Below are 54221 nucleotides of genomic sequence, written 5' to 3'. Positions count from 1 at the left end.
GGAACCTGATCTATAGATCTCCATTTGATGGAAAATTCTCATAAAACTATAAAATGAAAGCAGTTGAATGACTATGATTAAGAAAATCTTCAATATGGATTTAGAACTCGCACACAATATCCTTTCAATCCAACGCCCCTCTTATCAAATCGAAGCTGACCTCATCGGATTCCAAGGGATTCCTGCTCTTTCTGAAACGGTCGATGACATCATGGACAGTAAAGAAACTTTCATCGGTTATTACGAAGATGATCAACTTCTCGGGGTTCTTTCTTATGAAGAAAATGAAGACTTCGTGGATATTTGCCGGTTGGTTGTGTCTCCCGCTTCTTTTCGTAAAGGGATTGGACGTCAATTGGTGAGTTACATAGTGGAAGAGATACGGGGTTCGCGTGACGTGATTGTCTCAACGGGCCTGAAGAATACTCCTGCAGTTACGCTTTATGAAAAGTTGGGTTTCCAGCAGGAGCGGACGATGGAAATTGCACCTGGAGTTCATATTGTGAATATGCGATACCATCACATTCAATAAACAGAATACGATCGGAATTGTCTTCGGTCATTTATTTTTACAGAACCCCTTCTCATTGCTCAAAACTATTAATAACTTTTGTAAATTATTGGACAATTTTAGTTATAATAGATTTACAACTAGTTATTTTTTCCATAATTTATTAGGAGGGGTAAAATTTGTCGCTTTTAAGAAAAATGGTTAATAAATTAATGGACCATGAAGATTTAAAAGGTCCTGTTATATTACAAGATAGACTTGAAGAATCTAACCTAATAAGAGAATTAGAGAAACTTCATAACTCTACAAATCCAGAATTAGATAAATTGCTTATCGATGATCATCTTAAGCTTGCCAAGATTGGACTATCTGGAGAAAAAAATGTCATGTTTGAACTGAAACATTCGTTTCTCCCCATGATTGTTCTACATGATGTTGAAATAAGTATCGAAGACTACCATGCACAATATGATTTCATTATCCTTACTCACCAATTTATTTTCGTTTTAGAAGTGAAGAAATTTATAGGAAACATCGTCGTTTCTGAAAGTGGCGATTTCTCACGTGTTGTTAAGAAAGGCACTCGGACAATTTTTAGAGAAGGTGTTTACAGCCCGTTAAGACAGGCTAAAAGGCAAAGAGATATTTTAAATAAGTTTTTGAGAGCACACAACCTTATTAATAAAACCGAAATTATTAGCGGTGTTACATTTGCTAATGAAAGAAATGAAATCGATTTAACTCGTGCTCCTAAGGAAGTAAAATCGATGATTTGTAAGATTGACGGTCTCGTTCCATTATTAGAAAAAGAACAAAAGAGATTAATAGATCGTAATGTTTTACCTGCAAATTTATTTAAGACGGCCAATTTCATTTTAAATAACCAAACTCGTAAGCCTTTTAGTCAGCAAAGATATTTAGTAAAAACAGAGCCTCAAAACACTGTGGTCGAGAAAATAGTGGTTAGTAACGATTTGCTCGAACAAAAGCTACGAGATTTTAGAAAAAAGCTTGCATCAGAAAAAGGCTATAAAGCATTTTATATATTTAGTGATGCCACATTAAATGAATTTCTTACAAAGCGACCTTCAAATACGGAAGAATTAATGAAGATAAAAGGAATGGGAAATCAGAAAGTAAATGAATTCGGCAATGAACTGTTAGCTTTAATTAATAACTAGCCCTTAGCCTTCAACCACTTACATAATTACGCTTAAAACGACCGAAATTATTCTTCGGTCGTTTTCTTTATTGAATATAGGTAGTAAAAGTTAGTTGCCAAAAGTAGCAGTTTTTCGTCTTAATTAAACCAGAGAACTATCATTTGAAGAGTTATTAGTAGAAGAAGTGTACGAAGATTCTTTTGATGAATTGCTATTATTTCGCGGTAAATGACCTCTTTAGTTGAATGGCTAAAGAGGTTTTTTGCTCTTTAAGAATTAGGCCAGAACAAAGACGCCGACGAGTTCGTCGAGTGGCAGTTGGTGGATGCCGTAAGGGTCTTCGTATCGCAGGTATTGGTTGTTGGCTTCTTTGATGATGCCGCGGTGGTAGTGGATTTTGCCACTCTTCCATGAAGTGAGGCGTGTTTCCATTCGACTGATTAATGCCCGCTCGATTTCTTCCTGCATCGTGTCGTAATCGAATGCGTCGAGTTCCGGTTTTTTAACGAGTTCGTGTTCTTCTTGCCATTCGCGAAGTTGCGCGACGTGCTCTGGTAGCATCATAGCTGTCCATTTGATTTTGCCGCGATCTTTGAGGTCGCCTTGCATTTTTAATCCGCGGTTGATTTTCATCAGATAACGTCCTCCCTTTCTTTTCGAATGACGGGGACGGCTGCTAAGACATTGTCAAAGTAAAATGTGCGCTTCGCTTGCTTCGTAAAACAGTACGCCTGAAACGTGTCATTGTAGGCTTTGATGACTTTCACACGACGTTTGGTGATGTTTCCATCCTTCGCTAAATAGACCATTTCCAAAATATCGTGCCGCTTCATAAATTTCACGATGTTGTCTTTCATTCAAGCCGCCTCCTTTTTTATTATTATATGCGAACGTTTGTTCTTTTATCAACAAAATTTAGTTGGTAATTAGAGGAGTTTTTACATAAAACGGTCCAATCATCTTAAAAAGTATGTGCCAGCGCAATAAAAATAACCCTTCAACTTAAGTCGAAGGGTCATCGTCATTTTTTATTCGCCTACATAAAACAGCTTGAATAATATTTCTCGTTGCGGCACTTGAAGACGTTCGAATTTCTCCAAAAATGCTTCTTTATCATAAATAGCTTGATGAATGCTGACGCTCGCATCCGAAGCCGTGAAGTCGATGACTGCGTAAGGAGCCGTGCCCCCTTTTGATACACCGAGTGCGCCTGGATTCACATAGGTTTTACCGTTGGCCTGGAAGAAATGCTCCGGATGGTTATGACCAAAGCAAATGATCTCGGCCGGGTAATCACCGAACATCGTTTCCATGTTTTCAAGCGTCGGTTCGAGAATCGTATAAAATGGTTCGTCCTGAATGTGAGCTTGTCTTTTGTCTTCAGCAATATGGTAGTGAATGCCAAGGATTCGCGTGCCGTTTACTTCTTTTTCAAGAACGCGGGGCAATTGATTGAGTTTGGCTACATACTCAGGAAGTAAACGATTCGCGATCCAATCATGGTGTTCGCGTGTATGTTTATAGCTTTCAGGATGCCCTTCCCCTGCAATGAGGGATAAAATGGCTTCGTCATGATTGCCGGTGATCATGTGCACATCTTGTCGTGCAAATAAAATCTCCAGCACTTCGTTCGAATCGGGTCCCATGGCAATCATGTCACCAAGACACCAGATTTCCTTAATATCTCCGCGTGCATCCAATTTCTCGAGAACAGCACGCAATGCGGGTTCGTTTCCATGAATGTCGGTAATGATTGCTAATTTCATATGTATCCGTCCTTTGTTTGTTCATCTTTACCTTTTAGTTTACCTCTTTTTCAGTCATTTCGTGGTTCCTGTGTTTATCCGCACAGGTGAAATACATTTTTCGTGTACAATGGAGGCAGTTAGGCGATGATGATAGAGAAGCTGATTTGCCATTTAAAGAAAGTGAGTGTGGAATATGAAGAAACAGATTCTTATGGTGGGGCTAGTGAGTGTCATGCTAGCAGCCTGTTCATCAAATGAAAAAACCGAACACAATGAACACAAAGTAGATAAAGCAACTCAAGAAAACCCTTCCTCTCCCTCTAAAGATTTTTATAAAGAAACAACGGACGTACAAGTCTCTCATATACATGGGCTTGGCTACCCGAGTTCTGGTGATGCATTAATGCTCGCTACTCACCGTGGGCCAGTTACGTATGAGAATGGGGTCTGGAAAGAAACCACCGGTGAAAAGCATGATTATATGGGCTTCCAAGCCGTGGCTGATGGCTTTGTTTCGAGTGGTCACCCAGAGCCTGGTTCCGATTATAAAAATCCGCTCGGCTTACTAAAAAGTACAAATGCAGGCGAAACGTTTGAGCAATATGCTTTTGAAGGTGAAATCGACTTTCACTATTTAGCTGCCGGTTACAATACGGATCGGATTTACGTTTTTAATGAAATGCCTACTAAAAAGTTAGGTAACGGTTTTTATTATTCGGATGATTTAGGCCAGGCCTGGACGGCTATGGAGATGGGTGGATTTGAAGCGAATATGATGTCCAATATCACCGCGCATCCAGATGAACCTGAAACAATTGCGATTGGGACGGACCGAGGTCTTTACGTATCTAAAGATGCCGGAAAAACGTTTTCCCTAGCCACTAAAGGGAAGATGATTACTTATGCCTTGTTAGGAAAACAACATGCATATGTAGCAGAATTAGTTGATGATCAAGTCCAATTAAATCAAATTAACCTATCTTCAAAAGAAGAAAAAACAATGGCCACGCCAAAGTTGAAGAAAGATAATGCGATTATTTATATCGCTGTTCATCCAACTGATGACAAAGAAATATCCATTGCTACGTTGCAAAATGATGTGTACCAATCAACGGATGGCGGAGCTACATGGACACAGATTTTAGCTGCGGGGACTGTTTCTAACTAATAGAATTTCACCGTTAAAACTCTTTCACTTACCACTAATTGACTGAATTACGTTTATTCTGGTGCCTGTAGGGAACGATATGTATAACTACTGGATGAAAGTGAGGAGAAAAAACGTGAAATCTACTTATGAAGAATGTCTTCAAGCCTGCAGAGAGTGCTTGGAAGCTTGTAACGTTTGTTTTGATTCCTGTCTGAAAGAAGACGATGTGAAAATGATGGTGGACTGTATTCGTCTCGACCGGGAATGCGCTGATGCTTGTGGTTATGCAATTCAGGCGATGACACGAAACAGCCCGTTTGTGAAAGAGATTTGCGAAATTTGTGCGACGATTTGTGAACGTTGTGCAGATGAGTGTGGCAAACACGACCATGACCATTGTAAGCGTTGCGCAGAAGCATGTCGCAAATGTGCAGAAGCATGCCGTAACATGGTTGCTTAAAAATGTGAGAAAGCCAAGCCGGACGAACTTCGACCTGCTTGGCTTTTTTACTGTTCAATTTTTCAGTTGATGTCTAACATCCAGAAAGACTTTCATGCTACGATTGCAACAGCTATATCTATATAGAAGAAATCCTGAATCTCTGTCATGTCGAATGGAGAAACACTCATCAGGAATACTATGCAAGGAGCTTACAATCCATGGAGTCTATATCAACTTATTTACATATGGTCCCCCTTCCCGTGGCTGTCTTATTGAGTATTTTCCTCAATGTATTGATCGCCATTTCAGGTGTACTCCCGAGTGCGTTCCTGACCGCAGCGAACGTTGCGATTTTTGGGTTTTGGGGAGGTTTTACAGTCTCATTGGTTGGGGAAATCGTAGGAAGTCTAATTGCTTTCGGATTGTATCGGAAAGGATTTAGAAACGTAATCACCGATAAGACCAAGCACGCCCCTCGCTTACAAAAGTTGCTTCATGCTTCACCTAGGGAGGCATTTTTGTTTGTCATCGGTCTGCGGATGATGCCCTTTGTACCGTCTGGGTTAGTCACTCTTTACGCAGCGGTGGGCACCATGAGTTTTGGGTCTTTTGCCATCGCCAGCAGTTTAGGGAAGTTGCCCGCACTCCTATTGGAAACTTCCACTACATACGCATTGGTAGAGTGGACGCAAGCTGGGCAATACCTTGTCTTCCTAGTGGCGATTGGTTTACTTTGGGGCGTATGGAAAAATTTTAAAAATTCTCAAAGGAAATTGTAAAAATTGCATATACTGAACGTAAATAATTCAAACTTTTAAGGATCTTGCTTTAAACAACGACATTAGCGTTTCCCCTGGGCTTGGTCTCTTGTTGGAAACATTGACTTATTATCTAAACGATAGAACCCATGACATTACCCCATGTACAGGACGTTGTATTGCGTATAATACAACATCCTCATTATGAAAGGTGGTGTTAGCTATGGGTTATGGAAACAACAACGGATCTTCTTTCGCTTTGCTTGTGGTTCTTTTCATTTTGTTGATTATTGTCGGAGCGGCTTTTCTCTACTAATTAAAATAATCACCAGGAAAAGAAAACCACTCCCGCAAGCACTCCGAGAGCGCTTTGAAGGCGCTCTTTTATCCTACTTGAAAAACCTTTCAACTTTTTTGGACAAGCCCTGGTTCTAAAGAAAATCCGTTTACGTAACCCATAGCTATGCGTTTCAATAAAGTTCACGAGGGAACATGATGAATAGAGGTGATTTGATGGGAACTTTTAAGAGTAATGGCATGATGTTAACTTATGACGAATACGGTTCTGGTGAACCTCTTGTGTTACTGCATGGATTGACCGGCAATCGTCATATGTTTGATGCGGAAATAAAAGTATTCAAGAAATACTTTCGGACAATCGTCCTGGATGCGCGGGGCCACGGGGAATCAGACAAACCGACTTCGTATACGTTAGATGATCACGTCGGCGATGTCCTACGCTTGCTTGAACATTTAGAGATTGAAGAAACATATTTGCTTGGCGTCTCCATGGGCAGTTATATTGCGCAAGGCGTAGCAATTGCTTCTCCGGAGCGTGTGAAGAAACTGATTTTAGTGGCAACGAAGTCGCAAGGAAAAACATCTTCAATGGAAGCGTTATTTGACAAACATGCAGACGAATTGGAAGGAATGGACTTTTCGGAGAAAGTAGTCAAAGTCTCTCCTTACATTTTTCATGACTTAAAGGCTGTCGGTAAGTGGAGTCATGATGCGGCCAAAAAAGGTTCACCTATGACGAGTAAAGAGATTGAAGCAGCGAATGATGCATTGGATGGTTTTGATTTCCGTGAAGATTTATACCGTGTCACAGCAGAAACATTGGTCATCAGTGGCGATCACGATGGTTTGAATCCACCAGAAGTAGGACGAGAAACCGCAAAATTAATTCCAAATGCCACGTTCGTAGAGTTCAATAAATCTGGACATGCCCCGAATGTGGAACAACCGCTGCTATTCTTGGATTTCGTTTTAGAGTTTTTAGAAATAAAATAAAACCCAGCTCGCTTTTTGCGAACTGGGTTTTGACTTTAGTTAGATAGCTTACGTTTTTTCCGAACAAGTTTAAACAAGTAGTATAACAAGATTACGCTTACTAAAATGACCCAGATCAACGTTTCATTTACTTTCTCTGAAACCAGACCTGCCGGAATTAGTGCCAGGATGAAAAAATAAATGAAATTCCCAATAGTTGTAGCAAGGATGAATGGCCAAAACCGAACCGTGCTCAAACCTGCCAATATATTAACCAAACTGGTTGGTACTAAAGGGAATATCCGCGCTTGAAATACATAGGCAAACCCATTCGCTTCGATTTGCTCAAGCAATTCTGGTTTGAATTTTTCAATCAGCCTTTCTTGAAACAAGTAGCGAACGGCATAAAAGACGAAAATGGCAGCAATCACACTTGAAACCCAGCTCCATAAAAAACCATCAATAAACCCAAATAGCGTGATGTTGATGGTAATCACCAGTAGTAATGGAAACACTGTAAATGAATTTTGAAGAATCATGATGACCAGCATAAACATATATGCATACAGCAAATTATCATCCAAAAAATCTTGAATAGCTTCTACGTCGCGATTGACGAGAAGCGTAATGATCTGACGATTTAACACTAAAAAAATGAGCAGCAACAACAAGCCACCCCAAACCAACCAATTCTTATGCGTGATTTTGTTGATGGCTTCTTTCATTCGTCACCCGCTCGTATCTTCCAATGGAATTGTTTTTTCGTGAAATTTTCTTCTATCATATCATGTTTCTTAAAATAAATAGGAATATTAAGTGTTCAATTCCAATCGATTCCATAAAATAAATTCCTAATTACGTCTCAATGGCTATCTCCAAAACGAAAAACAAATGCGTCCTGTGTTATGATGAAAAAAATTCTTCAGTAGAGGTGATATTTTGAAAGCGTATCAATTTCTCGTCACGCTTAAACATGTAAAACCGCAAGTGTGGCGCCGCTTTGTCGTACCGGCATCTCTCGATTTTTATGATTTGCATTCGGTCATTCAAACATCTGTGGGATGGACAAACAGTCATTTGTTTAACTTCTCAATAGAGGACTCCAAAAGCAATAAAACGATTCAATTGGTCGGTGATGAAGAGTCCGTTTCAGAGAATTTCGGCATGGCTCAACACTATATGAAGAACCCGCCAAAAGAAGGGTCTTATGAATTTAGCATGTATCAACGATTTATCCGTACTCAATTATTACTCGCAAGAGATGTGGACTTAAGTCAATATGTCACAGAGAATCCAGAGTTTCGCTACATCTATGACTTTGGAGACAGCTGGGATCACGAAGTAGTTCTGGAACATGTAGTGGATGATTATGCGTATGATTATCCGCAATTACTTGAAGGCAAAGGTACTTGCCCACCAGAAGATGTGGGAGGTCCGCCTGGTTATGACGAATTCAAGCGCGTCATGAAGAATACAGATGATCCTGAACATGATCAGATGAAAGCATGGGCAAAAGGTCAAGGGTATCAAAAATTCAACTTAAGGAAAGTAAATGCATTCCTGAAAGATGAGTGGGTTTAGCCAAAAAATAAAGTGAAGGAATGAAGAATTCTGTGAAAGAACCGTGCCTTTTTCCCGAGTCTGCGCCAAAGGTGAGCATATGCTAAAGCATCCTTCCTAAAAAGGTGGTGTTAAGCATGGGATACGAATGCTGCAATAATAATAGCGGTTCTACGTTCACGTTAATCGTTGTTCTCTTCATCTTACTAATTATTGTCGGTGCAAGTTTTCTATACTAATTTATAGAAATTAGCCCTCAAATCCGACTATGACGCACGCCCCTTTCTTCCCCAAGGCGTGCGGTATAAGTACAAAAAACCTGACTCCTTACTGGATGTCAGGTTTTCTTGATGTGTCTGTATTTTTGATTTGTCCTTGCCCATCCGAATGGACAGAAAGAATTCAACCGACGATTAAGCGACTGTTTCTTTCTCGTAAATCGGTACCCAGCCTTCTGTTGTAACAAAAATGCGCACTGCTACCACTTTACGGTCTTCCATCAGTGTAAAGTAGTGGCGAACGTTTTCAGGAACAGAGATTAAGTCACCTGGTTGCAGCTCGACATCAAAGAATTCCCCGTCAGTCGATTGAATGACGAAAATACCATGACCGCTGACAATGAAACGCACTTCATCGTCTTCGTGGTGATGTTCCTGTTGGAAGTTTTTCAACAGTTGTTCCAGGTTCGGCGTGGATTCAGAAAGTGAAATCACATCTGCTTGCTGATAATTGCGTCGCTCAGAAATGTCGGCAATTTCGATGCCGAATGCAGATAGAATCTGTTGTTTTTCTTCATCCGTTAAATTGAATTTTTCTCGAAGTTCAGTAGGAAGCTTCTCGATATCCCATTTTTCATAAATGACTTCATTGCTATTTAAGAAATCAATAACTGCTTGCTCTTCTTCAATGCGTTCGTTACTTGCGTGTTTACGAATGTATGCCATCGTTAAAAACTCCCCACTACATGTTTTATCGTTGCTAATTTCACTTGATACGAGAATAAAAATTCCCATGCTTCCAAATATTTTTTCGCTTCAAAAGCGTCTTTGCCCCATACAGTGATGCCGTGATTTTGAATCAGGATGGCTCCTGAGTCCCCGATTACATAACGATCAAATTGTTCAGCCAGTGTTGGGATATGTGCGACATTCGGAATGATCGGAATGCTGACCTTGGCGTCTTGTTCCCATGAACCGAGTGCTTTAATAATTTCATTTCCGGTGAAATCAATATGTGTATCATGTTTATACAGTTCCGTGATGACATTGTTGTCAATCGTGTGGACATGAAGGACACACCCCGCATTGGTTTTGTTATAAATCTTTGCGTGGAGCAACGTTTCGGCTGACGGCTTTGACGACGTCTCCTCCAATTTTTCACCGGCTGCATCCACCAGTAAAAAGTCATGATCCGTGAATTTTCGTTTGTCCTTACCAGATGCAGTAACGAGGAATGTAACCGGTTCATTCGAAACCTTAATGGATAAATTGCCGCTCGTGCCGTAGAACCAATCGCGGTCTGCGAGTTCCTTTTTTATGGCCGCAAGCTCGTTCCAACGGGAAAAGTAGTTGCTCATGTGTGTACCTCCAATTGCTTTAAAATGTGAATCACGTCTGTAAATGTTTCAAATGGCTCATAAGGAATGTCGAGTTCCTCACACTTTTCGATGAGGAAGTCCCGCGCGATCACTTTGTCTGCCAGTTTTGCCGCTTGTAAATCGGTAATGGAATCACCGATGACGATTTTGTAAGTGTTGTCGTCACTCAGTTTGCGAAGTATGGAAGGTTTACAGCAACCGCAACCATTCGAGCAATGTTCATCGCATGTATGAGGCCAATTAATCGTAATGGTTTCTCCAGAAAAATCTGCCTCGTTGCAGTAAATACGCTCGTCTTCTATATGGTCCTTCACGAGTGGCTTAACAAAGAAATCAATGCCTCCAGATACGATGAAGAGTGGAATTTGTTGTGCTTTCGTATAAGCGACAAAGTCCTCAAATCCTTCTCGAATTTGTGCTTGATTCAGTACGAACTGTGTAATTTCATCTTTTTGGTCGGTTGATAACAGATTGAAAAGTTGGGTTACGCCTTGCTGAATGGATATTTCCTGGCCGAGAATCTGGTCTTTTATCGGCTCCCATTCAGGTGGTGCGAACTTCTTCATGATGGCCATGATGTTATCTTTCGTGGTGATGGTGCCATCAAAATCACAAAATATGACGGGTTGTGTCATCGTACTTTGTCACCCCACAATTCCAGGGCTTGTTGCAGTTCAGTATTCGTTTGCGCTGCTTCAGATAAGGTCTTCCTGGAAAGCGTTGCATCAACGGCTTGTCTGAATGCCTTGCCTCCAGCGGCAGAACCTGCTGGATGACCGTGCACCCCGCCTCCTGCATTGATAACGGAATTAATTCCGAAGTCTTCAATCAATTGCGGAACCATGCCTGGATGAATACCCGCTGAAGGGACTGGCAAAGTAGTCTTTAACAAACCAGGCGCTTGAAGTGCATCGGCAATTTGAAGTGTTTCCCCTTTTTCCAAGGCTACGCTTCCATACGGCGAAGGGAACAACGAGAAATCTGCCCCCGCAAGTCGCAATAACTTACCTAGTGCAAGCTGGTTGGACAGACCGTACTTTCTGGATGGCGTGAATGCGCCAGAAACAGCGGGATGAGCCATAATGGTAATCGCAATTTCCGGATCTTCTGCTAAACTTTGAAGCGTGTCCAGTCCGTATGCATACACATTAAACAGCAACATATCAGCACCTAATTCCGTTGCGCGTCTTGCTTTGTCTCTTAAGTCAAATGTTCGCCCAGTCAAATTCACCGCGTAACGTGTTCGGTGACCTGTCTCTGAGAAAACATGCTCGAGCACTTCACGCCCTCTCACAATTCGCTGTTCAAAAGGCGTCAACACGTTCTCGAATAAAATCTCATCATCTTTGACAAAATCCACACCACCACGTGCTTGGTGTTCGAGCTGTGTCAGTAAAAAGTTTAAATCTTTTCCTAGAATGCCTTTAAAAATGCTCATGACAAATGGTCGTCCTTGCACACCGGTTAGTTGGCGAATCCCTTCTGTTCCGAACTTCGGCCCTGAAAAGTGTGCCGTTAATTCTGGACTAAATTCCAAATCGACTAACTTGATTTCTCCGTCCAGTGATAACTTGCCAAAAGCTGTTGTTAATATGGCTGGCAGGTCTGGGCTGTAATTGGCTGCCGGGTAAGCTATACGGATGATTCCTTTCATGCGGCTACCTGAACTACCGACATTTTCGATAGATACAACGCGCCCTTTATGCTTCTTCAATTGCTGTTGCTCCAGTTGTGGCAAGTCGGTCCAAGATCCCACGGTCAAGCCAAGTGCGATGCCCTCTGCTTTTTTTTCGAAATTATCATCTATGCTATGTACTAAATACGTCGCGATTACTTCAGTCAATTTGTTCACCTCTTCAGGAAAAATAAAAAACCTCTTCACAAATAAGAAGAGGTTAGTAGTTGAACTAACATCCTCTTATCTGTCAGCTACTGCTGCAAGAATTAGCACCGTGCTTACTCGTGTAAGTCGGTTGCCGGGTTTCATAGGGCTAGTCCCTCCACCTGCTCTTGATAAGAAAAATGTAGATATGATATTTTTTAAAATCTAAATTGGATTATGACAGGGTGTAAAATACTTGTCAACACAATTTTCTAATAAATTGAAATATACAGCTATTTCCCATTGTACAAAACTATGCTATGTTTGCTTTTAGAAAGACATGACATGTTTTAAGAAATAAATTTCAAGCCAACAGCCGCTCCCAACACCATTGCAATAAACAGTATGCGCAACCATGTCTTTGGCTCCCCGTACAAAATCATACCCAGAATCGCCCCTCCAGAAGCACCAATGCCTGTCCACACTGCGTAAGCCGTTCCCATCGGAAGAGTTTCCATAGCAAGTGCAAGGAACAGGAAACTTGCGGTGAAACTGATGAACAATCCCGATATGGATTTCCAATTACGATTTTTATGCACTTGACTGATCATCGCGACTCCTGTCATTTCAAATAATCCGGCAATGATTAAGAATATCCATGCCATTATGACGACACCTCTTCCTGTTCTTTCGTGACCAGCTTAAGCCCGACAACCCCTATTAAAAGAAGCGCTATCAAACCAATTTTCGGGAGATTAAATGACTCTCCGAAAAAGAGAATGTCTGCAATGACTGTACCAGCTGTACCTAGACCAACAAACACTGCGTACACAGTACCTACAGGTAATGTTTTCCCTGCCATGATCATTAAATAAAAACTGACCGCAATCGCAATTAACGTGCCAATCCATGCCCACACATCATCCGCATGCTTCAGTCCAATCACCCAAAACACTTCAAACACAGCAGCTATCAACACTTTCATCCATTCTTTATTCATGAAACCCAACTCCTTTTCCAATAAAAATAAGCCCGAGAGATGAACGTATAAACGTTATCTCCCAGGCTTTTATCCTTCCGTGTGGCTCTGCCATTTGGCAAAGTGTTTTCTCTCGGACCAGGCCAAACCGGTTGTTTGCGGAACCCTAGAAAACTTGTTCGCCATCTTGAAAATGGCGCTTTATGAAATTATTTTGTGCAAGGTTAGAATAAACCATCCTGAACAATGAGTCAAACAACGAGCTCGTATTGAAACAACTGGTTGAACATATTGGAAATAAATGTAACACTTAAATTAGCTTTATTCCGCTTACAGAAAGGAGAATCCCTTTGAAATCCCTCACAAATAAAGTGATTATATTGGTCATGTCCATCGTCATTTTCATTATTTATTATCAGTTACTTGGATTTTTTGCAGGGAACCTTCTTCCGATTTCTCCACTTGGAACAATGATTGGCTTAATCACTCTTTTTCTTCTCATCCCCATTTCATATTTATCAGCTCACGTAGTGGTGAAAGTCATTAAAGACATGTAAAAAACACGCCTAATTATGAAGGCGTGTTGAAGATTTTTGTATTTAAAATGTCTCGAAAAGCTTGAAGTAAAGAGTCGAAGCGGATATCATTGATTTCTTCTTTTGAGACCCAGACATATTCCGAATGCTCATCATTCAATCGGAAATTGGCTAGTTGCGCTTCTGTCACATCAGCAATATATGTATAAATCAGCCGGTAAATGGGTTCGCTGGCTGAGTGTCCCTCGAAAGTCCGGATATGGATTTCTGTAAGACTAGGTACTGCCATACTCGTTTCTTCCTGCACTTCACGGAGTGCCGCTTCTAGAGGAATTTCATGAAATTTCACCTTACCTGCTGGAACATTCCAGACCCCAGGCGCAACGCTTGCCAGTTCTGAACGCTTTGTAAGTAGGATTTTATTTTGATTTTTTAAGATGATTTCAACTGATACGCGGTAATTTGGATGATTAGTCATGGGCACTTTCTCCGATTCTATAGATTGCCGAGCTCAGCAAATTGATTTCCTGTAAAAAATTTACTAGTAAATCGCTCGATTGGCAAGAACCGGAGTGAAACCAGACAATTAAGTTTGCAACAAAACAATTACCTAGCCTTGATAGGAATGCCCTGACGTTTCGGAACTGGATACGCAGCGATCGCTCCTGCAACTCCGCTGAAAGCTAGAAGTGAAAGAACGGCTATCGGGAATGCTTTCTTCTTCAGATTGGTTTGTGTCATATGATACCTCCTTGGTTATGAACTTTCACATTTAGTGTAATTGATGTATATGTAGAAAATATGAATATCATGTTAAGAGATTCTCAGGAAATGCTCATTTCATCTATCCCCTTACATCGTCAGCCTCCCATGTTAGCTTTACCTCATTTCGTGGTAAACTACTACTAGCATTTACCTTGTGAAACGAGGTTTTACTTATGATTCGAACATTTGGCGTAACAGCTGATAGTCAATTGGAAATGGACTTTCCACTAGAAGATTTACATAAAAAATCATTTGATTGGTATTGGATCGATTTTGATAAACCTTCTGCTAGTGAATGGGCGTTGCTTGATTCGTTCTTTCATTTCCATCCACTGGCGATTGAAGATTGCCTCCATCGGTTGCAGCGACCGAAAGTCGATTATTACGATGGCTATCATTTCTTCGTCGTCCATACCATGAACGAAGAGACACTTGAAGCAGAAGAACTGGATTTATTCGTTGGGAAAAATTTTGTTGTGACGTTCCACCATACTGCCGTTCAGGAATTAGATTTGGTTCGCGAAAAACTGCAACGAGATGCTTCCTTTTGGGAACGTGGTGCGATTTACGCGACGTATCAAATTCTCGACAAAGTGGTCGATTCCTACTTCCCGCTCGTTTACAAAATTGAGGATCATCTGAACGAAATTGAAGATCAGATGACGTTTGATATGAAGCATTTTTCGATGGATACCGTTTTTGAAATGCGTAGTGACTTACTATGGTTGCGCCGAACGATATTGCCAATGCGCGATTTAATGTATCGTGTATTAAACTCAAGTCGCTTCAATCTTCAACAGCATGAACAGGCTTATTTTGCAGATATATCCGACCATCTCGTGAAGCTGACTGAAATTGTGGAATCCAATCGCGAACTTACGGCAGATATTCGCGACAGCTACATGGCGATGAACTCAAACCGGATGAACCGCATTATGATGATCTTGACGATTGTCTCATCCATTTTCATCCCTTTAACATTTATCGCCGGACTATACGGGATGAACTTTGAATATATGCCCGAACTCACAATGAAATACGGATACTTCTTCGCACTTGGAGCCATGACCTTGATTGGTGTATCCATGTTTGCCTGGTTTAAATACAAAGGCTGGCTGAATTTATTTAAATCATAATAAAAACCATCTCCTGTGAAAATAAGGAGATGGTTTTTTTGCAGGAATCCAAACAGGATTTCACCATTGTCGTATAGAAAACAGAATAGAAATATTAACATGTTTAGGAGGCTAATAAAGTGAACGAAAAATTAATAAGAGTAGGAACTACTTATTTACCTGTCACCAATGTTGAGCTATCTGCCGAATGGTACGTTAACAAACTAGGTGCAGAATTGAACTATAAAGACAACGATAAAGCTATTCTTAATTTAGCCAGCCAAAGTATATTCCTTGTTAAGTCCAGAGAAAATCAAAACTCAAATTTCTATGATTTTTATGGAAATGAACAATTCTCTATAACCTTTGAAGTGAACGGATTAGATGCATTAGAAAGTATACACAAGGATTTCATTGAAAAAGAAATAAAAAGTGGGGATATTGAAAACAGAGGACACGCAGGAAAGAACTTTGTTTTTTATGATATTGACGGAAATAAATTTGACGTTTGGAGTGAATTGAGTCCCATTTTTAAAGAAAAATTTATTCTGGGGTAGTGGCTTAACACCATTACTTTTTTATTTTTCCGCAACAAAAAAGGAGCTTTAGGCTCCTTATGTTTGCTTAATTATTCTTCGCCCTCTTCTTCAGGGTTTTTGTTTTCCTCATCTACATCGTCCATCTCTTCGCCATCGTCAACACCGTTATCTTGGTCTACTCCATCACCACAACCTGCTAAACCACCAAGAACGATTCCGCCTACTAAACCACTTGCTAATAATGTCTTTTTCCAATCTGCCATGTCTGTTTCCTCCTCAAGTTTTGTTAAATTTTGTTTGCTACTGTTCTAATTCAAATTTACCCCACTAAAAAAGAAATAAACCTCACCCGAAAATATTAATCTGTATATTTAATCTTCAAGGAATAGGAAAAAAGTGCTTAAGTGAATACTGGCAGGTCATTAAACAGCAAAAAGCTCAGTAGAATCTACTGAGCTTTTTATCCCTTACCATCTGTCAGAAAGGGTTCATACATCGTGATCGCATGGTTTTCGGTAATGAACCCTTTTTTAATTAGTGATATTTTCAGCAAGCCAATACTTACGATATGATGGGAATAAAATGAGCTGAGGAGGATGCAACGCATGCAGGCATGCAAAGAGATATTGGCTATATGGAGTAAATTTGATGACAAGCCGATGGATACGTTAATGAAAGTGTGGTGGGCAAAACAAGTCGGTGGTGGTTCACAACGCCCGGTTTCTCTAATTAAGCAACATTTTGAACAATATGGCGTTGCTGGGAACTGTGTAGACTTGTCGTTATGGTTAATAGAAGAATTTCGCACTGCAGGAATTGAGGCCTACGGAATTACGGATGATATCAATGCCGAACGCTCACACATTGCTGTAATTGCAATAGATAGTAAAGGACATCGCTATTTGTGTGATCTTGGAGATCAGTGGATTCAGCCAATCGCTATTGATGCAGAATTGATTAACCATCAAGGTTCGGTCTAAGGATTTTTCCCAGCTGCTAAAGTGAAGTTACAAACAGAAGGTTATGAGACCAAGATTTCATATCATAGGCCGAACGGAAAAGTCTCGAATGCCAAATATGATACAACACCTCTAGATGATGAATTGTTGTGGGCTCTTTCCGAACGAGTGCAACACGTATTCAGAAAAACACCGCTCGTCGAAATCAGAATCTCGTTGGACGGCGAGACAGCCCACTGGGAATTTGATAACTGGAAAAGTTTTTTGAGTACTTCACAGAAATTACATGCGGAAGATTCCGATTTAAATATGGATGAATGGATTCATCGAATTAACTCACGAACAGGCATGAAAGAAGATTTTTTAAGGGATGCTTTGAGGTATTACAAAGAAATGGCGGGAGATCATTGAAATCTTACTTATATGGAACCATTAATCTCAGCAAGTCAACTTGCCTCTGAGACCTATTTGAGCGATAAATGTGTCTGTATGAACGATAAATTCGTTTTTTGAGCGATAAATGGTCCAATTTGAGCGATAAATAGTGAGTTTTGAGCGTTAAATTTTTCACAAACTTTCACGCCACCCTATTCAACAAAAAAAGCTCACTCTCAATTTGAGAGCGAGCTTCCATTCATTAAAATTCTATGGTTTCAGGTGGTTTTCCGCTTTTGTTCATAAGACGGATGGATTCTGGTTTCACAACTAATATCAATAAGTTTGGATCTTCTGGACCTTCGAACCAATTTTTCATATGGTCATTCCAAATTTTTTCTTTCAGGCTTTCGTCTGTGCTTTCACTTACTTTTCCTTCAATCTCCAGAAATGCATCTCCAAAACCTTCTCCGTCGTAGCCAATCAAAATATGCGTATACGGATTTGCTTCAATTTCTTCGACTTTATGTGTATTTTTATTCGTCGGGGTATAGAGCGTAAATTCTTCATTGAAGAAAGTCATATACCTAGAATGTGGTTTATTGTTTTTCACCGTTGCCATTGTGCCGGTGCGGCTTTCTTTTAAAATGTCTAATGCTTGTTGTTTACTCACTCTTAATCAGCTCCTTTCTGAAAGTATTCCTTCCAGTTCCGCCAATTAAACATGATAATGTGCTGTTACTCAGCTAAATATTGGTATAGTTTATCATCATTAGCATTTGCTGTTCCTCTGCCATCTCGATTGTTAGAGACGAAGTACAAATCTTCGCCATTCGAATACACATCTCTTATTCGACCAAAGCCCGTAATCGTGTCTTCTAATTCACCCGACTCGGGATTGATAACAAGAATGCCTTCCCCACGTAAAGCTGCTACATACAATTTCCCTTTATGAAACGTCATGCCTGAAGGTGCCCAGGTGACATTTGCTCCCGAATGAAGCAAAGGTGTGATATATCCTTCTCGTTCTTCACTGCCTTCAATTAATGGCCATCCGTAGTTGCTGCCTGGTTCAATTTTATTTATTTCATCTTTGGCAGATTGTCCATGTTCGGAAGCAAATAATACACCATCTTCAGACCAGGCGAGTCCTTGTGGATTACGATGTCCGAGACTCACGGTTTCCCATTGATTGTTTGCATTCAAACGGAGGATTTTTCCGTTTTTCGAATTCGGATCTTGTGCTAGTTGTGGATTGGCCGCATCTCCAATCGTTGCGTATAACAGCTGATCCGGACCGATTTCAAGACGACCTCCATGATGGACATTGCCAGTTGAGATTTCATCTAAATGGATTGCTACTTCTTTCCAGACGTTTCCTTCCAATTTCAATGTCACGATTCGATTGAATGGACCATTACCCGCATCATAATTGTAGTAGGCAAATGCTGTTTTCGTTTCTTCGAATGTCGGTTTTAGGACAAACCCTAGCAAACCCGCTTCTGAAACGGTCGCTAATGGCGTTGAAAACTCCACTTTTTGATGTTCGACTGTTCCGTCAGCTTCTATATAAGCAATCGTCCCAACACGTTCTGATACGTAAAATTCGTCCCCTACTTGATTGATTGACCAGGGAATTTCAAGATTTGTGGCAACTTCTTTAATCGACTCCGGCTCTGCAGATTGACTGCGCTCAAGAATTCCACACCCACTCAACAGAAGAAGGCTTAAGGTGAAGATTACTAATCTCTTCATATAAGATCACCTCTTCTATTCTTTCTTTTTATTATACAGAAAATTCCGTCTAATAATCTATAGATTCGTTACCACTATTTGAATAATCAAAGCGATCGTGACAATACGCAATAAAGGTTTCACATATTCTTTTTTCAATTTACGGGCTAGATGCACACCGATTTGCGCACCGCTTACTGAACCTATCAATAACGCAATGGTGACTGCCCACATGATTTTGCCGGTAGCAATATATGTGATGGACGCGCCGAAACAACTCGAAAAAATCGCGATGCGGGCAAGCCCAACTGCCCGAATATAAGAAATGCCAAGATGTGAAAGGATGTACATCATTAACGTGCCGGACCCCGGTCCAAAAACCCCGTCATATAATCCAATGCCAAACAGACCAACCCCACTTTTCTTGTTTACGACCAGTGGACGATTTCCTTCAAAATCACTCGACCCCATAAAGGAAGTGAGTAACGCAAAGCTTAATAATACGATAGCGATGATGGTCAACGTACTCTCTGTGAGAAAGGACGCAATTAAACCTCCTGCTATTCCACCACCCAGACAAAGTGGAACGATAATGAGAGCTTCTCTTACGGTAACTTCTTTGTATTTATAAATGACGATAAAACTGGATAATGAACTGACTGTATTGGAGACCTTATTTGCCCCAATGGCAGAGTGAACCGGTATCCCCATTAACAGCATAGCCGGTAAACTGATTAAGCCACCACCTCCAGCCAATATGCCCAGCACATTCGCGATTAATCCTATTAAAAATAACCAAGTATAATCCATGAGCTTCCCCTTTTTCTAGTTAGTATGTTTATGTGAGTGGGACGAGGGTATTTCATATAGTATCGAACAAGCAGTAAATAACCTATTAGGAGGAAAGCACATGACAAAAGATAATGGATTTTCTGACAAACTTAAAGGTGGAGTAAACAAAGCCAAAGGTGAATTTAAAGATCAAGTCGGAAACGCGACTGATAATTCGTCACTTCAAGCTGAAGGCAAGTTCGACAAAGCGAAAGGTGCCGTGCAAGAAAAAATTGGTGAAGTAAAAGACCGTAGCACGGACGATAAATACTAATCCTATAAAATTTCATGTAGTATAACAAAACAGTTGCTCTCATCTTTGAGGGCAACTGTTTTTATGTCAATAATGAAATGGCTTCTTTAAGTGTAGTTAAATAAGTCGCGGTTTTACTATGGTTATTTTTCATAAAACTTGTATGATGAGGTTTTAACCCTACGATGTACGTTTCAATCCCCATAATTTGAAGGGTTTCCACGAACGCTTTGAATGAATTAATGCCATATTCACTGATTTGGTCAATTCCATTAAAATCAAACACAACTTTTGTGATATCGTGTTCATACAATTCGATCGCCAAGCGGTCTTCACTATTGGAAATCAAATCCTGATCAAACTGCCCAAATAACGGGACCAACCCCACATGGTTTGCTACTGGAATAAGAGGTGCTGATAATTGCTTGATTTGTTTCAGATGACTTTCAGCCAGTTCTTTTTGAGAGAGCAATTCAAAATCCACATGTGCAAGACGGTTTTCATGTTTTTGGACAATTGCCATGATTTTATCAAGCTTACTGCCGATTTCGAAACACTGCAAGATTCCTATTTCTTGCTCCCACGTAATGGAAACCGCAAAAAGCTCTTGTAAATCTCTTTTCGTTTTTAATGTTAATTCGATAGGTTTGTCCAAACTTTGTGCCAACATTCTGTCGCGCTTGCTTTGACTGCCGATATTCATGAGATCTACAAAATAGTTCACATCCCCAAAAACTTGGCGAGCAGTCTGTGACATATCGAGTATTTCAAATGATCGGTCTACCACAAAGGCAGGAAAAGGAAGCGACTTAATGAAGTTCATGTATTTTCACCTCATCAAGTTCGGCCATCCATTTTTGCAGAACTTCATAATCACTGATCATCCGAGTTTTAGGTGATGCATACTTCTTCAAATCGTATGATGATAGCAGTCTGCTGCCTACAAGTAGATGCGGGTTGCTACTAATACCTTCAAGTTCTATAACGTATTGTTTTAATTGTTCCAAGTGATGAATGATGGTGAGAGAGACGCCGATGACTTGAGGTCCAAAGCGTTCTGCAGCCTCTTTTGCATAAGACAAAGGCAAATTAGCCCCCATTAATCGTACATTCCATCCAGCTTGTTCGAATAAGTAAGCCGCCATTTTCATTCCAAGCGAATGTTGTTCTTTTTCTACGCAAAAAAACATCGCTTTTTTCGAATGAGCTGTAAGCTTCGGTTTCGGAATGACACTATGAAACCTTGCTAATATGTAATCACACGTTGCTGTCGCCAAATGCTCGTCTGCTACTGTAATTTCATCTTCTTCCCACATCAAACCGATTAAACGCATTGCTTCCGTGATGTAATCCTGATAAATGGTCGCTATCGGCGTTCCTTTTTGGTACAGTGAATGAATTTGTTCAAACGCGTTATCAGAATCTCCTTCAATCAATGCAATCGCTAATTGTTTAGTCATCTCTCTCACCTCCTTCTATTTTTTATTTAATGGCGTCTATTCCGGCTTGCAATAGCTTTTGATATCCTTCTGAATCTGGTGTTGCCGTTTTGCCTAAAACATCATGGATTCGCTGGAAATTATCGATGACATGATGTTTACTCATGCCTCGCTGAGTTAGTAAATTGGTCAGCCAGACTGCGTAATTGATGAAAACTTGGGGATCGTCCAGTTTCGCAGCCGTTTCTAAATGATCGAAATGATGATGATTATCTTCAAGACAACGCATTTTCCCTGCTTCTCCAAAACGTTCGAGAATTTCAGGATAGGCTTCGTAAATTTCGGCTACTACTTCGTCTATTACTTGTGTACGTGTATGTGAATTCATCGAGCCACCACTGCGTATTTTGTCACTTTCGGAACAATGGCCGCCAGTTCTTGATCGGGATAGTTTTTTTCAAGTTCATGTACTTTTTTAAATGCGTCGCTGGTTACCCAGTTCATATAAGACGCTTTATCCAACCATTCCATATGGACGGTCAGTTCTTCAGGTCTTTTCTCATTCTGCCAAAGATGGAATACTTGAAAACCTTCAAATGTATCAACCAAACGAGATCGATTTTGATAGATGGCAATCACTTCGTCTGCTTTTCCTTTTGGAACTTGCACAGTAGAATGTACGACATACATCAGCGTTGCCTCCTTTTGACCTATTATGAATTCAGTTGTACAAGCGTAACATACTGACACCGGAAAATCTAAAATCTTCAATTAATTCAACGCTCTTTTTAACCTTAAAGACGTGTGATGACCCGCCAATTTAGAGTCATTTGCAGGCTCTTCTTTCACGAAAGCGAACCCTTTTGCTTTGTAAAATGGGATGCCTTTGTCATTTTCCTTTTCGACTGAGACCCATTGTTCCTTGGCATCATACATTTCTTGTTGTAGACGGGAATAGGCATCCAGTAATTGTGTACCAATTTTCTTATTCCGTTTTTCCGGATGCAGATAAAGGACGTAAATTTCTGCTTTTTTGGAGTTGATCATGCCTCCACCGATTGCCCCTACTATTTCCCCTTCAACCTCAGCAACATAGTAACCATTCCATTTAGTCGACAAATCCGTGATTTCTTTAAAGATTCGTTTAGGCGTATAGTATCTTTCAATGATATGTTCAATCTCCTGCTTCGTGTAAATATCACCATATGTAAACCATTGGCCTTCCGTACACACCTTGGCAATGCCATCCTCATCTCCTGGTTGTGCTTGGCGTATGATGGTCTTCGGCACATAAAGATGCAACGCATACTGCTGACCTTTTGTCCCCATGTAGCGACGTCCTTCATCTTTGAATCCCGCCTTCAAATAAACATGTCGCGCCGCTTCGTTGCGTTCATTGACCCCAAGTACCACTTCATCGAATTGTGGAAATTGCCGATGGATAAAGGTGGGAAGAGCTTGAATCGCTTTCACTGCAATTCCCTGACCCTGAGAATCTGGATGAATGGAAAATCCCCGTAGTAAGATTGAATTCGGGTTGTCAGTAAAGAAGTAGCGGTCATTTCCAGTATCCAGGACGAAGAAACCAATGATGTGATTCCCTTCTAAAATCGTGACAGGCGTTCTGGAATAATCATCATTTTTCAACAGGTCTAATGGATGTCCCGTAAACTCCAGCTGATCGGGAGGTAACGGGTAAAATTGAAATGCTTGCTGGTGATCCGGATTGTAAGGTACCAATGTAATGCTTTGTGGCATGAAAAAATCTCTCCTTCTTAAGTTGTCGTTCTATTTATTTTTATTTACTCGATTTCAACGTAACCACGACAATTTCAGGCAAATTAAACAAACGGATTGGAATGATGCTATTACCAAGGCCCCGGCTGACAATTAATGTTGACTGGCCCTCTTCATGAACGCCGGCAGTATAGGTTGGAAAGTAGCCTTGCCCAGGAGCAACAAGTCCCCCAACGAACGGAAGCCGAAACTGTCCTCCATGCGCATGGCCGGAAAACGTTGCATCGATTCCCGCATTCTTATACGTTTGAAAGTCTTCTGGACGATGGGCAAGCAGGATTGAGAAGGCATCATTCGGCACATTCGAAGCGCCAATCATTTGAGCAGCGGTCGCCCCCGTTAACGGATCTTCAATACCTGTTAAGGAAATCGACATTCCGTCACGTGTTATGTTCAACGTTTCATTAGATAACACTCGTACACCACGAGTTGTAAGTTCCTCTTTAATATGTTCCACATCATTCGTAGCCACTTCATGATTTCCTATTACATAATATACGTCCGTTAATTCCACGATTTTCTCGATGAGCGCGAGACTGTTGGGTAAATCATACCGATTACTATCAATTAAATCCCCAGTAATGACAATCATATTTGGCTTTTCCTTCTTAATTTTGTCCACTAAACGCTGTTGATTTTCACCAAACGTGGCATCATGTAAATCTGAAATTTGAACAATCCGGTACCCATCAAAAGTGGAAGGAATTTCAGGAGATGCCAAGGTATGATGAGAAACGGTGAGCCAATGGTTATTCACATATAAAAAGCCTATTAAACAAGCGACAACAATGATGATTTTCAGTAGTTTTCGAAACATGTAAAACTCCTTTTAATAAGCAAGACCCACTCGAACCTTTGTAAACTGTGGATCCAGCAATTCTTTGTAAGCGAACTCGGCTGTATCCCCTACAGATATTTCAACGCCATTTTCAGGTAAAAAGTTCATTTCAGTTCGCCACTGTCCTGTGCTCACTCCATCCGGTAAATAGGTTGGACAGACAACAGTCCAATCCAAATTGGTTGCAGCAAGTTTTTCGAATACCTTTGCATGCTGTTCTGCCGCAAATGTTAAGCGACGTTTCGATTCAGTTGACTGAAAGCGGTACAACTCAGGATTGGTTCTGCTTTGCAAAATCCCGGCTGTGCCGATTGTAATGATGCGTTTGATTTCTACTTTTTGCATCGCTTCAATAATAAGTGGAATCGCATCTGTAAGCGTGGTTGTCTTATCTGTACCAATTGCACTGACTACAGCATCCGCTCCTTGAATCGCGACATTCACCGATTGTTGTTCTCTAATATCGCCTTCTATAATCGTTAAGTTTTCATGAGGAGTTAATTTGGATGGTGTGCGTACCAGAGCCGTCACGAGATGACCATCTTCCAGCGCACTTCGTAAAATATTATTTCCTACACGTCCCGTTGCACCAAATATTGTAATGTTCATGGAGATTCCCCCAAATCTAGTTTCTATTAGAATAAAGGAATGGATTCAGTCTGGCTAATGATTCAAATACGAAAGCCACTACCACTGTATACGGATTTCCTTCTTTTTATCACATGGAAAGACGATGGAGATAGTGAGATTCAAAAAAACAATCCCTCGCCATTTTGAGCGATTGGATTGTAGAAGGAGAAGTGTATGGATATCACTGATGGTATTGAAAAGATTAGCCGAATTCTTTTTGGTGTTTCTTTTTGCGTTTTAAATAGTCCTCATCTTCACGGATTTGATCCCATTTCTTTTTGAAAATGGCAGCCGATTCAGCTTTCACAGGATCGATGTCGCGTTCTTTGACAGACCCATCCTCATTGTATTTGCGACCACCTTTGTAGTTCGTATAACGGCGTGCGCGCGTATAGCCCATTTGAATGAACTTTCTTGCCATATCCATTCCAACAAAATCGTCTTTTTTTCGATAGCCCTCAAACAGTTCCATTATTTTTTCCGAGGATTCTTTGGCAATATCCGGTGTTTTAAAACGCCAGTGTGGCAGGATTTCACTTTTATAAGGTTCAACCAGCAAGACGCCTTGTTCACCGCGTCCAACCCGGTACAATTCGGGCTTTTTCCGAAGGTCAAGGTTTTCATAATCCAAGTCATAATCAAATGCCATGGCAGAATCACTCCTTTTCCTTCTTATACCCGTTATTCTGGCGCGACAATCTCCAATTTGAGACGGTCTGGATCTTCAAAAAACACAGCGTAAGTTTGATTGCCCCCTGCATAGGGATGGCGATCTTTATATAAAATATTGACTCCACGATTGATCAATTCTTCCGTCAGTTCATCTACTTGAAGGCGGGATTGCCCGTTTGATTTCGATTTACATACTGAGCGATGGCTCAGTTGTAATTATTGACCTTCACGTAGGAAAAAATGAAGGTGACGTAGGAATTATCGGGGTTCACGTAGGAAAAATCGCCATCCACGTAGGAATTACATTAAAAATCATTCCGCATGCTTGGTATAAAGAATACCACAGCAGGAGTTTCCATCGATTCGTCGAAATGTATGAGTGATGAAATGGAGGAATACATATGAAGAATTTATCGATTGAATCCATTGGTCAAATTGCGGTCAATGTAAAAGATGTGCCTCGAGCTGTGGCTTTTTACAGAGATGTGATCGGATTGCCATTGTTATTCGAAACAAATGGACTGGCGTTTTTCCAGTGTGGGGAAACACGTTTATTATTGAGTTTGCCGGAAAAGAAAGAGTTTGATCACCCAAGCTCCGTGTTTTACTTCAAAGTGAAAGACTTGAATTCAACTGTAGCCACGATGAAAGAAGCGGGAGCTGAATTCATTGATGAACCCCACATGGTTGGGAAAATGGGTGATGTTGAAATTTGGATGGCTTTCTTTAAAGACGGAGAAGGCAATACCCACGCAGTAATGAGTGAAGTTTAAGCAGTGAACCCTTCCAAAGCTTTAACATGGAAGGGTTTTTCTTTTCAAGAGAAGGCGTAGTCCTTCTCCCATTTAAGGTTTTGTCCATTCAGCCTTGGTTTTCGCCCAGTCAGCGCGGGGCCTAAAAATTTTTCACCAGTCAAATGTACCAGTACAGAAAAAAGACATCCCAATATGAGATGTCTTTTCAACAATTAAGCTCATCACGCTTCAATCTTCATCAAATCCAACGGCGTGACTATACCAACCAATCCATCTTTGTCCGTAATCAGTAAGGCTTCGAGTCTTTTACCTTTTGCCATAGCGTCTTTAAAAAGTTCTTCCGCTTCAAAAATCGACATTTCACGTGGGACGAATAGATGATTTTCTTTCTTCTTCTCATGCTGGAGTGTGGATTCGACAGTCATTTCCCAGGAAATATCCTCATTTTCGACATGGTTTGCAAGCCAGAAGGTAATTCCCACAGCCGTTAATAGACCTACAAAAACATGATCGTCGTAGACAGGTATTTGGGTAAATTGTTTATCACGTATCATAATCAAGGCTTCCCTTAACGTGTCTTTTGCCTGGAGCGTGCTCACTTTTCTTTCGAACATTTCACCGACTGTTACTGGTTTTGCCAGCGCTTCATCAATCGTTTCGAGAGCTTGTACAATTTCATCATGAGGTTCTGCAATCGCATATTCAGTTGATGTTTGATGATGGACAATTGCATTTCGCAGCGTTGCGTATTCTTTTAAGTCCTCTTCATATCTTCGCACAATAGCATTCTTCCGTTTAGAAAGCTCCACCAATTTATAAAATGACAGATGATCATTAGTGCCAATGATTTCTTTCATAGATTGTTCGATACGATGAAAAGCCGTCAGGAAGCGATCGGAATTTCGAATCGTTTGCTCTACCTGCTGTTGATTATCCATTTTGCATTCCTCCCGTTCGCAACTCTTTCTACATAGGTTGCTTATTTTCCTGTCTTTTTATTACAATACCCATAAGAAGAGGTGATGAAATTGGAAACTCCGTTAAATTGTCCTTATTGCAACCCGCAAAAGGATCCGGAACAACGTATTGTTTTTGAAAACGAATATTGTCTGTATTTACAGCATCCCAAACATCAAACTATTTTAGAAGGTAGTGGTCTCATCGTTCCAAGAGCCCATCGTCAAACCGTTTTTGATTTAACACAGGAAGAATGGAACGCTACCTACGATTTGATGCAACAAGTAAAAACTTATGCAGATGAGAAGTACGCGCCAGACGGCTATACACTTGGTTGGAATGTTGGAGACGCTTCAAATCAATCCATTCAACATGCACATTTTCATATCCTGCCTCGTTTTGCCGACGAACCTTATGCAGGAAAAGGCATTCGTGCATGGTTCAAGTCTGAAGAAAATCGCCGACCTGGAAGATAAAACTTTTTATCCGAAATCTTTCCGACTAGACGGAATGCCTGCGTGAGTAGACGGAAAGTGACTCTGACTGGACAAAATCACTTTAAAAAATACATATTTCACTCCTGCCTGAGCAACCTAAGCTGAAATAAAAATTCAGTTTTAAACAGGAGGTTCAAGTCTATATATGAAATCTTTATTATTAGTCGTTTTGGCCATGTTTATGCTTGCGGGTTGCGGAACGGATGAAGGTACATCCATTGGTACTCAACAAGAACCAAGTAAGCAAGATGAAAATTTCGTGCCGGGAGAAACTTCTCCGAATTCTGGTGAAGACGGAATGGGCGAAGGTAATCAACCCGCTATGCCTGCCCCTGATGGTGCTGGTGACGACAACGACGAGTAAACATTCAAAAAAATCCCTCTCCATTTCAATAGGAGAGGGCTTTCTTTCACACTTTTGTTTTTGATGCGTTGCGTTTTGACATCCAAACACCAAATATCATCAATGCGATAATCGCCAGTATTGTGATTGCTATGCTCCACCAGAAATCACCTGAGTCTGGTGAACCTGTCAACCACTGCGTTGCATAAGTAGAGATTTTCCAAGGTGATATCGTCCAATAAGTTCCGAGTAATGAGTCCACAATCTGGACAATCAAAATGAGTAGCAAAGATAGCCCTGCTGCGCCACCTGTAGGTAACCACGCACTCATTGCCAAAACGATTGTCACTACAAATAAAATCCATACACTATAAGTGCCTGCAAAAGCGAAGAAATCAGAAGCTTCGACTTTCCCGAATAAAAGCCCTGTGTAATACCAGCTCGTCAGCAATCCAAGCCACACACTCATTAGCGCAATCATGCCAACGACTTTCCATTTGCTTAAAAAGTAATTTAAATAAGAAATCGGTCGTACATAAATAAGTGTCCCCGTTCCGTTTTTTCGCTCACGGGAAATGGTGCCCATGAATGCCAATACTAATACGAGCATACCGATGAATTGGTATTGGCCCATTGTCGCCATGATGACTTGAGCTGGTGTGAACTCTGGCATCGGGAAGGTGGTTCCTTCTGGCATATTCCCGACCGCGTCGAGTATTTGCGGCAAATAGTAACTTGTCAGTGGCTCGGACAATCCGAAGAAAATAAAGACAAGAGGGACCCATAAAATTTTAAAATTGCGCGTATTCTCACGCCACTCTTTTTGAAAAAGTACGACTAATTCCCTCATGCCTGCCCCGCCACCTTCATAAAGATTTCTTCCAAGTTCGCTGTCTGTCGCTCTGCTTTTCGGACATCCAGTCCACTTTCCGCCAATGACTTCAATACGTCCGCCATAGTCGGGAATCCTTGTGCCAGGTGAATGGTCCCGCACGCCCCTTCCACTTGGACGTTCCATGGAGCGCGTTCCGAATAAATGATGGCATCTTCGGCACGACCAAATTCAACGCGGTATCTTGGTTGATCATATTTTGCACGTACATCGCCAATTGAGCCTTGTTCAACTAATTGTCCTTTTCTTAAAAACAATAATTGATCCGTCATTTCTTCCGCATCATTCAAAATATGTGTCGAGTACAAAATCGTCATATCTTGCTGTAAGCTTTTTAATAGATTCATGATTTCACGTCTACCAACTGGATCCAGTGCGGACACGGGTTCATCCAGTAATAAGAGCTTTGGTTTATGAACAATGGCCTGCGCTAAGCCAAGACGTTGTTTCATGCCGCCTGAGAAGGTGCCCGTCTTTTTCCGTAGTGCATCTCCAAGTCCTACAAACTCCAATGTTTTTTGTGCTTCGAGCTTCGCAGACCGTGCGTCCATTCCACTTAATTTCGCGGCCATTTCGGTAAATTCAAGCGCAGTCAGCCACGAAAAGAACTGTGGATATTGAGGCAGAAAACCAATATGTTTTCTGACGTCAGCACGTTTTTCACCATTTAGGGAAATGGTCCCGGTGGTTGGCTCCAATAATCCGCCAAGCATGGATAAAGTCGTCGTTTTACCGGCGCCGTTTGGTCCGATTAATGCTGTCGATGTGCCTTCTCCAAGTGCAAAAGTTACTTCATTCACCGCTCGCTCTGAGCCGTATATTTTCGTTAAGTGATCCGCTTCCAAGATTATTGTCATGCTTGTTTTCTCCCGGCAATAAAGTACGCAATCGGTCCGACAATATTAATGAAAATAATGACCAGTGCCCAAACCCATTTCGGACCGTTTGTTTGATGTATTTTGGTTAAATCGATAAGTGCAACTATTACTAATATTAATTGAATGATAAAAATTGGTGCGATAATCCCCCAAGACAGTCCTTGTAATGCTTCCATTTGTCCCAAACCCCTTTTATTGTAATGTTGTGACGAGCACAATACTTCCAACTATTAATAATAAGAAAATCCAACTTGTTTTATGCCCCATATTGATGGTCCAGCCTATACCAAAACGTTTCTCCACCAGAATGCTCGGATCGTTCTTATTCACATAAAACAGTCCGAACTTCCAATGTTGATCATCGTCTGGATCTATGACACCGTCCATTCTTTCATCAAAATGAGAAACAGCCAGCCTTGTGCCGCTTTGACCTACTTTAATGGCGTAGAATAAAACCGAACCTAAAATGATGACCAAGAAAGCGATTGTGGCAGTCATCGTTACCGACGTTGACATGGTCTCTGGAAAAATAATGGAAAGCTGTAAGTACCCCATCAGTAAAGTAATTGTGATTGTTACGATAAACAACAGCCAACTTGAATATTTCCGGAAAGCGAGTTGTTGTTCACGAGAACGTTTTTTATGTCTGACTTGAATCTTCGCCCCGGATTGCTTCATCGCTCGATTGAAAAACCACAGCATCCCTTGCAGCACAAGTGTCATGAATGGCAACGAACTGACGGAAAGCCAACTCTTTTCGGTGAAAGCATCCGCTTCTCCATTCGCTCCCCAGTGCGTGGGAATTTGGTCAGGTAACGAATCATATTGGCTTAAGCCATAAATTCCTAAGCTGACGGTCAAAAGCATCGGCAAAACAAAATACATACTGGGTAACAGTTTCAGCTGCTCACGAAACTGCAGGTCTACCACTTTTCGTTCCACTTGACCTGATGTCCATTTCTCCTCTTTCTTCCAGTTAGCTAATGCAATATGATTTTTTGCATAAAGCCCCATTGAAAGAACCACTGTGCCTATTTGTGCCGCCAACCCCCAAAATACAATTTGTTGCTCAGGCGGACTGCTGATCAACACGTATCCAATGAATAGTGTCAGGACCACTAAACCAACCATGGAGACCACAGTGGTATAGCGCTTTTTCATCTTGATAATCCGCTGGTCTTTTACATGTGTATCCGGAATATAGACTCCAAAGACTTCACTTTCCTTCAGAAATTTCGGTAAAAAAGCTTGAATGGCAATGTTAAAAAATAATATAACGATAAAAATGATAGCTGCCATTACTTTACCTCCTTCAAATCCAAAATAATTTCTTTCACCAGTAACTCAATGTCTTCTTGAGACAATTGAAGACAAAGAGCTTCTGCAAGAATCGGGCGCATTTCTTTCGTCAGACGTTGACGGTCGGTTGCTGTTGCTTTACGAACGCCTTTTTCATGTATGACTACACCTTTCTTCTGTACAATCTGGATAAATTCCTTCTCTTCTAAATAGTGATACGCTTTATTTACCGTATGCATATTCATGCCAAGATCAGCGGCAAAGGAACGTACAGATGGCAAGGAATCTCCGGGCTTTAAAGTTCCTTTCGCTACTCCCTCAATAATTTGCTGGGCCAATTGTAAGTAAATCGGTACGGTCGAATCCGGTTCAATCTCAATAAACATATGCGACCTCCCTTTGTTCTATTCTTAGTAGAACAGTTTTGTTATATACAATATAGAACAGAATGAACTTTTTGGCAAGTATTGTTATTTACATTGTTTACATTCCTTTTTTCATGCGTTACAATGAAGCCGTTCTTGAACATATAAAACTGCATACGATTTTGCACTAGGGGTGCTATAGTTTGGCTGAGATGAGAGCGTTTGCTCCGATCCCTTAACACTCGATCCAGATAATACTGGCGTGAGGAAGTGCGGTGACCTTTGCCAACTTTTTTATTTTTGCGCAAAACAGCTGCATTCCACGTCGAATGCGGCTTTTTTTATGTTCAAAAAACATGTATGGGTGCCTATTACGCACCAATAAAAAGGAGGAAAAGAAATGTCACAGGAGTTAAGTTGTGGAACAAGTCCAATCGTTGGGTTACGGTTTTCCATTCACCCAATGGCGGACAACTTTATTGAGATTATTAAAGGGGCTTTACGTGAGGCGGATACTTCGAATGTATGGATGCACACCGACGATGTCAGTACGGTAATGCGGGGAAAACAAGTGCATGTATTCGATACAGCTAGAGCGATCGTATTGTATGCAGCAAAAACGGGAGCTCATGTAGCATTTAACGGGACCTTTTCGATTGGTTGCCCTGGGGATTCTGCCGGAGATGTTTTTCTAAAAAAAGACGATGTCCTGTTAAACGACCCTCAAATTCGAGAAATCAAGCAATATGTATCCTCCCAGTTTGCCTTGTATCCCATGAATAACCCGGACTATATGTCGGTCATTTACAGGGAAGTGGAGCGGGCAAAAGAATATGGAGTGTTTAATGAATCGATGCATTATGCCAGTGGACTTCATGGGGATATTCACGAGGTATTTGCATTCCTTGAAGATTCATTCACAAACGCTCGATCAGAGCAATATAAACATTTAGTTATGACTGTCAACATGAGCATCAACAGTCCTTCCCACAAAGGAGAGGCGTAATATGTTGAAATCGTGGAAGCTAAAAGAAGTTGTCTTGATGTCTGTCTTTGCCGTTGTTTTTGCCTTGGTGTATTTGCTGTTTGTGCAGGTCGGAAACATTTGGGCAGGTGTGATTGGACCGATTGCCTATGAGTGGATTTTTGGAATTTGGTTTATTGTTTCAATTATTTGCGCATACATCATTCGTAAACCTGGCGCCGCTCTTTTGTCGGAAACGATGGCTGCGATCATTGAAGTTATGATTGGCAATGCGGTTGGCCCTCGATTGATCTTATCCGGCATTGTTCAAGGGCTTGGAGCAGAAGCTGCTTTCGCTGCGACCGGTTACAAACGCTATGACTGGTGGGTACTTTGTTTAGCAGGGATCGGCTCTGCGGTCTTCAGTTTTGCCTATGGTTTCTTTGTATCTGGTTACGCGGCACTGGACCCTTCTCTGCTCGTCCTTATGTTCTCGCTTCGAGTGATGAGTGGTGCCATCATTGCCGGATTAGGTGGGAAGTATGTGTCGGATGGTCTACTGGCAACCGGAGCGCTCCGAGGCTATGCCATTTCTCGCGATACGTCCAAGAATCATCAGTTGAAGGGTGAGGCTATTGGATAATGCCTCAACTATAAGTGTCTCCTCCCCTGTTGTTGATTTCAAAGAGGTCACTTTTCAGTTTCTGGAAGATAACTCGCCGGTATTTACGAACATTTCTTTCTCCATACATGCCGGCGAACGTGTTGTCTTATATGGTCCGAGTGGGTGTGGAAAAAGCACTTTACTGTATTTAATGAACCGCTTGTACCCTGCCAATTGTGACGGCGAGCTCAGTGGATCAGTCGCCCTCTTTCATAAAGACGCTAGTAGTTATGCCGCTGGAGAAATTAACCGGCGTATCGCTACCGTTTTTCAGGATCCAGAGACGCAGTTCTGTATGCCAACAGTTGAACAGGAAATGGCTTTTACGCTAGAAAACCTGCACATCAATCGCGAGGAAATGGAACAGCGAATAACGACGACACTTGACCTTACAGGTCTTTCCGCCTTTCGTCACTCGGTGATTCAAACGCTTTCCGGCGGAATGAAACAACGACTTGCCACTGCTTGTGCCTTGTTAATAGAACCGCAAGTACTGTTGCTCGACGAACCGCTTGCCCATTTAGACCCTTTGACTGCGCATCAATATGTGGAGTGGCTAAATGCGTTGCAATTATCCTCTGATTTCACGGTAGTTGTGGTTGAACACCGTCTCGACCTATGGGGTTCATTTTTCAACCGTGCCCTTCACGTAAAGAATTCAGGGGTGTTTTCTATTGAAGCAAATCCAACGAGATCACCCATTCAGTTCCCTTCCCGCACTTCGACCGTGCAAGACGTCGTAGCGTTGGAAGCGCAAAATATCAGTGTGAACATCGATGGCAATCGTTTATTATCAAACATTTCTTTAAGCTTGCGAAAAGGTGAAATCGCCGTACTTGCTGGTCCGAATGGCAGTGGGAAATCTACTTTACTGAAGACCATATGTGGCATTTTGAAAAAAACGGATGGGCAATTCAAAAGTGGACGTACTATTCCGGGTTACGTTCCTCAATCGCCGGAACACTTATTTGTTACTAATGACGTTGGACAGGAAATTTCTTTTTCAAATCACGCGAACGCCGATGAAATATCGGATATTATGCATAGTTTACGGTTACTCGAAATTCAGGATGCACACCCTTTTGCCATCAGTCACGGCCAAAAACGACGCGTAGCAATTGGGGCAATGATTGCCGATCAACGCCCCGTCCTATTACTCGATGAACCAACATCCGGGCAAGATTCAGAGGTCCTTATCGAACTTTTTCACTTAATCGATTCGATGGCCAAAGAAGGCTTCACCGTGTTAATCGTGACACATGATATGGCGTTTGCTGCAGCCATTGCAGATACCGTTTTCTTATTAAATAACGGTGAATTAACCGGTCGTTATGAAAATGAACAATTGTGGCAGCAAACGGAGCTATTGAAGACTCATCACCTTTTGCCACCGATTGGAGCGGCTTCCTATGTCTAGTCGAACGTGGTTACATGACATGAATCCTGCTTTGAAGTTTATTTTAGTGATTGTTTCGATGTTGACTTTAGCGTGGTTCTTCAATCCATGGACGCCTTTTCTAGTATTTGTCGGTGTCATTCTTATTCAACTATCGTTCAGTCGAATAAATTGGAAAGTCTGGTCTTTGTTCATGATTCCAATTGGCTTTAGTGCCCTGGGATATTTATGGACGACAGTGCTTTTTGCAGCAGATACAAGTGGCAACGTTATTTGGGTTTGGCGTGGAATTGAAGTGACGGATCAACAATGGCATACGGCACTATCATTGGCGTTCCGTGTTTTCGCTTTCTCCTCACTGTCGTTGTTGTTTGCCTTAACAACCAATCCCGTTAAATTTGTGATGAGTTTAATGCAACAACTACGACTATCTCCGAAACTTGCTTACGGTGTCATGGTTGGGTATCAGTTTTTGCCTGTTGTGAAAGAAGAGTTCATTCAAATTCGCCATGCACATCGATTACGGGGAATTGGTCAGGAAAAATATGCGTGGCAACGCCTTCTTAGTATGAGAAGAATTTTGATTCCACTGCTTGCGAGCGCTGTTCGGCGAGCAGAACGTTCTGCCTTTGCTATGGAAGCAAGAGGCTTGACCGGTGAGCGGCGTTCCATATATTACGAACCCCTTCATATTGGTGGACGTGATTGGTTGCTAGCCATCATCCTGATTTTTGTATTAATAGCCAGTAGTGTCGCAGGATTTCTGTTGAGCTAAACCAAAAAATCGCCTTTTGACAAACGTTGTCATAAGGCGATTTTCTATTAGATATTCAATTCACTTAGTCGTGGCATAGCCGTCAACGCACCAGCTTTCGTTGCTGCAAGTGCCCCGAGATGGTTGGCAAAAGCCGTACATTCCACGAGGGAATCCATCGTTTTTGGCAAACCATTGAGGTGTACATAGCGCAAAATTCCAGCCATAAAGGCATCTCCCGCTCCGGTCGTATCAACTGGTATCACCGGTTGTACCGGTACATGCTGAAGTTCTCCATTCAGAACCGCATACGTTCCTTCTGCACCAGCAGTAATTAAAATAATCGGCACTTTCAATTCCGCAATTGCTTCAAGACCTTCTTGCATGGACGTGGTTTCGGTTAAAAACGTCAACTCTTCTTCCGTGAACTTCAACAAATCTGCATCTTTGAAAAATGATTTAATGGTTTCGCGACACTCGGATTCACTATTCCAGCGGAGCGGGCGGATATTGGCATCAAACGATAACATAGCGCCATGCTTTTTCGCGTATTCCACTGCTTTGCGGGATGTCTCCAGAGCCTTTGGTTGAAATAAAGTTCCAGAGCACAAGTTTAATACGGACGCTTCTTTAAATGCCTCTTCTTTCAAATCTTCAGCACCGACTTGAATATGTGGTGCATCGTCAATATATTGATGAAAAATCCGGTCATGATCTTCTGTTAAATGTACATACACACCACTCACTCGTTTTTCGGGTTCGAGTATGGCATATTCCATTGTAACTTCTTCCGCTTCAAGTTCACCTCGTACAAATTCAGAAGTTGCGTCGTCCCCTGTAATGGTAATAAATGCGGAAGGTACCCCTAGTCTGGCAACACCTACTGCAACATTTACAGTTGCCCCTCCCAAAAACATTGAAAAAGATGTATTCGTCGTATCGGTTGCAATATAGTCTACAAAAGCATCCCCGTAAGAGAGGACGTGCGATTTATTTGATTGAGTCATCATCCATCCTCCTTCTATTTAGTAGTACTAGATTACCATGAACCGTGTTGTAGAGGGAACCTGAAACATTTTGGTATAGTTAATAGAAGGAGTTGATTGACATGACCGTTCGTATCCGAAAAGCAAGACCTGAAGATGCAGAAATAGCTGTCCCGCTCATTATTGATGCGATTGGTGACATTGCCGAACAAATGACTGGCGAAAAGGACGCCGAGGCAGTGACAGAACAGTTAATTCACTTGTTTCAGCGAGAAGACAATCGCCATTCCTATATGAATACGGTGATTGCGGAACAAGAAGATGGCATCACAGGGGTAATGGTTCTTTATTCAGGCAACGATGCCATTGAACTCGATGCAAATTTAGTATCGTGGTTACGTAAGAAAACCGGAGAACCGATCGTCATCCCCCCAGAGGCACGGAAAGACGAATTTTATATAGATACCGTTTGTGTAAACCCTGATTTTCGTGGACACGGCATCGGCAGCACCTTGCTAGAACACGCAGAAAAAGTCGCACGACAAGAAGGTTTTTCTAAAGCAGCTCTTAATGTAGAGCTGGAAAAAGAAGCAGCCATTCGGTTATACGAAAGAATCGGCTATCACATCGCTGAACCTTGGGAAATCTATGGCGGTAATTTTCATCACATGGTTAAACAGCTTTAGATCTAATAAATTTCTAAGTGAAAAGAGCCCAACCTTAGTTGGACTCGATCAAAAAAGATTGCTCCCGGTTACTCTTCGCACCTAAGATTAGAGATGGAGAAATTTATAAAGCCACGTTGTATATGACTGTTAATTTTTGAAGAGTTAACTGATTGTAGTGGAAGGCGGCGACTCCAGCGGGAAAAGCGTGTCCAGGTGAGACCCCGCAGTCGCTTGCGACGAGGAGGCTCACGGACCGCCCGCGGAAAGCGTCCGCCTGTATCGGAGATCCATTATTATAATATGAAAACGGGGTTGCCCTTAAAAGTCTATTTAATATGACCTTTGGGACAACCCCGCATTGTTATTTTCTATAAAAGGTTCCAATACCTTTACCTTTTTCTTTAGAAGCATATAGGGCTTCATCGGCTAAATGCATGGCTTCTATCGGATGGTCGCTATCGGTTGGGTAGACGGCCGCCCCGATACTGCAACCTACTGTTACTGTATGGTCTTTTAAGGAGATCGGTTTTTGAATGAGCGCGATGATTTCATCCATGCACGCTTGGCCTTTCGCTTGAATATCCTCAGATTCCGCGTTCATTAAGAAGACAAATTCGTCTCCTCCAAGACGGGAAACAAATTGATTTTCTTTTGCAAAATGCTTCAGACGGTTAGCGACAGTAATCAGCACTTGATCGCCTGCATTATGACCATATAAATCATTAATCGCTTTGAAGCCATCTAAATCCATGAACAAGATTATCCAAGGTTCTTTAGAACCCGCAATGGTCTCTTCCATCTTTTCATACAATGCAATGCGGTTAGGCAAGCTGGTCAAAGTATCATGATGAGCAAGAGATTCCATTTGTATGAGTAGCGATTGAGTGGTGGTGATGGTTTGCACCATGTTTCGTATCGACAAGGATAAGTCTTCCACATCCCGAATACCGTGCACGACGGGCATTTCTCTTTGCGAACCTTGTCCAATTTCCTTTGCAGCAACGGTAATCGTTCGAAGCGGTTTGGCGATTTGATCGGCAATAGCCCAACCAATCAATGCAAATGCTAAGATCGAGATAATACTGATAATCCACATGAAACGTTCTAGATTATTTACTCCGTTATAGGCAATTTCTTCAGGCTGACGCACGATAACATGCCATCCGAGACCTTCATAATCTCCATAACCATCTTCCATCGCATAACCGGTAACATACCTTTTATTATTCCATTCCACCACTTCATTAGGTTCAGTAGAAGAGGCTAATTGATCCAACAAATCTTTTTCAATTTGCTGACCCACCAAACCCTCAGGACCTAACAAAACCGTCCGATCGCGATTGCTTACAATGAGCACTTCCGTCTCATCTTCACTATTTGTAGCTTTCAACAAATTTTGTTCCATTTCTTTTGCCCATTCCCAACTCAAATGAGTAGCAAAAACACCGATAAATTTACCGTTTTCATCCTTTATCGGAACACTGATATCCACAAACTGTAAAGGTTCACCAGAAGGATTAGGCAGTAATTTAGACAAAAGAATGGCGTCGTGAACATCTCCAATAAATGGTTCTTTTGTTGCTTCTAAAAATACAGGACGTTCCGCAATGGACTCCCCTAGCAAAATGTCGTCACTTGCTGCAATAACAGTGCCTTCAGCATCCGTTATGCCAATCCAAGAAAAGGACGGAAATTTGGCTTTCAATTCATCAATCAGTTGTTTTTCTCTTACGATATTCTGCTCCTTAAAGGAACGTAATCCACTGACTAACTGGACTTCTTGATAGCGATTGGACATAAATAAACTAAGTTTATCTTCCATTTGAACGGCATGCCCTGTCAAAGATTCTCCTACTTCAGTACGCACTTCCTCGCCTGCCTGTTTCGTAAAGATGGTTCCCAACAATATCGTAAGGATGGTCAGCATGATGGCAAACAATCCTGTTACAATCGTTCTTAAATGAAGCGACATGGGCAATTCCTCCCAGAAAACATTAATGACTTTATAGTAACATGTATAATAAGTAGAAACTTCGTTTTTTAGAATATTTTCCCTTTGAATAGGTACTTCACACTTAAGTGAATACTGAAACAAAACTGGTGAACTGAATTAATTCCGAGTTTTGTCACAGCTGAATGAGCTTGTTTTTGATACAATTACATCATCGAAATGAAATGAGGCGCATGATAAATGAAACGATTTTTAGCAATTGGATCAATCCTTGCCGCTCTTACTCTTAGTGCTTGTGGAACAAATGAAGAACATGATGGACATAACGCAGCTACTTCTGATGAAGTACCTGAAATGGTGGAAGTTGATTTAACTGTACCTGAAACCGTAACTGCCGGTGAAAAAGTAAAAATTACTGCTGCAGTCACACAAGGCGGAGAAATTGTGGAAGATGCGGATGAAGTAAAGATTGAGGTCTTGAATTTAACTTCTGGTGAAAAAGAAATGATTGATGCAATATTAAACGAAGATAAACAGTATGCCATTGACTATACATTTGAAACAAATGGTACTTATGATATCACATCGCATGTAACTGCTCGAGACTTGCACACAATGCCAACGAAACAAGTAACTGTGACAGGTGGCAAAGAAGCAACAAGTAAAGTGACCGAAACTTCGACTGAAGAAAAAACTCATGGAGCAGACAGCCATCATGGACACGGTGCGACTATTGATTTTGCTGACGGTTCTGCAACTGTAGGAGAAGCCGTTATGCTAGTGGCAAATGTTTCACTTGCGGATGCCCCACTTGAAGGAGCACGCGTTCAATACGAAATTTCACGCAGTGATGCTGACCACCACACTTGGCTGGAAGCACCTGCAAAAGAAGCTGGCGTTTATCAGACTGAATTCACTTTTACTGAGACTGGTACTTACGAAATTGAAGTGCATGTAACGAAAGGCGACGACATTCACGATCATTTAGTAAAAACGTATACGGTGAAATAGAGCCAACAAAAAGAGGAGTGCCAATCTGGCCTCCTCTTTCTTCTTTTTATATGTCTCGATTCCAGTGACGGTGTGCAGTCACGGCGGCTACAAACTGTTCGCCATTATCATTCGTGACTACTCCTGGACCTTCTTTACCATCTAGAATAGTGGCAAACTTGGAAGCAGCACCGATTGCTTTAAAGTGATTGAATGCTTCCGTTACGTAGCGGCCAGTTTCTTTTTTGAATTTCTTCTCGTCGTTCATGCTTGCCACATAAATGGCATCGAACAATACAGGGTCAGCTGTCAGGAATGTATGGTCAATCGGTAAATTTCCGATATTCCCCAGTTTATCACTCACAACTTCCGCTTTTAATCCCGCTTCTTTAAATCCTTGCACGGTCTTTTCAAGCTGACTAGCATCTCCGTCCCTGCTTGCAATGACCGCAACTTTACGGGTATCCGGTTTCTTCACCATGTTTTCCTGACTGAGAGCAGGCGATTGCTTAGTCACGTCTGAACCTCCACCTGTTGGCGGGTTGGCACCTACTGCATCCGCAACCTTAGTTGCTAAATCCACGTTCACATTAGCAAACATGTCGACCACTTGTTGCTGGACGTCCTTGTTTTTCACTTTCCCAACTTCAAAGCTAAAAGCATCAATAATATGTTCTTTTTCGATATCGCTCATACTGTTCCAGAACAAAGTAGCCTGTGAGAAGTGATCTCTAAAGCTATCGCTTCGATTACGGACTTTTCGGCCTTCCACTTTTTCCTGGTAATGCTCGAAACCACCCTCTTCAGGGGTTGATGTCGCGGGCGTATTATTGGCCAATGAATTTTTGTGATAGCTCACTGGACCTTTGTTGATCGTCATTCGATGGTATCCATCTCGCTGATTGTTATGGAACGGACAAACCGGTCGATTAATCGGCAGTTCATGGAAATTCGGTCCACCTAAACGAATCAATTGTGTATCGGTATAGGAGAAAAGGCGACCTTGCAGAAGTGGATCGTTCGTAAAATCGATTCCTGGAACCACGTTTCCAACATGGAAGGCTACTTGCTCTGTTTCTGCAAAGACATTGTCTACATTACGGTTCAACGTCATTTTCCCGATTAGTTTAACGGGCACATCTTCTTCTGGCCAAATTTTGGTCGGATCAAGAACGTCGAAATCGAACTTGAACTCGTCTTCTTCCGCCAATATCTGTACACCCAGTTCATATACAGGGAAATCGCCATTCTCAATCGATTCATACAAATCACGACGATGGAAGTCAGGGTCTTTCCCGCTGATTTTCTGTGCTTCATCCCAAACTAAGGAATGCGCACCTAATAGCGGCTTCCAATGGAACTTGACGAAATGCGCTACTCCTTCGGCATTCACGAAGCGGAACGTATGCACACCGAACCCTTCCATCATGCGGAAACTTCTCGGAATAGCACGGTCGGACATTGCCCACATAACCATATGCGCAGATTCCTGATTATTGGCTACAAAATCCCAAAACGTATCATGCGCACTCGCAGCTTGAGGCATTTCATTATGCGGCTCTGGTTTCACTGCATGCACAAAATCAGGGAATTTAATGGCATCCTGAATGAAAAATACCGGCATGTTGTTCCCCACTAAGTCGTAGTTACCTTCATCCGTATAAAATTTCGTCGCAAAGCCACGAACGTCACGTACCGTTTCTGCAGAACCTCTGGATCCCACAACCGTTGAAAAACGAACGAACACCGGTGTTTTTTTAGATGTATCGGTCAGAAAGTTTGCTTTTGTATACTGATTCATCGATTCGTACAACTCGAATTCCCCATGAGCTGCAAATCCTCTTGCGTGAACGACGCGTTCTGGAATGCGCTCATGATCAAAGTGCGTCATTTTTTCACGGAAATGAAAGTCTTCCATTAATGTAGGGCCTCTGACACCAGCCTTCAGTGAAAATTCGTCCTCCGTCACTTTCAGTCCTTGATTGGTCGTCAGCTTTTGGTCGCGATCATCCACACGAAATTGCTCGAGCTGTTCATCTTTGCGGTTTTTTTCCATTCTGAAGCCTCCCATAGTGAATTAAGTTATCTACCTTCATCTTTACCACTAAGGACTGAAGGGAAACATTATTTCAAAAAATTCACTAAAAAGAACGGTCATCTTTTTTGAATGGTCAATAATGCAGGTAACAACATCGGCCGTACGATAAACGTATCGATTAACACACCAAATGCCACGGTAAAACCAACCAATTGTAACTCAAGGACAGGTTGGGTAATTAACACAGCAAATGTTGCAGCTAACAATAATCCTGCAGATGAAATGACGCCACCCGTTGTGATCAACCCGCTTTTAATAGCTTCTGTAGGTTCCAAAGCTTTTGATTCCTGCCGTATTCGAGACATCAACATGATGGAATAATCTACCCCGAGGGCCACTAAAAAGACAAACGTATACAAAGGAATTCGGTAACTCACTGCATCTACATGGAACATCACATCAAATAAACAGACAGAAAACCCTAGCGAAGCACCGTACGACAGTAATATAGTTCCAATCATTAGCAGACCAGTACCCCACGATTTCGTTTGCCACCACAACATCATAAAGATGGCACCAACGATTAATAACATGACGTGCACTGTATCGCTTGTATTCAACTCTTGAATATTGGCATGTTTAGCAGTCTCTCCAGAAAGTTGTATAGAGCCTTTTTCAATTCCCGCTTGTTGAAGCAACTCTTTTTCTTCTTGTTCCAAGTTTTTTAGCGCATTAAACGTCGTTGTATCATAGGGATTACTTTTCCAAATTAGTGTTACTTTTGCTTGCGTGAGTGAATCGTCTGCAAATGGACGTCCTTCTACCCTTACTTCCTTTACCTGATCCTGTTTTTTAAGTATTTTTTCGAACTCAGTAAATTGAGACTCAGTGATTTTTTTTTCGCTTTTAAGTAGTAAAGTCGTTGGTGCTAATTCACCTTCTGAAAACGCTTGTGCAAGCTGCTCGTATCCTTTTTTTGAAGACATGTTGTCTGGAAATGATTCGAGCAAGTTGAAAGATAAAGTAGTTGTGAATGCTTGAACAATACCAATCCCTAAAATGGCTGTGATTGTAAAAACATAACGCCAAGGCTTAGATGTTACACTTGCAGCTACTTTTGACCACCAATTTATCCGAACAGGTTGATCAATGGCGATTGGCCAGAATGCTTTTCTGCCGACCAACCCAAATAAGGCTGGTAATAACGTCAATCCTGCGATGAGTAAGACAACCATCGCAACGGCAAAGACAGGAGCAAAGTTTCGGTATGGTTCATAAACGGCTGTAAACAGTAATAACACAGCGACCAATACCGTCCCACCACTAAACAGAATCGGTTCTCGAACATGTGAAACGCTTAATTTCATGGCATGTTCAATCGTTAATCCGCTTCGCAGCTCTTCGCGATACCTACTGAAAATGAGCAATGCGTAATCCGTTATGACTGCGAATAACAAGATCGTCATGATTGATAATGCTTGATTTTCAATCTTCACCCACTCCGATAAACCAAGTAATCCTAATAGCCGATTGACAATGCCATACACAATTCCCGCTCCGATTAAAGGAAGCACAGCAAATACCGGTGACTTATAAATGAGTAGCAACAATACAAACACGATGCCAATAGTCGCTAGAAGCAATACAATATCAGCCTGAGAAAATAAAGAAATCGTATCGGATACAATTCCTGCGGGTCCCGTCCATTCAACAGAGACATGCTTATCGACGTACTTCTCCACGCTTTCCTTCATTGTCACGACTTCTTCATGAATTTCTTTCGATTCTAATGATTCATTGAATAAAATGGGCATAAAAAAAGTCGACCCATCATCTGACACAAATGACTGCCTTGTTTGTGGAGGCATTTGCGTTAGAGGAATCGACGATGCTTGTTGGACTTTTGCTTGTTTTTCCACTGCAGAAGCTAAATGATCGATGTCATCATGTGAAAATGGGGCAGCTTGTTTGAATACAACGAACAACGGAATGCCTTTTTGAGATGGAAAGGCTTCTTCCAGTGCCTCTTTCGCTATGACTGAGCTCGCCGTTGCAGGGAGACCCCCATTTTCAGAAGGAGAGGTTACTTCTTTTGCAGATGGAGCCCATATCGTTAACATAGTCAAAGTGATGAGCCAAACACCAAGGACAATAGCAGCTGATTTTTTCTCTTTCCAAATGGTTTTCATCAGCTGTTCTCTACAACTTTCTTCTCTGCTTGAATGGAGAAAGTAACCGCTACAAACAAAGCAAAGCTAATAAGTAATGTAGTACCACCAACAATGTAAAAAACGAGTGAAAATGCTTCAGGTAATCCAAATGGTTGCATCGTTTGGAGCCACATCCCTACCGTTAACCCTGTGGCTCCTAAAATCGCTGACCATCCATGAACATGAACCAACTTCGGATATTTCACCTCAAACAATTTGTAGAATACACCCCAACTAAAAACGGATAACCAACCTACTACTAAAATGTGTGCATGAATCGGCCTGAATGCATACGATCCTGTCCCCGCCATATGTGAACCTAAGTAAGCTCCAAAAATACCAAAAACCGCGGCAATTCGAATTAGACGAATACTCCATTTTTCTTGCATGTGTATATCCACCTTTCCTTCTTCAAGATGGCTTCATCTTACCGCGCGAAGATGAACCCAATATGAACAAGGTATTACAGTTTTGGAAGCGTGATATGAATGAGCGTTCCTACACCAAGCTCACTTTCAATTTTCACGAAACCACGGTGACGCTTTACAATTTCACTGACAATCGCAAGTCCAAGCCCCGTTCCTTCTTTTTCACGAGTACGTGACAGATCAGCTCGGTAAAAACGGTCAAACGCTTTTTCAGATTGCTCGACTGTCATCCCGATTCCAGAATCTTTTATGGTTACGTGAAGTTCATTGTCCAGTTCATAACCAGTGATTTGAATAAATCCTCTTGGTTGATTATATTTCACCGCATTCGTTATGAGGTTCTCCCATACTTGCATCAACATTTCTGGATTACCTTGAGTTAAAAGATTAGGCATGTCCATTCGAACGTCGAGTTGAAGATCTTCGAACCGCCATTCATTCTGTCGCATCGTACGTTCAATTTGCTCTTTAATTGAGACTCTTTCAATTGTGGGTTGATACGACTCGTTATCTAGTGTTGTTAAATACAGCAGTTGTTTCGTTAAAGCGGACAGTCTCTTACTCTCCAGCTCCACAATTTCGGCATAGTGCTTTCGATCAGTTGGAGTGACTGACTCATCAGCCAGTAATTGCGAATAGCCTTGAATGTTTTGTAAGGGTGACTGGAAATCATGTGATACATGACTCATAAAGTCTTTTCTGACTTGATCATTCTCTTTTAAGCGATCCGCCATGAGTTGAAAACTTTTCGCGAGTTGACCAATTTCATCTTTAGTCGAAATAGCGATGGCCCCATCAAAACGTTCGTTGGCCATTTTTCTGGTTGCTTCTGTTAATACGGTAATCGGTTGTATCATTTTTCTTGCGACGATTAACATAGCGAGCAAACTGAAAATGAGCATAGCTGCTGCCAATCCGCCTAATAATACATGCACTTCTGTAAATAACAGTTTAATGTTTGGGCGAATAAATAAAGCGTAACGTTCATCATTGTACGTAAAAGGGACACCGACTGTATTCTTCAATTCATTCGAGAAAAAGCCGGTCACGAATGTTTCCTTTGGATAATCTCGCATGCCGTGATAGATTTCTCCATCAAGCACGGCTTTTTTTATGCTGATCGGTAATGAAGAATCTCGAAATGGACCTCCATAAAAATTGTTATCACCTTTATCATTGGTCAAAAACAATTGATAGCCTGAACTGCCATATACTTCGAGTGATTCAGCCAAAGGAACGTTTGGATTCTTCTCAATGAAAGCAACCATTTCTCGTGCAATTCCTACATTTTTAGTGTCATTTTGTTCCTTTAATTGTTGGTGATAATATGTATTAACTAATAAAAACCCGAGAGTAGCACTACCTACCATAATAGCTAACGTCACCACGACAAACTTACTGTATAAAGACTTCATGACTGAGCCTCCAGCTTATAGCCTACTCCGCGAATCGTTATTATTTGCACGTCTGAAACAAATCCTTCTAAGCGTTCTCGTAGGCGTTTAATATGAACACTCAAAGTCTGTTCATCACCCTCGTAATCGTACCCCCACACTTGTTCCATCAATGTCCTACGTTGAAATACAGTACCTGGGCTTGAGGCAAGTAGCGCGAGTAATTCAAATTCTTTTAACGGTAACCACTTTGTTTCGGCTCCATTTGAAATATCAAACTTCTTACGGTTAATCACGAGAGAGCCCACTTGCTTACGCATTTCATTAGGCTGTGCACTTCTTCTGAGCACTGCGCCAATTCGAAATAGCAGTTCCTGCGGCTCAAACGGCTTCACGACGTAGTCATCAGAACCTGCAAGAAACCCTTTTTCTTTATCTTCCAACTGACTTTTAGCCGTGACCATAATCACCGGTAAGTCAAAGTCATCTCGAATCTTTTGGGTCAAGGAGAAACCGTCCATCCCAGGCATCATCACGTCCACCACGACAACATGCGGCCACACACAAGGAATCATCTTAAGCGCACTTTCAGCATCTGGTGCTTTTTCCACACGGTAACCCGCTTTGGTTAAATGAATACTCATAAGTGTTAATATATTCGGATCATCATCTACTAGCAAAATTGTGCGCATGTAATCAGCCCCCTTTTTTAGCGTGTGGCATCCGAAGCTTCCGAACTTCTGCAATCAGTAGCCCTGACAATAAAATCACGACCGTGGTCAAGTAAAACCAAAGGACGAGTACGATAATTCCTGAGAGCTGGCCATATAGCCGTTTGTAATTGACATTCGATACGTAGTCGGCAAAAAGAAGCGATACCACTTGCCAACCGACTGCAGACAATAAAGCGCCTGGCCATACATCACGGAAAGTCTGTTTTTCATTTGGTACGATCTTGTAAAAGAGCAGGAAAAACAAGAATAAAAACACAGATCCAAGTCCCCATTTAACTGTTGGCCAAATGTAAATCCAGCCTTGCCAATCATCGATAGTTCCTGCGTTTGATACTACCCAGTGCAAGCCACTTTCAATAAAAGGCAAAAACAAGGATAACGGGACAAGTGTCATAAATAAAAAGGTCACGCCAAGATCTCTAAGTAATCCCTTCCAATACGGGAGTGTACTTTTAATTCCATTCGCTTCATTTAATGCACGGGCAAGCGCCTGTACAGCCATGGATGAAATCCAAAAAGCAGCCAGCAAACTGAGGGACAGGACGCGTCCTTTGTCGGCAGCCAGGATGTTAGCCACATTGTCTTCGATTAAACTGAACGATTCACCGGGAGCAAACGGTCTTAAGAAATTGATGATCTGTTGTGCATCTACCGGAAAGAAGCTGATTAATGACAGAATAAAAAGTAGGAAAGGAAATACGGATAATAGCAGGTAATATGCAGTTTGCGCCGCTTCATCAAAGAAACGCTCTGCAAAAAATCGAACAAAAATACGTGTAACGAGCTTCATCTATTGTTCCTCCAAGGTTGTTCTACTGTCATTGTGACGGAAACATATGGGATTGAGCAAGAAAAAACCCCATACAAGTTGTAAGGGGCAATTGGAGTTGAGTGAAATTATTTTTTTATAAGACTCCGTGACTCTAATATACGCATGACGTGTGCCACTTCAGAAGCTGTTATTTTTTCACTTCGCATGTTATGAATCGACTCTTCTTCACGTGTGGCATGCACCGCAATATCATCGATCCATGAATCAGCTATATTCAAATCTCTCAGCGAAGTAGGTAAGCCCAATTTATGATAGAACGGCAGCAATCGCTCCACTTCGCTTTCTTTTTGTTCAAGAAGCAGTTGAACCAAAATACCGTAAGCTACTTTACTTCCATGAAGCGCTTCATGCGACTCAGGTGCAATGGTCATTCCATTATGAATGGAGTGAGCGCCTGCAATGCGACCAAATTTATCGCCAAATCCACCCACCATGCCGCCGAGCATGATTATGGATTCCACTACTTTTACAAATGAAGCTGACACTCGGGCTTCTTTCGAATCTAGGATGGCACGTTCAGCATGATTGAACATTTCTTCAGCACACAGCCGAGAAGTATGATGAGCGACTTTCAGCGCAACCGGGGGATGGGTTAATCGCCGAATTTGTACGTCTGCCTCATACCACTTGGCTAGCGTGTCGCCGATGCCGGCAATCAAAAGTGGAGCGGGGGCTTCCACTAAAATGCGCGGCTCGACGAGAAGAAGGTCAACACTCATGGGGTACACATCGTAATGTGTCATGACCCCTTCATCCGAATAAATAACACTTAGTGGTGTCCACGGTGCGCAGTTTGAAGCGAGTGTTGGTATTAACACCGACTTCGTTCTACTTGCGCTAGCAGCCGCTTTCACCACGTCCAATACTTTTCCTCCACCTACTCCGATGATGGCGTCTACTCTATGGGATTGTGCCAAAACACACACTCGGTTAATTTCAGAGACGGAACACTCTCCTTCATAGAAGGTGTGGAATACTTGGATTTTTTTTAGATTTGGAAAATAATAGCGCGCTGCATTCCATGATTTCACACCTGAAACAATTAGTACTTGATGGATGCCTCTTAGCTGTAACTTATCTTCTAGTTCATCCAGTACACCACTTTTACAAACATACTCGGCTGGTGCACCCCGAACGATGATGTCTTCCACAAAAACCCTTCTTTCTTAACGGTTTTCCATCCACTCTGGTTTGCCGAATCCTTCGAATTCTGCATCGATGACTTCTTCGAATTCTGGTGCTTCTACGACTTCAATTAAATCTTTCGCTAACTGTGAATCTTTGTTTGCTGTCGTAACAGTAACCAGGTTGCGGTATCGGTCCGGCATGTTCTCAAGCAAGATTGCATCCAGGAGGTTCATTTCCGCTGCCAAAGCAAAATTACCAGGTACGGCTGCTAAGTCCGCACTGTCCACTGCACGTGGAAGCTGACCCGCTTCAATCGGTTGGAACACCAAGTTCTTCGTATTTGTCTTAATGTCTTTTTCGGACACTTTTAATGGTTCTGCATTCGGGTCTAATTCAATTAATCCATGATCTTGCAAGATTAATAATGTACGAGCTGCATTCACAGGGTCATTCGGAATCGCAATGGTTGCTCCATCCTTAATCTCTTCAACAGATTCGAACTTGTTGGAGTAAATACCCATTGGTGCTGTTGGCACTGAAATCAAGCCAGTCAATTCCATATCATTTTCTTTCGAGAAGTTTTCCAAGTAAATTGAGTGTTGGAAAAGGTTTGCGTCAATATCTCCATTGTCTAGCGCAATATTCGGTTGTATATAGTCACTGAATTCGACGATTTCCACTTTGTACCCTTTCTCTTCAAGAGCGGGTTTGATTGCCTTATTGAGCATGTCGCTATAAGGACCTGCAGATCCGCCTAATGTTACGGATTTGTCGTTGTCCGCATTGCCTTTTGACTCTTTGTCACTTCCTCCACATGCAGCAAGTACTGCTGTCAGCAAGACTAGAATGAACGTAAATATTACTTTTTTCATCTCTGTTTCTCTCCCTTTTTATCGTTTATCTATTGCTTTTGACGTCCAGTCACCCAACTGCTGAATGATTTGAACGAGAACAATTAAAATGACAACAGTCACAATCATGATTGTATTATCGTAACGGTAATATCCGAAGCGAATCGCTAAGTCTCCAATACCGCCACCTCCCACAACACCTGCCATTGCGGAGTAAGCAACTAAGCTGATGATGGTTAACGTAATACCTTGAACAAGGCTTGATTTCGCCTCAGGCAATAACACATCTTTAATGATCATCCAAGGTGTCGCGCCAACTGCAATCGCTGCTTCGATCACTCCTTTATCAATCTCACGAAGTGACGTTTCAACAATTCGTGCGAAGAAAGGAATGGCGGCGACTGATAAAGATACACTTGCAGCTGCTGGACCAATCGTTGAATCTACCAGTAACTTGGTTAAAGGGATAAGGGCTACCAACAAAATGATAAATGGAATCGAACGTACCATATTGACGATAAAACCAAGTATTCCTTTGATCACTCGATTTTCTAAAAATAAACCTCGATCAGTAACAAATAGGATGATGCCTAGTGGTAATCCGATAATAATGGCAACTGCCAATGAAATTCCGATCATATACATCGTTTGACCAAATGCCTTCAGGATTTCTGGCCACAATTCAATTACATGTTGGATATCAATGCCCACTTCTTACCACCTCCACTTGCGCCCCGCGTCCTTCCATATACGTGATGGCTCTTGTTATATTTTCTGGTTGTCCTTGAATTTCCATCAAAAACAAGCCAAGAGGTACTTCCTGTATGTATTCAATCGAGCCATGCAAGAAATTACCGCGTACATCAAAATTCTGAACCATATCCGATATGACCCCTTCTCCCGCCACATTTCCTTTAAACAACACTTTCACAATGCGTCCAGTGACTTGATCTAAAATGGATTGGGGTACTTCAAACGACACCACACTGCTGATAAATTCTTTCGTTAAATCTGCTTGAGGATTAGAGAAAATATCGTATACCATTCCTTCTTCAACAACGCGCCCATCCTGCATAACGGCCATACGATCACATATTTCTTTTACCACATTCATTTCGTGAGTGATTAACACAATTGTGATGTTCAATTCACGGTTAATTTTTTTAAGTAATCGAAGAATGGATAATGTCGTATTCGGATCCAGTGCTGATGTTGCTTCATCACAAAGCAGAACAGATGGGTTGTTTGCCAGTGCACGAGCTATTCCTACACGTTGCTTTTGTCCACCACTCAACTGTGCTGGATATACATCCTTCTTATCGGTCAGCCCTACCATCTCAAGCAATTCCAAAACACGCGTGGCTATTTTTTCTTTTGGCGTATCCGCCGCTTTTAATGCAAATGCAATATTTTCTGCAACCGTTTTTTGGCTGATTAAGTAAAAGTGTTGAAAGATCATGCCAATTTTCAAACGGGCTTTCCGCAATTGTTCTCCTCTTAACTTTGTAAGGTCGAGACCATTCACTTCGATTTTGCCACTCGTTGGTCGTTCAAGTAAGTTAATACACCGTAATAGGGAACTCTTACCTGCACCGGAATATCCAACAATCCCAAATACTTCCCCTTCATTGATCGTAAGATTCACTCGGTCTACACCGATGACCGACCCTTTTTTCGTTTCGTACTCTTTAGATAAATCGTTAATGCGTATCATCACATGCTCCTTTTCACCAAATAAAAAATGCCTCTTTCATCATGAAAGAGGCACCGAAAAATGGATTTTGGGTTATCTTTCAGAATGAAATCATTCTGTAGGAATTGGCACCTTCCCAGCTTGTGCTGGGGGTTGCCGGACGTCATAGGGCCTATCCCTCGGTCTCTCTTGATAATGTTCCATATGTAGTTGTTTTGTTGCTCGAAATAAATCTTACGATGTTTTTACACAGGTGTCAAATACTTTTTGAAAATAATTTTCATTTTTCAAATAAAGGTTCATATAGGGAAGGTCTACGATCTTCATATACCGGTATGCGAGTTCGTACTTCTTCCACTTCTGAAAAATCAACATCAATGACAGCGTATTCTTCATGTTCTGCGCCTGTCCACAACACTTTCCCCCAAGGTGCAATAATCATCGATTGACCATTGAACTGATTGTTCGGATCGTCCCCAGTTCGGTTAACCGCAATTACGAAACATTGGTTTTCTATGGCACGGGCTTGAAGCAAGATTTTCCAATGGTCAATACGCGTCTCAGGCCATTGTGCTGGTAAAAAGAGCACTTTCGCTCCTGCCAATGCATGCGCCCGTAACCATTCTGGAAACCTTAGATCATAGCATATGACCCCTCCAGCCTGAATAGAACCTAATGAAAAGACATTTGCTTGATTCCCTGCTTGTAAATAAAGATGTTCATCCATGAGACGGAACAAATGCGCTTTATCGTATTCGGCAACAAGCTCTCCCTCATTCGAAAAAACATACATCGTGTTGTAGAAGTGGTCACCTTTTTTCGTCGAAACCGAACCTCCGACGATATGGACATGATATGTACGCGCTAACTCAGAAAGAACCTCTTTTGTCCGTTGTCCTTCTGGATCTGCCAGTTGCTCTAATTGCGTTAAGGCATAGGCCGTATTCCACATTTCAGGTAAGACAACGAGCTCTGCACCCTCACTTGCGACCTTTTTTATGTACTTTTGAACGTTGGAAAAATTTTTTTCAGGCTCGGCAAACGCTACGTCGAGTTGAATGCATGCGATTTTCATGGGTACACCCCCTGTAGACAAGATACACAAAAGATTATAAGATTTGGCTGATGATTGCAACTATTTCAGAAAATGAGGAAACGCCATGGAACTTTCTAAGAAACTTCAACAATTACCACCACAATTCTTTGCTTCACTTGTTCAAAAAGTAGGAGCTGCAGTGGCAGAAGGACGAGATGTAATTAATTTAGGTCAAGGAAACCCTGACCAGCCAACACCACCACACATCGTAAAAGCCTTGCAAGAAGCTGCAGAAAACCCAATTACACATAAATACTCGCCCTTCCGAGGAATTAGCGAATTAAAAGAAGCTGCAGCAGATTTTTATAAACGCGAATACAATGTTGACATTGATCCTTCAACTGAAGTTGCGGTGTTATTTGGAACGAAAATCGGACTGGTAGAGTTACCGATGGCTGTACTGAACCCGGGAGATTTGATGTTATTGCCTGATCCAGGTTATCCGGATTATTTATCAGGTGTCGTTATGGCAGACGTGCAATATGAAACGTTACCACTTGTAGCGGAAAATCACTTTTTACCGGATTACTCTATGCTTTCTGAAGCAACAAAAGAACGTGCAAAGCTTATGTATCTGAACTACCCGAATAACCCTACTGGAGCTACTGCAGACCTTGAATTCTTCAATCAAACAGTAGCGTTCGCAAAAGAGAATGGCATTGCGGTATCACACGATTTTGCCTATGGGGCCATTGGATTTGATGGCGTAAAACCGGTAAGTTTCCTTCAAGCAGAAGGAGCTAAAGAAATAGGAATTGAAATGTATACGCTATCGAAAACCTACAACATGGCAGGATGGCGTGTTGGTTTTGCCGTGGGCAACAAAGAAATGATTGAAGCCCTTAACTTGATTCAGGACCACTTATTCGTAAGCCTTTTCCCTGCCGTACAGCATGCTGCAGTCGCTGCGTTAGGTGAAAACCAATTGTGTGTAACCGCATTGGTCGATCGCTACGAAAACCGTCGCAATACCTTTATAAATGCTTGCCAACAGATTGGCTGGCAAGTAGAAGCACCTACAGGATCATTCTTTGCTTGGCTACCCGTGCCAAAAGGATACACAAGCCAGGAATTTGCAGATAAACTCTTAAACGAAGCAGACGTAGCCGTAGCCCCAGGAAATGGCTTCGGTGAATTTGGTGAGGGATATATTCGGGTAGGGTTATTAGTTGATGAGCATCGTCTCGAGGAAGCTGTTAAGCGAATTGGAGAGCTGAATATTTTTTGAGTATTAGATCAAGTTAAGTTGGGGGAAGAAATAAGGGTTTGTTCTTGAGAGTTGAATTCTATTGTAAGTACTCTCCAACAGAAAAGAGCCATTCAACGTCAGTGGAATGGCTCCCATTTAAGGGTTGGGGTTCAAAACATGATGACCATAAAACTTTTAATGGTCTTATTTCCGCTACGCTCCTGTTCAAACACTTAAAATAAGAAAACCCCTTTCCTTTTAGGTCTCATAAGGCAAGTTAAGTTGGCGCATGAAACAACATTTTGTTCTGGAAAGTTGCTTTCAAATATTTATCGTTCATATAACGGTATTTATCGCTCATACTGGAGATTTGTCGCTCACTCGGAGGATTTATCGCTCATATAAGCCACTTTATCGCTCAAAGCCGTCTCACCCGCAAGTTTACTTGCTGAATCAACCGACGCCTAATTGATCGAATTGCTCTAAAGATTTCCTCTCCAACAGAAAAGAGCCATTGAGCGTACGCGGAATGGCTTCCATTTAGGGATTGGTGTAAAACAATGAATTGCTTTAAAACTCTTAACGGTCTTGTTTCCGCTACGCTCCTGATCAAACCCTTAAAAAAGAACACAAAAAAACCGCTACCTCAAAAGGTATCGGTTTTTTACTTTGCCTAGCGACGTCCTACTCTCACAGGGGGAAACCCCCAACTACCATCGGCGCTAAAGAGCTTAACTTCCGTGTTCGGTATGGGAACGGGTGTGACCTCTTTGCCATTATCACT

69 protein-coding genes, 1 rRNA gene, 1 pseudogene and 4 riboswitches are annotated in these 54221 nt (G+C 41.7%); of the genes and pseudogenes, 26 read left to right on the top strand and 45 right to left on the bottom strand.

The window, feature by feature from the left end; translation table 11 throughout:
• The first annotated feature begins 73 nt into the window (after positions 1-73).
• Together M9R32_RS10450 and M9R32_RS10445 are read left to right on the top strand one after the other, a co-directional pair.
• Entirely contained in the window at positions 74-532 is a 459-nt protein-coding gene (locus tag M9R32_RS10450; protein WP_269926691.1) for a GNAT family N-acetyltransferase, read from the top strand.
• Between the two features lie 158 nt (positions 533-690).
• The gene (locus M9R32_RS10445; RefSeq protein WP_269926690.1) at positions 691-1692 is read left to right on the top strand and encodes an HRDC domain-containing protein; all 1002 of its coding nucleotides are present in this window, start codon (positions 691-693) and stop codon (positions 1690-1692) included.
• A gap of 258 nt (positions 1693-1950) precedes the next feature.
• Here M9R32_RS10445 and M9R32_RS10440 read toward each other — a convergent pair whose 3' ends face one another.
• The 3 genes from M9R32_RS10440 to M9R32_RS10430 form a co-directional block, all read right to left on the bottom strand.
• Positions 1951-2307, bottom strand: a complete 357-nt coding sequence (locus tag M9R32_RS10440; protein ID WP_269926689.1) for a YolD-like family protein — start codon at positions 2305-2307, stop codon at positions 1951-1953.
• Positions 2307-2531 (bottom strand): transcriptional regulator, encoded by a 225-nt coding sequence (locus tag M9R32_RS10435; RefSeq protein WP_269926688.1) that lies wholly within the window; start codon positions 2529-2531, stop codon positions 2307-2309. The genes M9R32_RS10440 and M9R32_RS10435 overlap by 1 nt, the downstream gene beginning before the upstream one ends.
• Positions 2532-2702: 171 nt before the next feature.
• The gene (locus M9R32_RS10430; protein WP_269926687.1) at positions 2703-3440 is read right to left on the bottom strand and encodes a metallophosphoesterase family protein; all 738 of its coding nucleotides are present in this window, start codon (positions 3438-3440) and stop codon (positions 2703-2705) included.
• 175 nt (positions 3441-3615) lie between these two features.
• On the opposite strand from M9R32_RS10430, the gene M9R32_RS10425 reads away from it, so the two are divergent.
• The 5 genes from M9R32_RS10425 (at position 3616) to M9R32_RS10405 (ending at position 7065) form a co-directional block, all read left to right on the top strand.
• On the top strand, positions 3616-4590 hold the full coding sequence (locus M9R32_RS10425) for a F510_1955 family glycosylhydrolase (protein WP_269926686.1): 975 nt from the start codon (positions 3616-3618) through the stop codon (positions 4588-4590).
• A gap of 115 nt (positions 4591-4705) precedes the next feature.
• Complete coding sequence (locus tag M9R32_RS10420; RefSeq protein WP_269926685.1) at positions 4706-5032, top strand: four-helix bundle copper-binding protein; 327 nt, start codon at positions 4706-4708, stop codon at positions 5030-5032.
• A 200-nt stretch (positions 5033-5232) separates the two neighbouring features.
• Positions 5233-5793, top strand: a complete 561-nt coding sequence (locus M9R32_RS10415; RefSeq protein WP_269926684.1) for a TVP38/TMEM64 family protein — start codon at positions 5233-5235, stop codon at positions 5791-5793.
• Between the two features lie 202 nt (positions 5794-5995).
• The gene (locus tag M9R32_RS10410) at positions 5996-6088 is read left to right on the top strand and encodes a YjcZ family sporulation protein (protein WP_269926683.1); all 93 of its coding nucleotides are present in this window, start codon (positions 5996-5998) and stop codon (positions 6086-6088) included.
• 179 nt (positions 6089-6267) lie between these two features.
• Complete coding sequence (locus tag M9R32_RS10405; RefSeq protein WP_269926682.1) at positions 6268-7065, top strand: alpha/beta fold hydrolase; 798 nt, start codon at positions 6268-6270, stop codon at positions 7063-7065.
• Between the two features lie 35 nt (positions 7066-7100).
• Here the strand turns inward: M9R32_RS10405 and M9R32_RS10400 are convergent, their stop codons facing one another.
• On the bottom strand, positions 7101-7769 hold the full coding sequence (locus M9R32_RS10400) for a TVP38/TMEM64 family protein (RefSeq protein WP_269926681.1): 669 nt from the start codon (positions 7767-7769) through the stop codon (positions 7101-7103).
• Between the two features lie 214 nt (positions 7770-7983).
• Between M9R32_RS10400 and M9R32_RS10395 the strand changes: the two genes are divergently transcribed.
• Both M9R32_RS10395 and M9R32_RS10390 read left to right on the top strand, forming a co-directional pair.
• Positions 7984-8625, top strand: coding sequence for a plasmid pRiA4b ORF-3 family protein (locus tag M9R32_RS10395; RefSeq protein WP_269926680.1), 642 nt, complete (start codon positions 7984-7986; stop codon positions 8623-8625).
• A gap of 116 nt (positions 8626-8741) precedes the next feature.
• Positions 8742-8843 carry a YjcZ family sporulation protein gene (locus M9R32_RS10390; protein ID WP_269926679.1) on the top strand — a complete coding sequence of 34 codons (102 nt, stop codon included), beginning with the start codon at positions 8742-8744 and terminating at the stop codon, positions 8841-8843.
• A gap of 174 nt (positions 8844-9017) precedes the next feature.
• Here M9R32_RS10390 and M9R32_RS10385 read toward each other — a convergent pair whose 3' ends face one another.
• The 6 genes from M9R32_RS10385 to M9R32_RS10360 form a co-directional block, all read right to left on the bottom strand.
• Positions 9018-9548 (bottom strand): cupin domain-containing protein, encoded by a 531-nt coding sequence (locus M9R32_RS10385; RefSeq protein WP_269926678.1) that lies wholly within the window; start codon positions 9546-9548, stop codon positions 9018-9020.
• A gap of 2 nt (positions 9549-9550) precedes the next feature.
• Complete coding sequence (locus M9R32_RS10380) at positions 9551-10180, bottom strand: methylthioribulose 1-phosphate dehydratase (protein WP_269926677.1); 630 nt, start codon at positions 10178-10180, stop codon at positions 9551-9553.
• Positions 10177-10836 carry a 2-hydroxy-3-keto-5-methylthiopentenyl-1-phosphate phosphatase gene (locus M9R32_RS10375; RefSeq protein WP_269926676.1) on the bottom strand — a complete coding sequence of 220 codons (660 nt, stop codon included), beginning with the start codon at positions 10834-10836 and terminating at the stop codon, positions 10177-10179. Before M9R32_RS10375 ends, M9R32_RS10380 begins: the two co-directional genes overlap by 4 nt.
• Entirely contained in the window at positions 10833-12044 is a 1212-nt protein-coding gene (locus M9R32_RS10370; protein WP_269926675.1) for a 2,3-diketo-5-methylthiopentyl-1-phosphate enolase, read from the bottom strand. The genes M9R32_RS10375 and M9R32_RS10370 overlap by 4 nt, the downstream gene beginning before the upstream one ends.
• 72 nt (positions 12045-12116) lie before the next feature.
• Positions 12117-12221: riboswitch (SAM riboswitch) on the bottom strand.
• A gap of 152 nt (positions 12222-12373) precedes the next feature.
• Positions 12374-12688, bottom strand: a complete 315-nt coding sequence (locus M9R32_RS10365; protein WP_269926674.1) for a DMT family transporter — start codon at positions 12686-12688, stop codon at positions 12374-12376.
• The gene (locus tag M9R32_RS10360) at positions 12688-13023 is read right to left on the bottom strand and encodes a DMT family transporter (RefSeq protein WP_269926673.1); all 336 of its coding nucleotides are present in this window, start codon (positions 13021-13023) and stop codon (positions 12688-12690) included. The genes M9R32_RS10365 and M9R32_RS10360 overlap by 1 nt, the downstream gene beginning before the upstream one ends.
• A gap of 56 nt (positions 13024-13079) precedes the next feature.
• Positions 13080-13183: riboswitch (guanidine-I (ykkC/yxkD leader) on the bottom strand.
• Between the two features lie 169 nt (positions 13184-13352).
• Here M9R32_RS10360 and M9R32_RS10355 point away from each other — a divergent pair.
• A complete protein-coding gene (locus tag M9R32_RS10355) occupies positions 13353-13559 on the top strand; it encodes a hypothetical protein (protein WP_269926672.1) in 207 nt (68 codons plus the stop codon).
• Positions 13560-13572: 13 nt separating this feature from the next.
• On the opposite strand, the gene M9R32_RS10350 is transcribed toward M9R32_RS10355, so the two are convergent.
• Positions 13573-14016, bottom strand: a complete 444-nt coding sequence (locus tag M9R32_RS10350; protein WP_269926671.1) for an NUDIX hydrolase — start codon at positions 14014-14016, stop codon at positions 13573-13575.
• 128 nt (positions 14017-14144) lie between these two features.
• A complete protein-coding gene (locus M9R32_RS10345; RefSeq protein ID WP_269926670.1) occupies positions 14145-14279 on the bottom strand; it encodes a hypothetical protein in 135 nt (44 codons plus the stop codon).
• 197 nt (positions 14280-14476) lie between these two features.
• On the opposite strand from M9R32_RS10345, the gene corA reads away from it, so the two are divergent.
• Both corA and M9R32_RS10335 read left to right on the top strand, forming a co-directional pair.
• The gene (gene corA / locus M9R32_RS10340) at positions 14477-15439 is read left to right on the top strand and encodes a magnesium/cobalt transporter CorA (RefSeq protein ID WP_269926669.1); all 963 of its coding nucleotides are present in this window, start codon (positions 14477-14479) and stop codon (positions 15437-15439) included.
• A gap of 119 nt (positions 15440-15558) precedes the next feature.
• On the top strand, positions 15559-15975 hold the full coding sequence (locus M9R32_RS10335) for a VOC family protein (protein WP_269926668.1): 417 nt from the start codon (positions 15559-15561) through the stop codon (positions 15973-15975).
• 71 nt (positions 15976-16046) lie between these two features.
• On the opposite strand, the gene M9R32_RS10330 is transcribed toward M9R32_RS10335, so the two are convergent.
• Positions 16047-16220 carry a hypothetical protein gene (locus M9R32_RS10330; RefSeq protein WP_269926667.1) on the bottom strand — a complete coding sequence of 58 codons (174 nt, stop codon included), beginning with the start codon at positions 16218-16220 and terminating at the stop codon, positions 16047-16049.
• 333 nt (positions 16221-16553) lie between these two features.
• Between M9R32_RS10330 and M9R32_RS10325 the strand changes: the two genes are divergently transcribed.
• Together M9R32_RS10325 and M9R32_RS10320 are read left to right on the top strand one after the other, a co-directional pair.
• Complete coding sequence (locus tag M9R32_RS10325; RefSeq protein ID WP_269926666.1) at positions 16554-16937, top strand: hypothetical protein; 384 nt, start codon at positions 16554-16556, stop codon at positions 16935-16937.
• Between the two features lie 21 nt (positions 16938-16958).
• Positions 16959-17327, top strand: a complete 369-nt coding sequence (locus M9R32_RS10320) for a hypothetical protein (protein WP_269926665.1) — start codon at positions 16959-16961, stop codon at positions 17325-17327.
• A 226-nt stretch (positions 17328-17553) separates the two neighbouring features.
• Here the strand turns inward: M9R32_RS10320 and M9R32_RS10315 are convergent, their stop codons facing one another.
• The 3 genes from M9R32_RS10315 to M9R32_RS10305 form a co-directional block, all read right to left on the bottom strand.
• On the bottom strand, positions 17554-17964 hold the full coding sequence (locus M9R32_RS10315; protein WP_269926664.1) for a pyridoxamine 5'-phosphate oxidase family protein: 411 nt from the start codon (positions 17962-17964) through the stop codon (positions 17554-17556).
• A 65-nt stretch (positions 17965-18029) separates the two neighbouring features.
• A complete protein-coding gene (locus M9R32_RS10310) occupies positions 18030-19046 on the bottom strand; it encodes a PQQ-dependent sugar dehydrogenase (RefSeq protein ID WP_269926663.1) in 1017 nt (338 codons plus the stop codon).
• Between the two features lie 57 nt (positions 19047-19103).
• Positions 19104-19835 (bottom strand): sulfite exporter TauE/SafE family protein, encoded by a 732-nt coding sequence (locus M9R32_RS10305; protein ID WP_269926662.1) that lies wholly within the window; start codon positions 19833-19835, stop codon positions 19104-19106.
• A gap of 100 nt (positions 19836-19935) precedes the next feature.
• Between M9R32_RS10305 and M9R32_RS10300 the strand changes: the two genes are divergently transcribed.
• Positions 19936-20130 (top strand): CsbD family protein, encoded by a 195-nt coding sequence (locus M9R32_RS10300; protein WP_269926661.1) that lies wholly within the window; start codon positions 19936-19938, stop codon positions 20128-20130.
• A gap of 61 nt (positions 20131-20191) precedes the next feature.
• Here the strand turns inward: M9R32_RS10300 and M9R32_RS10295 are convergent, their stop codons facing one another.
• The 9 genes and pseudogenes from M9R32_RS10295 to M9R32_RS16135 form a co-directional block, all read right to left on the bottom strand.
• Entirely contained in the window at positions 20192-20932 is a 741-nt protein-coding gene (locus M9R32_RS10295; RefSeq protein ID WP_269926660.1) for an STAS domain-containing protein, read from the bottom strand.
• The gene (locus M9R32_RS10290; RefSeq protein ID WP_269926659.1) at positions 20919-21569 is read right to left on the bottom strand and encodes a cobalamin B12-binding domain-containing protein; all 651 of its coding nucleotides are present in this window, start codon (positions 21567-21569) and stop codon (positions 20919-20921) included. Before M9R32_RS10290 ends, M9R32_RS10295 begins: the two co-directional genes overlap by 14 nt.
• A gap of 22 nt (positions 21570-21591) precedes the next feature.
• The gene (locus M9R32_RS10285) at positions 21592-21936 is read right to left on the bottom strand and encodes a hypothetical protein (RefSeq protein WP_269926658.1); all 345 of its coding nucleotides are present in this window, start codon (positions 21934-21936) and stop codon (positions 21592-21594) included.
• Positions 21933-22238, bottom strand: a complete 306-nt coding sequence (locus tag M9R32_RS10280; protein ID WP_269926657.1) for an antibiotic biosynthesis monooxygenase family protein — start codon at positions 22236-22238, stop codon at positions 21933-21935. The genes M9R32_RS10285 and M9R32_RS10280 overlap by 4 nt, the downstream gene beginning before the upstream one ends.
• Before the next feature lie 81 nt (positions 22239-22319).
• Complete coding sequence (locus M9R32_RS10275) at positions 22320-23306, bottom strand: GNAT family N-acetyltransferase (RefSeq protein WP_269926656.1); 987 nt, start codon at positions 23304-23306, stop codon at positions 22320-22322.
• 40 nt (positions 23307-23346) lie between these two features.
• Positions 23347-24162 (bottom strand): metallophosphoesterase, encoded by an 816-nt coding sequence (locus M9R32_RS10270; RefSeq protein WP_269926655.1) that lies wholly within the window; start codon positions 24160-24162, stop codon positions 23347-23349.
• Between the two features lie 12 nt (positions 24163-24174).
• Complete coding sequence (locus tag M9R32_RS10265; protein ID WP_269926654.1) at positions 24175-24792, bottom strand: NAD(P)-dependent oxidoreductase; 618 nt, start codon at positions 24790-24792, stop codon at positions 24175-24177.
• A 223-nt stretch (positions 24793-25015) separates the two neighbouring features.
• Entirely contained in the window at positions 25016-25462 is a 447-nt protein-coding gene (locus tag M9R32_RS10260) for a DUF4385 domain-containing protein (RefSeq protein WP_269926653.1), read from the bottom strand.
• A gap of 32 nt (positions 25463-25494) precedes the next feature.
• Positions 25495-25662 (bottom strand): annotated as a pseudogene (locus M9R32_RS16135) (VOC family protein); the annotation flags it as partial.
• On the opposite strand from M9R32_RS16135, the gene M9R32_RS10255 reads away from it, so the two are divergent.
• Together M9R32_RS10255 and M9R32_RS10250 are read left to right on the top strand one after the other, a co-directional pair.
• Entirely contained in the window at positions 25662-25868 is a 207-nt protein-coding gene (locus M9R32_RS10255) for a hypothetical protein (RefSeq protein WP_269926652.1), read from the top strand. The pseudogene M9R32_RS16135 and the gene M9R32_RS10255 overlap by 1 nt on opposite strands.
• An 18-nt stretch (positions 25869-25886) precedes the next feature.
• Complete coding sequence (locus M9R32_RS10250; RefSeq protein ID WP_269926651.1) at positions 25887-26258, top strand: VOC family protein; 372 nt, start codon at positions 25887-25889, stop codon at positions 26256-26258.
• 203 nt (positions 26259-26461) lie between these two features.
• Here the strand turns inward: M9R32_RS10250 and M9R32_RS10245 are convergent, their stop codons facing one another.
• Positions 26462-27178: a CBS domain-containing protein gene (locus M9R32_RS10245; RefSeq protein WP_269926650.1), complete on the bottom strand. Its 717-nt coding sequence runs from the start codon at positions 27176-27178 to the stop codon at positions 26462-26464.
• Between the two features lie 90 nt (positions 27179-27268).
• Between M9R32_RS10245 and M9R32_RS10240 the strand changes: the two genes are divergently transcribed.
• Positions 27269-27673, top strand: a complete 405-nt coding sequence (locus M9R32_RS10240; RefSeq protein WP_418936243.1) for an HIT family protein — start codon at positions 27269-27271, stop codon at positions 27671-27673.
• A gap of 166 nt (positions 27674-27839) precedes the next feature.
• The gene (locus tag M9R32_RS10235) at positions 27840-28058 is read left to right on the top strand and encodes a putative periplasmic lipoprotein (protein ID WP_269926648.1); all 219 of its coding nucleotides are present in this window, start codon (positions 27840-27842) and stop codon (positions 28056-28058) included.
• A 46-nt stretch (positions 28059-28104) separates the two neighbouring features.
• On the opposite strand, the gene M9R32_RS10230 is transcribed toward M9R32_RS10235, so the two are convergent.
• Genes M9R32_RS10230 through M9R32_RS10210 form a run of 5 tightly spaced genes read right to left on the bottom strand, consistent with a single transcriptional unit; the run spans position 28105 to position 31492 of the window.
• On the bottom strand, positions 28105-28887 hold the full coding sequence (locus tag M9R32_RS10230) for an ABC transporter permease (RefSeq protein ID WP_269926647.1): 783 nt from the start codon (positions 28885-28887) through the stop codon (positions 28105-28107).
• Positions 28884-29786: an ABC transporter ATP-binding protein gene (locus M9R32_RS10225; RefSeq protein ID WP_269926646.1), complete on the bottom strand. Its 903-nt coding sequence runs from the start codon at positions 29784-29786 to the stop codon at positions 28884-28886. The genes M9R32_RS10230 and M9R32_RS10225 overlap by 4 nt, the downstream gene beginning before the upstream one ends.
• Complete coding sequence (locus M9R32_RS10220; RefSeq protein ID WP_269926645.1) at positions 29783-29983, bottom strand: PLD nuclease N-terminal domain-containing protein; 201 nt, start codon at positions 29981-29983, stop codon at positions 29783-29785. The genes M9R32_RS10225 and M9R32_RS10220 overlap by 4 nt, the downstream gene beginning before the upstream one ends.
• Before the next feature lie 16 nt (positions 29984-29999).
• The gene (locus M9R32_RS10215; protein WP_269926644.1) at positions 30000-31106 is read right to left on the bottom strand and encodes a DUF1648 domain-containing protein; all 1107 of its coding nucleotides are present in this window, start codon (positions 31104-31106) and stop codon (positions 30000-30002) included.
• Positions 31106-31492 (bottom strand): GntR family transcriptional regulator, encoded by a 387-nt coding sequence (locus M9R32_RS10210; protein WP_269926643.1) that lies wholly within the window; start codon positions 31490-31492, stop codon positions 31106-31108. Before M9R32_RS10210 ends, M9R32_RS10215 begins: the two co-directional genes overlap by 1 nt.
• A 158-nt stretch (positions 31493-31650) precedes the next feature.
• Positions 31651-31757, top strand: a riboswitch (TPP riboswitch).
• A 114-nt stretch (positions 31758-31871) separates the two neighbouring features.
• Here M9R32_RS10210 and M9R32_RS10205 point away from each other — a divergent pair.
• The 4 genes from M9R32_RS10205 to M9R32_RS10190 are packed head-to-tail and all read left to right on the top strand — an operon-like array spanning position 31872 to position 35270.
• The gene (locus M9R32_RS10205) at positions 31872-32477 is read left to right on the top strand and encodes a YkoF family thiamine/hydroxymethylpyrimidine-binding protein (RefSeq protein WP_269926642.1); all 606 of its coding nucleotides are present in this window, start codon (positions 31872-31874) and stop codon (positions 32475-32477) included.
• A gap of 1 nt (position 32478) precedes the next feature.
• Positions 32479-33078, top strand: a complete 600-nt coding sequence (locus M9R32_RS10200; protein WP_269926641.1) for an ECF transporter S component — start codon at positions 32479-32481, stop codon at positions 33076-33078.
• Positions 33062-34516 (top strand): ABC transporter ATP-binding protein, encoded by a 1455-nt coding sequence (locus M9R32_RS10195; RefSeq protein WP_418936242.1) that lies wholly within the window; start codon positions 33062-33064, stop codon positions 34514-34516. Before M9R32_RS10200 ends, M9R32_RS10195 begins: the two co-directional genes overlap by 17 nt.
• On the top strand, positions 34509-35270 hold the full coding sequence (locus tag M9R32_RS10190) for an energy-coupling factor transporter transmembrane component T family protein (protein WP_269926639.1): 762 nt from the start codon (positions 34509-34511) through the stop codon (positions 35268-35270). Before M9R32_RS10195 ends, M9R32_RS10190 begins: the two co-directional genes overlap by 8 nt.
• Before the next feature lie 47 nt (positions 35271-35317).
• Here M9R32_RS10190 and M9R32_RS10185 read toward each other — a convergent pair whose 3' ends face one another.
• Entirely contained in the window at positions 35318-36256 is a 939-nt protein-coding gene (locus M9R32_RS10185) for a carbohydrate kinase family protein (protein ID WP_269926638.1), read from the bottom strand.
• A gap of 101 nt (positions 36257-36357) precedes the next feature.
• Here M9R32_RS10185 and M9R32_RS10180 point away from each other — a divergent pair, with 101 nt between their 5' ends.
• Positions 36358-36921 (top strand): GNAT family N-acetyltransferase, encoded by a 564-nt coding sequence (locus M9R32_RS10180; RefSeq protein WP_269926637.1) that lies wholly within the window; start codon positions 36358-36360, stop codon positions 36919-36921.
• Positions 36922-37264: 343 nt separating this feature from the next.
• Here M9R32_RS10180 and M9R32_RS10175 read toward each other — a convergent pair whose 3' ends face one another.
• Positions 37265-38875, bottom strand: a complete 1611-nt coding sequence (locus M9R32_RS10175) for a sensor domain-containing diguanylate cyclase (RefSeq protein ID WP_269926636.1) — start codon at positions 38873-38875, stop codon at positions 37265-37267.
• Positions 38876-39094: 219 nt separating this feature from the next.
• Between M9R32_RS10175 and M9R32_RS10170 the strand changes: the two genes are divergently transcribed.
• The gene (locus tag M9R32_RS10170; RefSeq protein ID WP_269926635.1) at positions 39095-39865 is read left to right on the top strand and encodes a FixH family protein; all 771 of its coding nucleotides are present in this window, start codon (positions 39095-39097) and stop codon (positions 39863-39865) included.
• Between the two features lie 46 nt (positions 39866-39911).
• On the opposite strand, the gene M9R32_RS10165 is transcribed toward M9R32_RS10170, so the two are convergent.
• From M9R32_RS10165 to M9R32_RS10115, 11 genes are all read right to left on the bottom strand, one after another.
• The gene (locus M9R32_RS10165) at positions 39912-41900 is read right to left on the bottom strand and encodes a catalase (protein ID WP_269926634.1); all 1989 of its coding nucleotides are present in this window, start codon (positions 41898-41900) and stop codon (positions 39912-39914) included.
• Between the two features lie 98 nt (positions 41901-41998).
• Positions 41999-44071, bottom strand: coding sequence for an MMPL family transporter (locus M9R32_RS10160; protein WP_269926633.1), 2073 nt, complete (start codon positions 44069-44071; stop codon positions 41999-42001).
• Positions 44071-44481 carry a hypothetical protein gene (locus M9R32_RS10155; RefSeq protein ID WP_269926632.1) on the bottom strand — a complete coding sequence of 137 codons (411 nt, stop codon included), beginning with the start codon at positions 44479-44481 and terminating at the stop codon, positions 44071-44073. Before M9R32_RS10155 ends, M9R32_RS10160 begins: the two co-directional genes overlap by 1 nt.
• A gap of 74 nt (positions 44482-44555) precedes the next feature.
• On the bottom strand, positions 44556-45935 hold the full coding sequence (locus tag M9R32_RS10150; protein ID WP_269926631.1) for a sensor histidine kinase: 1380 nt from the start codon (positions 45933-45935) through the stop codon (positions 44556-44558).
• Positions 45932-46606, bottom strand: a complete 675-nt coding sequence (locus M9R32_RS10145; RefSeq protein WP_269926630.1) for a response regulator transcription factor — start codon at positions 46604-46606, stop codon at positions 45932-45934. The genes M9R32_RS10150 and M9R32_RS10145 overlap by 4 nt, the downstream gene beginning before the upstream one ends.
• 4 nt (positions 46607-46610) lie before the next feature.
• Positions 46611-47438 carry a YihY/virulence factor BrkB family protein gene (locus M9R32_RS10140; RefSeq protein WP_269926629.1) on the bottom strand — a complete coding sequence of 276 codons (828 nt, stop codon included), beginning with the start codon at positions 47436-47438 and terminating at the stop codon, positions 46611-46613.
• Between the two features lie 107 nt (positions 47439-47545).
• Positions 47546-48631 carry an iron-containing alcohol dehydrogenase family protein gene (locus M9R32_RS10135; RefSeq protein ID WP_269926628.1) on the bottom strand — a complete coding sequence of 362 codons (1086 nt, stop codon included), beginning with the start codon at positions 48629-48631 and terminating at the stop codon, positions 47546-47548.
• A gap of 15 nt (positions 48632-48646) precedes the next feature.
• Complete coding sequence (locus M9R32_RS10130) at positions 48647-49480, bottom strand: MetQ/NlpA family ABC transporter substrate-binding protein (protein ID WP_269926627.1); 834 nt, start codon at positions 49478-49480, stop codon at positions 48647-48649.
• Between the two features lie 18 nt (positions 49481-49498).
• Positions 49499-50170, bottom strand: a complete 672-nt coding sequence (locus M9R32_RS10125) for a methionine ABC transporter permease (protein WP_269926626.1) — start codon at positions 50168-50170, stop codon at positions 49499-49501.
• A complete protein-coding gene (locus tag M9R32_RS10120) occupies positions 50160-51173 on the bottom strand; it encodes a methionine ABC transporter ATP-binding protein (RefSeq protein ID WP_269926625.1) in 1014 nt (337 codons plus the stop codon). Before M9R32_RS10120 ends, M9R32_RS10125 begins: the two co-directional genes overlap by 11 nt.
• Positions 51174-51242: 69 nt before the next feature.
• Positions 51243-51351, bottom strand: a riboswitch (SAM riboswitch).
• Positions 51352-51432: 81 nt separating this feature from the next.
• A complete protein-coding gene (locus tag M9R32_RS10115; RefSeq protein WP_269926624.1) occupies positions 51433-52227 on the bottom strand; it encodes a carbon-nitrogen family hydrolase in 795 nt (264 codons plus the stop codon).
• 85 nt (positions 52228-52312) lie between these two features.
• Between M9R32_RS10115 and M9R32_RS10110 the strand changes: the two genes are divergently transcribed.
• Positions 52313-53476, top strand: coding sequence for a pyridoxal phosphate-dependent aminotransferase (locus M9R32_RS10110; protein WP_269926623.1), 1164 nt, complete (start codon positions 52313-52315; stop codon positions 53474-53476).
• Between the two features lie 632 nt (positions 53477-54108).
• On the opposite strand, the gene rrf is transcribed toward M9R32_RS10110, so the two are convergent.
• A 5S ribosomal RNA gene (gene rrf, locus M9R32_RS10105) occupies positions 54109-54221 on the bottom strand; the annotation flags it as partial.

Origin of the sequence: Paenisporosarcina quisquiliarum, from assembly GCF_027563315.1 — a bacterium.
GTDB lineage: Bacteria > Bacillota > Bacilli > Bacillales_A > Planococcaceae > Paenisporosarcina > Paenisporosarcina quisquiliarum.
This window is presented reverse-complemented; position numbering and strand designations above follow the sequence as displayed.

What these genes read in the sequence shown, in the direction of transcription:
- M9R32_RS10450 (WP_269926691.1), top strand. Translation starts at nt 74, where the DNA reads ATGATTAAGAAAATCTTCAATATGGATTTAGAACTCGCACACAATATC.
- M9R32_RS10440 (WP_269926689.1), bottom strand. Translation starts at nt 2,307, where the DNA reads ATGAAAATCAACCGCGGATTAAAAATGCAAGGCGACCTCAAAGATCGC.
- M9R32_RS10435 (WP_269926688.1), bottom strand. Translation starts at nt 2,531, where the DNA reads ATGAAAGACAACATCGTGAAATTTATGAAGCGGCACGATATTTTGGAA.
- M9R32_RS10430 (WP_269926687.1), bottom strand. Translation starts at nt 3,440, where the DNA reads ATGAAATTAGCAATCATTACCGACATTCATGGAAACGAACCCGCATTG.
- M9R32_RS10425 (WP_269926686.1), top strand. Translation starts at nt 3,616, where the DNA reads ATGAAGAAACAGATTCTTATGGTGGGGCTAGTGAGTGTCATGCTAGCA.
- M9R32_RS10415 (WP_269926684.1), top strand. Translation starts at nt 5,233, where the DNA reads ATGGAGTCTATATCAACTTATTTACATATGGTCCCCCTTCCCGTGGCT.
- M9R32_RS10410 (WP_269926683.1), top strand. Translation starts at nt 5,996, where the DNA reads ATGGGTTATGGAAACAACAACGGATCTTCTTTCGCTTTGCTTGTGGTT.
- M9R32_RS10405 (WP_269926682.1), top strand. Translation starts at nt 6,268, where the DNA reads ATGAATAGAGGTGATTTGATGGGAACTTTTAAGAGTAATGGCATGATG.
- M9R32_RS10400 (WP_269926681.1), bottom strand. Translation starts at nt 7,769, where the DNA reads ATGAAAGAAGCCATCAACAAAATCACGCATAAGAATTGGTTGGTTTGG.
- M9R32_RS10390 (WP_269926679.1), top strand. Translation starts at nt 8,742, where the DNA reads ATGGGATACGAATGCTGCAATAATAATAGCGGTTCTACGTTCACGTTA.
- M9R32_RS10385 (WP_269926678.1), bottom strand. Translation starts at nt 9,548, where the DNA reads ATGGCATACATTCGTAAACACGCAAGTAACGAACGCATTGAAGAAGAG.
- M9R32_RS10380 (WP_269926677.1), bottom strand. Translation starts at nt 10,180, where the DNA reads ATGAGCAACTACTTTTCCCGTTGGAACGAGCTTGCGGCCATAAAAAAG.
- M9R32_RS10375 (WP_269926676.1), bottom strand. Translation starts at nt 10,836, where the DNA reads ATGACACAACCCGTCATATTTTGTGATTTTGATGGCACCATCACCACG.
- M9R32_RS10365 (WP_269926674.1), bottom strand. Translation starts at nt 12,688, where the DNA reads ATGGCATGGATATTCTTAATCATTGCCGGATTATTTGAAATGACAGGA.
- M9R32_RS10360 (WP_269926673.1), bottom strand. Translation starts at nt 13,023, where the DNA reads ATGAATAAAGAATGGATGAAAGTGTTGATAGCTGCTGTGTTTGAAGTG.
- M9R32_RS10350 (WP_269926671.1), bottom strand. Translation starts at nt 14,016, where the DNA reads ATGACTAATCATCCAAATTACCGCGTATCAGTTGAAATCATCTTAAAA.
- M9R32_RS10345 (WP_269926670.1), bottom strand. Translation starts at nt 14,279, where the DNA reads ATGACACAAACCAATCTGAAGAAGAAAGCATTCCCGATAGCCGTTCTT.
- corA (WP_269926669.1), top strand. Translation starts at nt 14,477, where the DNA reads ATGATTCGAACATTTGGCGTAACAGCTGATAGTCAATTGGAAATGGAC.
- M9R32_RS10330 (WP_269926667.1), bottom strand. Translation starts at nt 16,220, where the DNA reads ATGGCAGATTGGAAAAAGACATTATTAGCAAGTGGTTTAGTAGGCGGA.
- M9R32_RS10325 (WP_269926666.1), top strand. Translation starts at nt 16,554, where the DNA reads ATGCAACGCATGCAGGCATGCAAAGAGATATTGGCTATATGGAGTAAA.
- M9R32_RS10310 (WP_269926663.1), bottom strand. Translation starts at nt 19,046, where the DNA reads ATGAAGAGATTAGTAATCTTCACCTTAAGCCTTCTTCTGTTGAGTGGG.
- M9R32_RS10305 (WP_269926662.1), bottom strand. Translation starts at nt 19,835, where the DNA reads ATGGATTATACTTGGTTATTTTTAATAGGATTAATCGCGAATGTGCTG.
- M9R32_RS10300 (WP_269926661.1), top strand. Translation starts at nt 19,936, where the DNA reads ATGACAAAAGATAATGGATTTTCTGACAAACTTAAAGGTGGAGTAAAC.
- M9R32_RS10295 (WP_269926660.1), bottom strand. Translation starts at nt 20,932, where the DNA reads ATGAACTTCATTAAGTCGCTTCCTTTTCCTGCCTTTGTGGTAGACCGA.
- M9R32_RS10290 (WP_269926659.1), bottom strand. Translation starts at nt 21,569, where the DNA reads ATGACTAAACAATTAGCGATTGCATTGATTGAAGGAGATTCTGATAAC.
- M9R32_RS10285 (WP_269926658.1), bottom strand. Translation starts at nt 21,936, where the DNA reads ATGAATTCACATACACGTACACAAGTAATAGACGAAGTAGTAGCCGAA.
- M9R32_RS10280 (WP_269926657.1), bottom strand. Translation starts at nt 22,238, where the DNA reads ATGTATGTCGTACATTCTACTGTGCAAGTTCCAAAAGGAAAAGCAGAC.
- M9R32_RS10275 (WP_269926656.1), bottom strand. Translation starts at nt 23,306, where the DNA reads ATGCCACAAAGCATTACATTGGTACCTTACAATCCGGATCACCAGCAA.
- M9R32_RS10270 (WP_269926655.1), bottom strand. Translation starts at nt 24,162, where the DNA reads ATGTTTCGAAAACTACTGAAAATCATCATTGTTGTCGCTTGTTTAATA.
- M9R32_RS10265 (WP_269926654.1), bottom strand. Translation starts at nt 24,792, where the DNA reads ATGAACATTACAATATTTGGTGCAACGGGACGTGTAGGAAATAATATT.
- M9R32_RS10260 (WP_269926653.1), bottom strand. Translation starts at nt 25,462, where the DNA reads ATGGCATTTGATTATGACTTGGATTATGAAAACCTTGACCTTCGGAAA.
- M9R32_RS10250 (WP_269926651.1), top strand. Translation starts at nt 25,887, where the DNA reads ATGAAGAATTTATCGATTGAATCCATTGGTCAAATTGCGGTCAATGTA.
- M9R32_RS10245 (WP_269926650.1), bottom strand. Translation starts at nt 27,178, where the DNA reads ATGGATAATCAACAGCAGGTAGAGCAAACGATTCGAAATTCCGATCGC.
- M9R32_RS10235 (WP_269926648.1), top strand. Translation starts at nt 27,840, where the DNA reads ATGAAATCTTTATTATTAGTCGTTTTGGCCATGTTTATGCTTGCGGGT.
- M9R32_RS10230 (WP_269926647.1), bottom strand. Translation starts at nt 28,887, where the DNA reads ATGAGGGAATTAGTCGTACTTTTTCAAAAAGAGTGGCGTGAGAATACG.
- M9R32_RS10225 (WP_269926646.1), bottom strand. Translation starts at nt 29,786, where the DNA reads ATGACAATAATCTTGGAAGCGGATCACTTAACGAAAATATACGGCTCA.
- M9R32_RS10220 (WP_269926645.1), bottom strand. Translation starts at nt 29,983, where the DNA reads ATGGAAGCATTACAAGGACTGTCTTGGGGGATTATCGCACCAATTTTT.
- M9R32_RS10215 (WP_269926644.1), bottom strand. Translation starts at nt 31,106, where the DNA reads ATGGCAGCTATCATTTTTATCGTTATATTATTTTTTAACATTGCCATT.
- M9R32_RS10210 (WP_269926643.1), bottom strand. Translation starts at nt 31,492, where the DNA reads ATGTTTATTGAGATTGAACCGGATTCGACCGTACCGATTTACTTACAA.
- M9R32_RS10205 (WP_269926642.1), top strand. Translation starts at nt 31,872, where the DNA reads ATGTCACAGGAGTTAAGTTGTGGAACAAGTCCAATCGTTGGGTTACGG.
- M9R32_RS10200 (WP_269926641.1), top strand. Translation starts at nt 32,479, where the DNA reads ATGTTGAAATCGTGGAAGCTAAAAGAAGTTGTCTTGATGTCTGTCTTT.
- M9R32_RS10190 (WP_269926639.1), top strand. Translation starts at nt 34,509, where the DNA reads ATGTCTAGTCGAACGTGGTTACATGACATGAATCCTGCTTTGAAGTTT.
- M9R32_RS10185 (WP_269926638.1), bottom strand. Translation starts at nt 36,256, where the DNA reads ATGACTCAATCAAATAAATCGCACGTCCTCTCTTACGGGGATGCTTTT.
- M9R32_RS10180 (WP_269926637.1), top strand. Translation starts at nt 36,358, where the DNA reads ATGACCGTTCGTATCCGAAAAGCAAGACCTGAAGATGCAGAAATAGCT.
- M9R32_RS10175 (WP_269926636.1), bottom strand. Translation starts at nt 38,875, where the DNA reads ATGTCGCTTCATTTAAGAACGATTGTAACAGGATTGTTTGCCATCATG.
- M9R32_RS10170 (WP_269926635.1), top strand. Translation starts at nt 39,095, where the DNA reads ATGAAACGATTTTTAGCAATTGGATCAATCCTTGCCGCTCTTACTCTT.
- M9R32_RS10165 (WP_269926634.1), bottom strand. Translation starts at nt 41,900, where the DNA reads ATGGAAAAAAACCGCAAAGATGAACAGCTCGAGCAATTTCGTGTGGAT.
- M9R32_RS10160 (WP_269926633.1), bottom strand. Translation starts at nt 44,071, where the DNA reads ATGAAAACCATTTGGAAAGAGAAAAAATCAGCTGCTATTGTCCTTGGT.
- M9R32_RS10155 (WP_269926632.1), bottom strand. Translation starts at nt 44,481, where the DNA reads ATGCAAGAAAAATGGAGTATTCGTCTAATTCGAATTGCCGCGGTTTTT.
- M9R32_RS10150 (WP_269926631.1), bottom strand. Translation starts at nt 45,935, where the DNA reads ATGAAGTCTTTATACAGTAAGTTTGTCGTGGTGACGTTAGCTATTATG.
- M9R32_RS10145 (WP_269926630.1), bottom strand. Translation starts at nt 46,606, where the DNA reads ATGCGCACAATTTTGCTAGTAGATGATGATCCGAATATATTAACACTT.
- M9R32_RS10140 (WP_269926629.1), bottom strand. Translation starts at nt 47,438, where the DNA reads ATGAAGCTCGTTACACGTATTTTTGTTCGATTTTTTGCAGAGCGTTTC.
- M9R32_RS10130 (WP_269926627.1), bottom strand. Translation starts at nt 49,480, where the DNA reads ATGAAAAAAGTAATATTTACGTTCATTCTAGTCTTGCTGACAGCAGTA.
- M9R32_RS10120 (WP_269926625.1), bottom strand. Translation starts at nt 51,173, where the DNA reads ATGATACGCATTAACGATTTATCTAAAGAGTACGAAACGAAAAAAGGG.
- M9R32_RS10115 (WP_269926624.1), bottom strand. Translation starts at nt 52,227, where the DNA reads ATGAAAATCGCATGCATTCAACTCGACGTAGCGTTTGCCGAGCCTGAA.
- M9R32_RS10110 (WP_269926623.1), top strand. Translation starts at nt 52,313, where the DNA reads ATGGAACTTTCTAAGAAACTTCAACAATTACCACCACAATTCTTTGCT.